The sequence below is a fragment of the Pseudomonas sp. FBCC-B545 genome (assembly GCF_059134095.1).
In genome coordinates this window covers 2458142-2514982 of record NZ_CP101441.1, presented here as the reverse complement: position 1 = coordinate 2514982, position 56841 = coordinate 2458142, and the positions used below count along the sequence as shown (strand labels likewise).

At 59.7% G+C, this 56841-nt stretch carries 54 protein-coding genes (2 of these 54 only partly in view); 41 read left to right on the top strand and 13 right to left on the bottom strand.

Features of this window, described 5'->3' with window-relative positions; all coding sequences use genetic code 11:
- The 22 genes from mnmA to NMB39_RS11580 form a co-directional block, all read left to right on the top strand.
- Window positions 1-363: the 3' end of a tRNA 2-thiouridine(34) synthase MnmA gene (gene mnmA / locus NMB39_RS11685; RefSeq protein WP_046068636.1), read on the top strand. Its footprint begins 762 nt before the window's first position; only the last 363 of its 1125 coding nucleotides appear in the window; its start codon lies off the left edge, out of view; it ends in the stop codon at window positions 361-363.
- A complete protein-coding gene (hflD, locus tag NMB39_RS11680; protein ID WP_494339208.1) occupies window positions 360-983 on the top strand; it encodes a high frequency lysogenization protein HflD in 624 nt (207 codons plus the stop codon). The genes mnmA and hflD overlap by 4 nt, the downstream gene beginning before the upstream one ends.
- Before the next feature lie 125 nt (window positions 984-1108).
- Window positions 1109-2479 carry an adenylosuccinate lyase gene (gene purB, locus NMB39_RS11675; RefSeq protein ID WP_034120246.1) on the top strand — a complete coding sequence of 457 codons (1371 nt, stop codon included), beginning with the start codon at window positions 1109-1111 and terminating at the stop codon, window positions 2477-2479.
- Between the two features lie 84 nt (window positions 2480-2563).
- Window positions 2564-3730 (top strand): ribosomal protein uL16 3-hydroxylase, encoded by a 1167-nt coding sequence (locus tag NMB39_RS11670; protein ID WP_057014617.1) that lies wholly within the window; start codon window positions 2564-2566, stop codon window positions 3728-3730.
- Entirely contained in the window at window positions 3723-4145 is a 423-nt protein-coding gene (locus NMB39_RS11665; protein ID WP_494339209.1) for a GNAT family N-acetyltransferase, read from the top strand. Before NMB39_RS11670 ends, NMB39_RS11665 begins: the two co-directional genes overlap by 8 nt.
- A gap of 228 nt (window positions 4146-4373) precedes the next feature.
- Window positions 4374-5111, top strand: a complete 738-nt coding sequence (locus tag NMB39_RS11660; protein WP_494339210.1) for a secretin N-terminal domain-containing protein — start codon at window positions 4374-4376, stop codon at window positions 5109-5111.
- Between the two features lie 494 nt (window positions 5112-5605).
- Window positions 5606-6931 carry an isocitrate lyase gene (gene aceA, locus NMB39_RS11655; protein WP_057024318.1) on the top strand — a complete coding sequence of 442 codons (1326 nt, stop codon included), beginning with the start codon at window positions 5606-5608 and terminating at the stop codon, window positions 6929-6931.
- A 638-nt stretch (window positions 6932-7569) separates the two neighbouring features.
- Window positions 7570-7983, top strand: a complete 414-nt coding sequence (locus NMB39_RS11650) for an NADH-quinone oxidoreductase subunit A (RefSeq protein ID WP_003219575.1) — start codon at window positions 7570-7572, stop codon at window positions 7981-7983.
- Window positions 7984-7993: 10 nt separating this feature from the next.
- Window positions 7994-8668, top strand: coding sequence for a NuoB/complex I 20 kDa subunit family protein (locus NMB39_RS11645; protein ID WP_003174719.1), 675 nt, complete (start codon window positions 7994-7996; stop codon window positions 8666-8668).
- A gap of 72 nt (window positions 8669-8740) precedes the next feature.
- Window positions 8741-10525, top strand: a complete 1785-nt coding sequence (nuoC, locus tag NMB39_RS11640) for an NADH-quinone oxidoreductase subunit C/D (protein ID WP_057024317.1) — start codon at window positions 8741-8743, stop codon at window positions 10523-10525.
- 2 nt (window positions 10526-10527) lie between these two features.
- On the top strand, window positions 10528-11025 hold the full coding sequence (gene nuoE / locus NMB39_RS11635; protein WP_003232080.1) for an NADH-quinone oxidoreductase subunit NuoE: 498 nt from the start codon (window positions 10528-10530) through the stop codon (window positions 11023-11025).
- Entirely contained in the window at window positions 11022-12380 is a 1359-nt protein-coding gene (gene nuoF / locus NMB39_RS11630; protein WP_057024316.1) for an NADH-quinone oxidoreductase subunit NuoF, read from the top strand. The genes nuoE and nuoF overlap by 4 nt, the downstream gene beginning before the upstream one ends.
- A gap of 135 nt (window positions 12381-12515) precedes the next feature.
- A complete protein-coding gene (gene nuoG, locus NMB39_RS11625) occupies window positions 12516-15230 on the top strand; it encodes an NADH-quinone oxidoreductase subunit NuoG (RefSeq protein ID WP_057024315.1) in 2715 nt (904 codons plus the stop codon).
- Window positions 15227-16234: an NADH-quinone oxidoreductase subunit NuoH gene (gene nuoH, locus NMB39_RS11620; protein WP_057024314.1), complete on the top strand. Its 1008-nt coding sequence runs from the start codon at window positions 15227-15229 to the stop codon at window positions 16232-16234. The genes nuoG and nuoH overlap by 4 nt, the downstream gene beginning before the upstream one ends.
- An 11-nt stretch (window positions 16235-16245) precedes the next feature.
- Window positions 16246-16794, top strand: a complete 549-nt coding sequence (gene nuoI / locus NMB39_RS11615) for an NADH-quinone oxidoreductase subunit NuoI (RefSeq protein ID WP_003174725.1) — start codon at window positions 16246-16248, stop codon at window positions 16792-16794.
- Window positions 16795-16803: 9 nt separating this feature from the next.
- The gene (gene nuoJ / locus NMB39_RS11610) at window positions 16804-17307 is read left to right on the top strand and encodes an NADH-quinone oxidoreductase subunit J (RefSeq protein WP_057024313.1); all 504 of its coding nucleotides are present in this window, start codon (window positions 16804-16806) and stop codon (window positions 17305-17307) included.
- A 2-nt stretch (window positions 17308-17309) separates the two neighbouring features.
- Window positions 17310-17618: an NADH-quinone oxidoreductase subunit NuoK gene (nuoK, locus tag NMB39_RS11605; protein ID WP_003174727.1), complete on the top strand. Its 309-nt coding sequence runs from the start codon at window positions 17310-17312 to the stop codon at window positions 17616-17618.
- Window positions 17615-19468: an NADH-quinone oxidoreductase subunit L gene (gene nuoL / locus NMB39_RS11600; protein ID WP_043046581.1), complete on the top strand. Its 1854-nt coding sequence runs from the start codon at window positions 17615-17617 to the stop codon at window positions 19466-19468. Before nuoK ends, nuoL begins: the two co-directional genes overlap by 4 nt.
- Before the next feature lie 55 nt (window positions 19469-19523).
- Window positions 19524-21056 (top strand): NADH-quinone oxidoreductase subunit M, encoded by a 1533-nt coding sequence (nuoM, locus tag NMB39_RS11595; RefSeq protein WP_057024312.1) that lies wholly within the window; start codon window positions 19524-19526, stop codon window positions 21054-21056.
- 7 nt (window positions 21057-21063) lie between these two features.
- Window positions 21064-22527 carry an NADH-quinone oxidoreductase subunit NuoN gene (gene nuoN, locus NMB39_RS11590; RefSeq protein ID WP_003192122.1) on the top strand — a complete coding sequence of 488 codons (1464 nt, stop codon included), beginning with the start codon at window positions 21064-21066 and terminating at the stop codon, window positions 22525-22527.
- A gap of 237 nt (window positions 22528-22764) precedes the next feature.
- A complete protein-coding gene (locus NMB39_RS11585; RefSeq protein WP_057014625.1) occupies window positions 22765-23115 on the top strand; it encodes a type II toxin-antitoxin system RelE/ParE family toxin in 351 nt (116 codons plus the stop codon).
- Window positions 23105-23419: a helix-turn-helix domain-containing protein gene (locus NMB39_RS11580; protein ID WP_014718915.1), complete on the top strand. Its 315-nt coding sequence runs from the start codon at window positions 23105-23107 to the stop codon at window positions 23417-23419. Before NMB39_RS11585 ends, NMB39_RS11580 begins: the two co-directional genes overlap by 11 nt.
- Window positions 23420-23479: 60 nt before the next feature.
- Here the strand turns inward: NMB39_RS11580 and NMB39_RS11575 are convergent, their stop codons facing one another.
- Together NMB39_RS11575 and NMB39_RS11570 are read right to left on the bottom strand one after the other, a co-directional pair.
- The gene (locus NMB39_RS11575; RefSeq protein WP_057024310.1) at window positions 23480-24232 is read right to left on the bottom strand and encodes an outer membrane beta-barrel protein; all 753 of its coding nucleotides are present in this window, start codon (window positions 24230-24232) and stop codon (window positions 23480-23482) included.
- Window positions 24233-24357: 125 nt separating this feature from the next.
- On the bottom strand, window positions 24358-25191 hold the full coding sequence (locus NMB39_RS11570) for an arylamine N-acetyltransferase family protein (RefSeq protein WP_494339211.1): 834 nt from the start codon (window positions 25189-25191) through the stop codon (window positions 24358-24360).
- A 118-nt stretch (window positions 25192-25309) separates the two neighbouring features.
- Here NMB39_RS11570 and NMB39_RS11565 point away from each other — a divergent pair, with 118 nt between their 5' ends.
- The gene (locus NMB39_RS11565) at window positions 25310-25546 is read left to right on the top strand and encodes a DUF6555 family protein (protein WP_005789137.1); all 237 of its coding nucleotides are present in this window, start codon (window positions 25310-25312) and stop codon (window positions 25544-25546) included.
- A gap of 30 nt (window positions 25547-25576) precedes the next feature.
- Here the strand turns inward: NMB39_RS11565 and NMB39_RS11560 are convergent, their stop codons facing one another.
- A complete protein-coding gene (locus NMB39_RS11560; RefSeq protein WP_046068647.1) occupies window positions 25577-25783 on the bottom strand; it encodes a DUF6021 family protein in 207 nt (68 codons plus the stop codon).
- 12 nt (window positions 25784-25795) lie between these two features.
- The gene (locus NMB39_RS11555; RefSeq protein ID WP_046068648.1) at window positions 25796-25975 is read right to left on the bottom strand and encodes a hypothetical protein; all 180 of its coding nucleotides are present in this window, start codon (window positions 25973-25975) and stop codon (window positions 25796-25798) included.
- A 114-nt stretch (window positions 25976-26089) separates the two neighbouring features.
- Here NMB39_RS11555 and NMB39_RS11550 point away from each other — a divergent pair, with 114 nt between their 5' ends.
- Window positions 26090-26611, top strand: a complete 522-nt coding sequence (locus NMB39_RS11550) for a DUF3087 family protein (protein WP_057024308.1) — start codon at window positions 26090-26092, stop codon at window positions 26609-26611.
- A 7-nt stretch (window positions 26612-26618) separates the two neighbouring features.
- Here the strand turns inward: NMB39_RS11550 and NMB39_RS11545 are convergent, their stop codons facing one another.
- Together NMB39_RS11545 and NMB39_RS11540 are read right to left on the bottom strand one after the other, a co-directional pair.
- A complete protein-coding gene (locus NMB39_RS11545) occupies window positions 26619-27749 on the bottom strand; it encodes an MFS transporter (RefSeq protein ID WP_494339212.1) in 1131 nt (376 codons plus the stop codon).
- Window positions 27750-27831: 82 nt separating this feature from the next.
- A complete protein-coding gene (locus NMB39_RS11540; RefSeq protein ID WP_057024306.1) occupies window positions 27832-28692 on the bottom strand; it encodes a Dyp-type peroxidase in 861 nt (286 codons plus the stop codon).
- A 138-nt stretch (window positions 28693-28830) separates the two neighbouring features.
- On the opposite strand from NMB39_RS11540, the gene NMB39_RS11535 reads away from it, so the two are divergent.
- From NMB39_RS11535 to NMB39_RS11525, 3 genes are all read left to right on the top strand, one after another.
- Complete coding sequence (locus NMB39_RS11535; RefSeq protein WP_124401076.1) at window positions 28831-30447, top strand: NADP-dependent glyceraldehyde-3-phosphate dehydrogenase; 1617 nt, start codon at window positions 28831-28833, stop codon at window positions 30445-30447.
- A gap of 105 nt (window positions 30448-30552) precedes the next feature.
- The gene (locus tag NMB39_RS11530) at window positions 30553-31614 is read left to right on the top strand and encodes an FUSC family protein (protein WP_494339213.1); all 1062 of its coding nucleotides are present in this window, start codon (window positions 30553-30555) and stop codon (window positions 31612-31614) included.
- Between the two features lie 312 nt (window positions 31615-31926).
- Window positions 31927-35616, top strand: a complete 3690-nt coding sequence (locus NMB39_RS11525; protein WP_494339214.1) for a YncE family protein — start codon at window positions 31927-31929, stop codon at window positions 35614-35616.
- Between the two features lie 97 nt (window positions 35617-35713).
- Here NMB39_RS11525 and NMB39_RS11520 read toward each other — a convergent pair whose 3' ends face one another.
- The gene (locus tag NMB39_RS11520) at window positions 35714-36445 is read right to left on the bottom strand and encodes a TetR/AcrR family transcriptional regulator (protein ID WP_057024302.1); all 732 of its coding nucleotides are present in this window, start codon (window positions 36443-36445) and stop codon (window positions 35714-35716) included.
- Between the two features lie 358 nt (window positions 36446-36803).
- On the opposite strand from NMB39_RS11520, the gene NMB39_RS11515 reads away from it, so the two are divergent.
- From NMB39_RS11515 to NMB39_RS11500, 4 genes are read left to right on the top strand one after another with little or no spacing between them, the layout of a single operon-like run.
- Window positions 36804-37508, top strand: a complete 705-nt coding sequence (locus NMB39_RS11515; protein ID WP_494339215.1) for an ABC transporter ATP-binding protein — start codon at window positions 36804-36806, stop codon at window positions 37506-37508.
- Entirely contained in the window at window positions 37505-38704 is a 1200-nt protein-coding gene (locus NMB39_RS11510) for an ABC transporter permease (RefSeq protein ID WP_494339216.1), read from the top strand. Before NMB39_RS11515 ends, NMB39_RS11510 begins: the two co-directional genes overlap by 4 nt.
- On the top strand, window positions 38697-40175 hold the full coding sequence (locus tag NMB39_RS11505) for a TolC family protein (RefSeq protein ID WP_057024299.1): 1479 nt from the start codon (window positions 38697-38699) through the stop codon (window positions 40173-40175). The genes NMB39_RS11510 and NMB39_RS11505 overlap by 8 nt, the downstream gene beginning before the upstream one ends.
- On the top strand, window positions 40165-41418 hold the full coding sequence (locus NMB39_RS11500) for an efflux RND transporter periplasmic adaptor subunit (RefSeq protein ID WP_057024298.1): 1254 nt from the start codon (window positions 40165-40167) through the stop codon (window positions 41416-41418). Before NMB39_RS11505 ends, NMB39_RS11500 begins: the two co-directional genes overlap by 11 nt.
- A 102-nt stretch (window positions 41419-41520) precedes the next feature.
- Here NMB39_RS11500 and NMB39_RS11495 read toward each other — a convergent pair whose 3' ends face one another.
- A complete protein-coding gene (locus NMB39_RS11495; RefSeq protein ID WP_494339217.1) occupies window positions 41521-42933 on the bottom strand; it encodes an FAD/NAD(P)-binding protein in 1413 nt (470 codons plus the stop codon).
- A 115-nt stretch (window positions 42934-43048) separates the two neighbouring features.
- Between NMB39_RS11495 and NMB39_RS11490 the strand changes: the two genes are divergently transcribed.
- Complete coding sequence (locus NMB39_RS11490; protein WP_367236128.1) at window positions 43049-43954, top strand: hypothetical protein; 906 nt, start codon at window positions 43049-43051, stop codon at window positions 43952-43954.
- Window positions 43955-44059: 105 nt separating this feature from the next.
- Here the strand turns inward: NMB39_RS11490 and NMB39_RS11485 are convergent, their stop codons facing one another.
- Together NMB39_RS11485 and NMB39_RS11480 are read right to left on the bottom strand one after the other, a co-directional pair.
- A complete protein-coding gene (locus tag NMB39_RS11485) occupies window positions 44060-44419 on the bottom strand; it encodes a hypothetical protein (RefSeq protein ID WP_367236127.1) in 360 nt (119 codons plus the stop codon).
- A 147-nt stretch (window positions 44420-44566) separates the two neighbouring features.
- A complete protein-coding gene (locus tag NMB39_RS11480) occupies window positions 44567-45130 on the bottom strand; it encodes a helix-turn-helix domain-containing protein (protein WP_057024422.1) in 564 nt (187 codons plus the stop codon).
- Between the two features lie 93 nt (window positions 45131-45223).
- Here NMB39_RS11480 and NMB39_RS11475 point away from each other — a divergent pair, with 93 nt between their 5' ends.
- The 7 genes from NMB39_RS11475 to NMB39_RS11445 all read left to right on the top strand — a co-directional run bounded on the left by NMB39_RS11475 (window position 45224) and on the right by NMB39_RS11445 (window position 52400).
- Window positions 45224-46153, top strand: coding sequence for a DMT family transporter (locus tag NMB39_RS11475; protein ID WP_306958244.1), 930 nt, complete (start codon window positions 45224-45226; stop codon window positions 46151-46153).
- Between the two features lie 210 nt (window positions 46154-46363).
- Entirely contained in the window at window positions 46364-49282 is a 2919-nt protein-coding gene (locus NMB39_RS11470; protein WP_494339218.1) for a monovalent cation/H+ antiporter subunit A, read from the top strand.
- On the top strand, window positions 49282-49626 hold the full coding sequence (locus tag NMB39_RS11465) for a Na+/H+ antiporter subunit C (protein WP_007986256.1): 345 nt from the start codon (window positions 49282-49284) through the stop codon (window positions 49624-49626). The genes NMB39_RS11470 and NMB39_RS11465 overlap by 1 nt, the downstream gene beginning before the upstream one ends.
- Window positions 49623-51305: a monovalent cation/H+ antiporter subunit D gene (locus NMB39_RS11460; RefSeq protein WP_198721478.1), complete on the top strand. Its 1683-nt coding sequence runs from the start codon at window positions 49623-49625 to the stop codon at window positions 51303-51305. Before NMB39_RS11465 ends, NMB39_RS11460 begins: the two co-directional genes overlap by 4 nt.
- Window positions 51302-51790, top strand: coding sequence for a Na+/H+ antiporter subunit E (locus NMB39_RS11455; RefSeq protein WP_046068664.1), 489 nt, complete (start codon window positions 51302-51304; stop codon window positions 51788-51790). The genes NMB39_RS11460 and NMB39_RS11455 overlap by 4 nt, the downstream gene beginning before the upstream one ends.
- The gene (locus NMB39_RS11450; protein ID WP_043046539.1) at window positions 51787-52065 is read left to right on the top strand and encodes a K+/H+ antiporter subunit F; all 279 of its coding nucleotides are present in this window, start codon (window positions 51787-51789) and stop codon (window positions 52063-52065) included. The genes NMB39_RS11455 and NMB39_RS11450 overlap by 4 nt, the downstream gene beginning before the upstream one ends.
- The gene (locus NMB39_RS11445; protein WP_057024292.1) at window positions 52062-52400 is read left to right on the top strand and encodes a Na+/H+ antiporter subunit G; all 339 of its coding nucleotides are present in this window, start codon (window positions 52062-52064) and stop codon (window positions 52398-52400) included. Before NMB39_RS11450 ends, NMB39_RS11445 begins: the two co-directional genes overlap by 4 nt.
- A gap of 28 nt (window positions 52401-52428) precedes the next feature.
- Here the strand turns inward: NMB39_RS11445 and NMB39_RS11440 are convergent, their stop codons facing one another.
- The 3 genes from NMB39_RS11440 to NMB39_RS11430 form a co-directional block, all read right to left on the bottom strand.
- The gene (locus NMB39_RS11440; protein WP_057024291.1) at window positions 52429-53547 is read right to left on the bottom strand and encodes an acyl-CoA dehydrogenase family protein; all 1119 of its coding nucleotides are present in this window, start codon (window positions 53545-53547) and stop codon (window positions 52429-52431) included.
- Window positions 53548-53653: 106 nt separating this feature from the next.
- Window positions 53654-54427 carry a GNAT family N-acetyltransferase gene (locus NMB39_RS11435; protein ID WP_494339219.1) on the bottom strand — a complete coding sequence of 258 codons (774 nt, stop codon included), beginning with the start codon at window positions 54425-54427 and terminating at the stop codon, window positions 53654-53656.
- A gap of 165 nt (window positions 54428-54592) precedes the next feature.
- Window positions 54593-55063, bottom strand: coding sequence for an HIT family protein (locus tag NMB39_RS11430; protein WP_057024421.1), 471 nt, complete (start codon window positions 55061-55063; stop codon window positions 54593-54595).
- A gap of 141 nt (window positions 55064-55204) precedes the next feature.
- Here NMB39_RS11430 and NMB39_RS11425 point away from each other — a divergent pair, with 141 nt between their 5' ends.
- A complete protein-coding gene (locus tag NMB39_RS11425) occupies window positions 55205-55900 on the top strand; it encodes a Type 1 glutamine amidotransferase-like domain-containing protein (protein WP_494339220.1) in 696 nt (231 codons plus the stop codon).
- Between the two features lie 448 nt (window positions 55901-56348).
- Window positions 56349-56841 carry the beginning of a toxin-antitoxin system YwqK family antitoxin gene (locus NMB39_RS11420; protein WP_057024289.1) on the top strand. It continues 869 nt past the right edge of the window, so the window shows 493 of its 1362 coding nt (coding positions 1-493); it begins with the start codon at window positions 56349-56351; the stop codon falls past the right edge of the window.

Genomic DNA, 56841 nt, shown 5'->3' with positions numbered 1-56841 from the left:
GGCCTGAAAGACGCCGGCGAAGAGCCGTGGTACGTGCTGGTCAAGGACCTGGAAAACAATGTGCTGATCGTCGGCCAGGGCAACGAGCACCCACTGCTGTTCTCCGGCGCCCTGCTCGCTTCCGAGATCTATTGGGTCAACCCGATCGACTTGAGCACGCCGCGCCGCCTGACCGCCAAGGTACGCTATCGCCAGAGCGACCAGCCCTGCACCCTGGAAAAAACCGCCACGGGCTACCGCGCCACCTTCGATGACCCGCAACGCGCGGTCACCCCAGGCCAATCCGTGGTGTTCTATGACGGCGAAATCTGCCTGGGCGGCGGCGTGATCGAAGTCGCGCAAGCCTGGAGCAGCCCGGCATGAGCCCGACCCAGGAGCAATTGACCGCACTCGGCGGGGTCTTTCTCGCCGCCGTGCTGGTGGACAAGATCGCCAAGACCGGCCAGGTCACCGAAGCCGGCCTGGCCTGCATGCTCGGCAGCCTGCTGATCCGCGACCCCAAGGACACCCTGGAGGTCTACGGCGGTGACGACCTGGCGTTGCGCGAAGGTTATCGCGCACTGATCGGCGCCCTCGAACGCGACCCCAGTACCTTGCAGCGCGAGCCATTGCGCTATGCCTTGTCGATGCTCGGTCTTGAGCGCCAACTGGCCAAGCGTGACGACATGCTCGAAGCCATCGGCAAGCGCCTGCCGCAAATCCAGTCCCAGGTGGAACACTTCGGCCCGGCCCACGAAAACGTGATCGCTGCCTGTGGCGCGTTGTACCAGGACACCTTAAGCACCTTGCGCCAACGTATTCAGGTGCACGGCGACATGCGCAACCTGCAACAACCCAACAATGCCTCGAAAATCCGCGCACTGCTCCTGGCGGGTATTCGCTCGGCGCGGTTGTGGCGGCAGTTGGGCGGTCATCGCTGGCAGTTGGTGATCAGCCGGCGCAAATTGCTCAAAGAGCTTTACCCGTTGATGCGCAACGAATAAGTCGCAGCGACAGGCCCTTTTCAAGCCGTTACGCGTAATACGCCGGTCAGTTGGCAACGGACCGGCGGATTTTTTCATGTATGATACGCGCCCCATTTCGTTGCCCGACTGTCCGAGAACACCCCATGCAGCTCTCTTCGCTCACTGCGGTTTCCCCTGTTGACGGCCGCTACGCCGGCAAAACCCAGGCCCTGCGCCCTATTTTCAGCGAATACGGCCTGATCCGTGCCCGCGTTCTGGTTGAAGTGCGCTGGCTCCAGCGCCTGGCCGCTCACCCCGCCATCAGCGAAGTGCCGGCATTTTCGGCCGAAGCTAACGCTGTATTGAATACCCTGGCGGAAAACTTCTCCCTGGAGCACGCCGAGCGTGTGAAAGAGATCGAGCGCACCACCAACCACGACGTCAAGGCCATCGAATACCTGCTCAAGGAGCAAGCGGCCAAACTGCCGGAACTGGCCCAGGTCAGCGAGTTCATCCACTTTGCCTGCACCAGCGAGGACATCAACAACCTGTCCCACGCCCTGATGCTGCGCGAAGGCCGCGATGACGTCATGCTGCCCCTGATGCGCCAGACTGCCGAAGCCATCCGTGAGCTGGCGATCCGTTTCGCCGCCGTGCCGATGCTGTCGCGCACCCATGGCCAGCCGGCGTCGCCGACCACCCTGGGCAAGGAACTGGCCAACGTGGTGTACCGCCTGGAGCGCCAGATCGCCCAGGTCGCCGCCGTGCCTTTGCTGGGCAAGATCAACGGCGCCGTAGGCAACTACAACGCCCACCTCTCGGCCTACCCTGAGATCGATTGGGAAGCCAACGCCCGCGCCTTCATCGAAGACGAGCTGGGCCTGGGCTTCAACCCATACACCACGCAGATCGAACCCCACGACTACATCGCCGAGCTGTTCGACGCCATTGCGCGCTTCAACACCATCCTGATCGACTTCGATCGCGATATCTGGGGCTACATCTCCCTAGGCTATTTCAAGCAGCGCACCATTGCCGGTGAAATCGGATCGTCGACCATGCCGCACAAGGTCAACCCGATCGACTTCGAAAACTCCGAAGGCAACCTCGGCATCGCCAACGCCCTGTTCCAGCACCTGGCCAGCAAGTTGCCGATCTCCCGCTGGCAGCGCGACCTGACCGACTCCACCGTATTGCGCAACCTCGGCGTGGGCTTCGCTCATAGCGTGATCGCGTACGAAGCCAGCCTCAAGGGCATCAGCAAGCTTGAACTCAACGAACAGAAGATCGCCGCTGACCTGGACGCCTGCTGGGAAGTATTGGCCGAGCCGATCCAGACCGTGATGCGCCGCTACAACATCGAAAACCCCTACGAGAAACTCAAAGAGTTGACGCGCGGCAAGGGCATCAGCCCCGAAGCACTGCAAACTTTCATTGACGGCCTGGACATGCCAGCCGCGGCCAAGGCTGAGCTGAAACTGCTCACCCCGGCCAACTACATCGGTAACGCTGTAGAGCAAGCCAAGCGCATCTGATTCAAGCAAGCCCCTTTGAGACGCCCGGCCGCGCCGGGCGTTTTTATTCCAGTCTGAAAAGTGCTTTTTTTCAATAGGTTACACATGAATCCTGATATTCCTCTTCAACTTCTGGGCGGCATCACGGCACGGGAATTCCTGCGCGACTACTGGCAGAAAAAGCCGCTGCTGATCCGCCAGGCCATCCCTGATTTCGAAAGCCCGATCGACGCCGACGAACTGGCAGGTTTAGCCCTGGAAGAAGAAGTCGAGTCGCGCCTGGTCATCGAACACGGCGAACGCCCGTGGGAACTGCGTCGCGGCCCGTTCGCCGAAGACGCCTTCAGCACCCTGCCTGAGCGTGAGTGGACCTTGCTGGTGCAAGCGGTTGACCAGTTCGTGCCGGAAGTAGCGGAACTGCTGGAGCACTTCCGCTTCCTGCCGAGCTGGCGCATCGACGATGTGATGATCAGCTTCGCCGCGCCGGGTGGCAGCGTCGGCCCGCACTTCGACAACTATGACGTGTTCCTGCTGCAGGCCCAAGGCAAGCGCAACTGGAAGATCGGCCAGATGTGCAGCTCCGAAAGCCCACTGCTGCAACACGCCGACCTGCGCATCCTGGCCGAATTCGAAGAGACCGCCGAATGGGTGCTGGAACCGGGCGACATGCTCTACCTGCCACCGCGCCTCGCTCATTTCGGCATTGCCGAAGATGACTGCATGACTTACTCGGTGGGCTTCCGTGCCCCAAGCGCCGCTGAAGTGCTGACCCACTTCACCGACTTCCTCAGCCAGTACCTGACGGATGAAGAGCGCTACACCGACGCCGACGCCCAGCCGGTCAGCGACCCGCACCAGATCCAGGGCGACGCCCTCGACCGACTCAAGGGCCTTTTGGCCGAGCACATGAGCGACGAGCGCATGCTGTTGACCTGGTTCGGCCAGTTCATGACCGAACCGCGCTATCCCGAACTGGTAGCCGGCGAAGAACTGGGCGAAGAGGATTTCATCAGCAGCCTGCAAGACGGCGCGATCCTGGTGCGCAACCCAAGCGCTCGCCTGGCTTGGTCCGAAGTCGATGATGATGTACTGCTATTTGCCAGTGGCCAGAGCCGTTACCTGCCAGGCAAGCTGCGTGAGCTGCTGAAGCTGGTGTGCTCGGCTGATGCGTTGCACAGCGAGAACCTCGGCGACTGGTTGGCGGACGAAGATGGCCGCGACCTGCTGTGCGAACTGGTCAAGCAAGGCAGCCTGGGGTTTGCGGATGAATAAGATTCACGTAAGTGTCGCGGACTGGCAAAAGGATATCGCCGAGATTCGGCGCATTCGTGAAGCGGTATTTATCGCTGAACAATCGGTTCCGGCCGAGCTTGAGTGGGACGCGGACGACGCTGGCGCCATGCATTTCCTCGCATTTGAAGGCGACTTTCCAATTGGTACCGCGCGCCTGCTGCCCAGCGGGGAGATTGGTCGCGTGTCGGTGCTCAAGGATTGGCGTGGCTTGAAGGTGGGCGACAAGCTGATGGAAGCGGTGATTGGCGTGGCAGAAGGTCGTGGCCAGACCCGGCAGTTCCTCAGTGCGCAGGTGTATGCGGCGCCGTTTTATGAGCGGCTGGGTTTCAAGATCGTCAGTGATGAGTTTCTTGAAGTCGGGATTCCGCATGTGGATATGGTGCGCGAGGGCTGACTCACGACCGCGTCGCCTATATCGGGAGCAAGCCCCCTCCCACATTTGACTGAGTCCCTCCTTTGGAATGCGGTCAAAATGTGGGAGGGGGCTTGCCCCCGATAGCTATTTCAGCAACACCAACAATGCCCTGCCTGCCAGGGCATTTTGCCGTCTACGATTCAACTTGCGACCCACCAGGCCGACAAACTGGCACTATCAAGCAAATGACTCGCAGAGATAACGGACATGTCCCTACGCACCCTGCTCACCGCCCTACTCCTGACCGCCAGCGTTTCGGCCATGGCCGACACCCAAGTCGTCAACCTGAGCAACCGCACCAGCGCCGACCTGCTGCCTGTAGCCCAGAATTTCATCGGCAAGGACGGCACTGTCAGCGCCTACGGCAACCAGTTGATCGTCAATGCACAGCCCGACAAGATTGAAGGCTTACGCACCTTGCTCTCACAATTGGACACACCGGCCAAGCGTCTGCTGATCACCGTCGACACCAACGAAAACAATCAGCAGAACAGCGGCGACAGCCAGACCCGCATCATCAGCTACGGCACCGCCAGCCGCGATGGCGGCGTCCAGCAGATCCAGGCCAGCGAAGGCGTGCCGGCGTTGATCCAGGTTGGCCAGAGCGTACCGCTGACCACCACCCAACAGGACAGCTACGGCCGCCTGCAGAACCAGACCCAGTATCGCAACGTCACCCAGGGTTTCTACGTGACCGCCAGCGTCACCGGTGAGACCGTACACCTGGCCATCAGTACCAACCGTGACCGCATGAGCCAGGAACGTCCCGATGTAGTGAACGTGCAGAGTACCGACACAACCGTCAGCGGGCGCCTGGGCGAATGGATCACGCTGGCGGGCATCAATCGTGAGACTCAGGCCGATAAATCCTCTACAACCCGCAACTATTCTACTCAGGGCCGCGATGACCTGACTTTGCGGGTCAAGGTCGACACCCTGAACTGAAGCACCGAAAACTGACTGATGAGTCGTATGAGACTAAAGATGTAGTGCCTGAAAAAAAGCACTACAAAACATTTGACGATCCAAAAAAGCATGGGCATGATGGCCTCGCTCCCGCTAATCAGGGGCCCTGGCAAGGGCCTTCGGATCGCCGCTCCAAGCTACCCACCCGAGCCGATTCGTGTCTGTACCGCCCACAAGGCGTGTTTGACGAGGTTGCGACTGGAACGAAGTTGTCCCGAGGGACGGAAGCTAACCAGGTAACCCGGCTACGCACTGATGGATCGTACAAAGGCCCACGACGCCCGAAGACCGTTCGCAGTTCGCCTTTACCTGCTCAATTCCGCCTTGAGCCACTCGTTCATCCCGTCGCCTTCCCCGCCAAGCCCGGCTTGACCACCTGAGCTTCTGGTCAGCGAGCAGCCATCACCACGCATTCAATCCGTGGCTGGCAAATGGAATTCTCCACCTAGACCTATGCGACGAGGTTTTTCCCCATGGCACTGACACGCGAACAGCAAATTGCAGCCCTTGAAAAAGACTGGGCTGAAAACCCACGCTGGAAAGGCGTGACCCGCGCTTATTCCGCTGCTGACGTCGTCCGCCTGCGTGGCTCGATCCAACCTGAGCACACCTTTGCAAAACTCGGCGCCGAGAAGCTGTGGAACCTGGTCACCCAAGGTGCCAAGCCGTCCTTCCGTCCCGACAAAGATTTCGTCAACTGCATGGGCGCCCTCACTGGCGGCCAGGCAGTACAACAGGTAAAAGCCGGTATCCAGGCGATCTACCTGTCCGGCTGGCAAGTGGCAGCGGATAACAACTCCGCTGAATCCATGTACCCCGACCAATCGCTGTACCCGGTGGACTCCGTGCCGACCGTAGTCAAGCGCATCAACAACTCGTTCCGTCGTGCCGACCAGATCCAGTGGAAAGCCGGCAAGAACCCAGGTGATGAAGGCTACATCGACTACTTCGCCCCCATCGTGGCTGACGCCGAAGCCGGCTTCGGCGGCGTACTGAACGCCTACGAACTGATGAAGAGCATGATCGAGGCCGGTGCTGCCGGCGTGCACTTCGAAGACCAGCTTGCGTCAGTGAAGAAATGCGGCCACATGGGTGGCAAGGTACTGGTACCGACCCAGGAAGCCGTACAAAAGCTGACCGCAGCCCGTTTGGCCGCTGACGTTGCCGGTACACCGACCATCATCCTGGCCCGCACCGATGCCAACGCCGCTGACCTGCTGACTTCGGATTGCGATCCGTACGACAAACCGTTCGTGACTGGCGAGCGTACTCAGGAAGGCTTCTATAAAGTCCGCGCCGGCCTCGACCAGGCCATTGCCCGCGGCCTGGCCTACGCGCCGTACGCCGACCTGATCTGGTGCGAAACCGCCAAGCCGGACCTGGACGAAGCCCGTCGCTTTGCCGAAGCGATCAAGAAAGAATACCCGGACCAATTGCTGTCCTACAACTGCTCGCCTTCCTTCAACTGGAAGAAGAACCTGGACGACGCGACCATCGCCAAGTTCCAACGCGAACTGTCGGCAATGGGCTACAAGCACCAGTTCATTACCCTGGCCGGCATTCACAACATGTGGCACAGCATGTTCAACCTGGCGCACGACTACGCCCGTAACGACATGACTGCCTACGTGAAGCTGCAAGAGCAGGAGTTCGCGGACGCCGCCAAAGGCTATACCTTCGTGGCGCACCAGCAGGAAGTGGGCACCGGTTACTTCGACGACATGACCACCGTGATCCAGGGCGGCACTTCGTCGGTGACCGCGCTGACCGGTTCGACCGAAGAAGATCAGTTCCACTAAGTACCGCGTACACGGCCACTGCGGCCCCACGGAAGACCTAACCGCAGTGCCGCACAGCAATCACGCCCCGACTGGTTCGGGGCGTTTTTTTGCCTGCACAAAAACCTACCGATGCACTGCGGACCAAATGTGGGAGGGGGCTTGCTCCCGATAGCGGTGGATCAGCAACAGCTGGGTTGGCTGATACTCAGCTATCGGGAGCAAGCCCCCTCCCACAAGGAATTTTGCGCAAAACATTGATCCAGAGCGGTATCCGCGCACATCAAATCGGTTAAAAGAACCGTTGCGGCAACTAAGCGGCACTCAACCAAGTAACGGCAACTTCCCCCGCCACATGAGAAACAATCGCTTAAACCCCCACGCAAACAATATTCATTATCATTTAGCGCTTGAAAACTTCGTTACCGCTTAAACAAAACATAATTGATGAAAAGCTCGCTAATGCCCATACCACAAGGGCTACAGCCCCAAGAAGGTGCACTATGTGCTTATTCCACCGAATAATTTCACCCCAGGAATTTTACTTGCCCGGTGTTTAGCCATAAAATCACCGCGATTGATTGCAGTGCGACATATCGTCACTGCATCGTTACTTTTTCGAGCTCAGAGACCTTTGCTCTCTGTTAAGGATTTCCAGCATGACCGAAGCGACAGGACTCATGGCCCACAACTGGGGCTTTGCCATTTTCCTCCTCGGTGTTGTCGGCCTTTGCGCCTTCATGCTCGGCGTCTCCAGCCTCCTCGGGTCAAAAGCCTGGGGCCGCAGCAAAAACGAACCGTTCGAGTCCGGCATGCTACCTACAGGTGGCGCCCGCTTGCGGCTCTCAGCCAAATTCTATCTGGTCGCGATGCTGTTCGTGATCTTCGATATCGAAGCCCTCTTTCTCTTTGCCTGGTCTGTGTCCGTCCGCGAAAGCGGCTGGACCGGATTCGTCGAAGCTCTCGTTTTCATAGCAATTCTGTTGGCAGGTCTTGTCTACCTGTTCCGAGTGGGCGCCCTTGACTGGGCTCCGGAAGCTCGTCGCAAGCGGCAGGCGAAGCTGAAACAATGAGGCTTTGGCAATGCAATACAATCTCACCAGGATCGACCCGGATGCTCCTAACGAGCAGTACCCCATCGGCGAACGGGAAACCGTTTCCGACCCGTTAGAAGACCAAGTCCACAAGAACATCTACATGGGCAAGCTGGAAGACGTGCTGAGTGGCGCGGTCAACTGGGGGCGTAAAAACTCCCTGTGGCCGTACAACTTCGGCCTTTCGTGCTGCTACGTGGAAATGACCACCGCCTTCACGGCGCCCCACGACATCGCGCGCTTTGGCGCCGAAGTGATCCGGGCATCACCGCGCCAGGCGGATTTCATGGTTATTGCCGGTACCTGCTTCATCAAGATGGCGCCGATCATCCAGCGTCTCTATGAGCAAATGCTCGAGCCGAAATGGGTTATTTCCATGGGTTCGTGCGCCAACTCCGGTGGCATGTACGACATCTACTCCGTCGTTCAAGGGGTGGACAAGTTCCTGCCCGTGGACGTCTACGTGCCTGGCTGCCCGCCCCGCCCCGAGGCATTCCTGCAAGGCTTGATGCTGTTGCAGGAATCGATTGGCAAGGAGCGTCGCCCGCTTTCCTGGGTCGTCGGCGATCAAGGCGTGTACCGCGCCGAGATGCCGTCCCAAAAGGAACAGCGCCGCGAACAGCGAATCGCAGTCACCAACCTGCGCAGCCCCGACGAAGTCTGATCCAGACCCGCTTCTGTTATAGAACGAAAACCTGGCTTCATTCTTTACGTTGACCGAAAGCGATAAAAAACCATGACTACAGGCAGTGCTCTGTACATCCCGCCTTATAAGGCAGACGACCAGGACGTGGTTGTCGAACTCAATAACCGTTTTGGCCCTGACGCCTTCACCGCCCAGGCCACACGCACCGGCATGCCGGTGCTGTGGGTGGCGCGTGCCAGGCTTGTCGAAGTCCTGACCTTCCTGCGCAACCTGCCCAAGCCGTACGTCATGCTCTATGACCTGCATGGCGTGGACGAGCGTCTGCGCACCAAGCGCCAGGGGCTGCCGAGCGGCGCCGATTTCACCGTGTTCTACCACTTGATGTCGCTGGAACGTAACAGTGACGTGATGATCAAGGTCGCCCTGAGCGAAAACGATCTCAGTGTTCCGACCGTGACCGGTATCTGGCCCAACGCCAGCTGGTACGAGCGCGAAGTCTGGGACATGTTCGGCATCGACTTCCCCGGCCACCCGCACCTGACGCGCATCATGATGCCGCCGACCTGGGAAGGTCACCCGCTGCGCAAGGACTACCCTGCCCGCGCAACCGAATTCGACCCGTTCAGCCTGACCCTGGCCAAGCAGCAGCTTGAAGAAGAAGCGGCGCGCTTCCGTCCGGAAGACTGGGGCATGAAGCGTTCCGGCACCAACGAGGACTACATGTTCCTCAACCTGGGCCCGAACCACCCTTCGGCCCACGGTGCGTTCCGTATCATCCTGCAACTGGACGGCGAAGAAATCGTCGACTGCGTGCCGGACATCGGCTACCACCACCGTGGTGCCGAGAAGATGGCCGAGCGCCAGTCGTGGCACAGCTTCATCCCCTACACCGATCGTATCGACTACCTCGGCGGCGTGATGAACAACCTGCCGTACGTGCTCTCGGTGGAGAAGCTGGCCGGTATCAAGGTGCCGGACCGCGTCGATACCATCCGCATCATGATGGCCGAGTTCTTCCGCATCACCAGCCACCTGCTGTTCCTGGGTACCTATATCCAGGACGTCGGCGCCATGACCCCGGTGTTCTTCACCTTCACCGACCGTCAGCGCGCCTACAAGGTTATCGAAGCCATCACCGGTTTCCGCCTGCACCCGGCCTGGTACCGCATCGGCGGCGTGGCCCACGACCTGCCCAACGGCTGGGAGCGCCTGGTCAAGGAATTCATCGACTGGATGCCCAAGCGTCTGGACGAATACCAGAAAGCCGCCCTGGACAACAGCATCCTCAAGGGCCGCACCATCGGCGTCGCGCAGTACAACACCAAGGAAGCCCTGGAGTGGGGCGTCACCGGTGCCGGCCTGCGTTCAACCGGTTGCGACTTCGACCTGCGCAAGGCGCGCCCGTACTCCGGCTACGAGAACTTCGAGTTCGAAGTGCCGCTGGCGGCCAATGGCGATGCCTACGACCGTTGCATCGTGCGCGTCGAAGAAATGCGCCAGAGCCTGAAGATCATCGAGCAGTGCATGCGCAACATGCCGGCAGGTCCGTACAAGGCGGATCACCCGCTGACCACGCCGCCGCCCAAAGAGCGCACGCTGCAGCACATCGAAACCCTGATCACGCACTTCCTGCAAGTCTCGTGGGGCCCGGTGATGCCGGCCAACGAGTCCTTCCAGATGATTGAAGCGACCAAGGGTATCAATAGTTATTACCTGACGAGCGATGGCGGCACCATGAGCTACCGCACCCGGATTCGCACCCCAAGCTTCCCGCACTTGCAGCAGATCCCTTCGGTGATCAAAGGCGAGATGGTCGCGGACTTGATTGCGTACCTGGGTAGTATCGATTTCGTTATGGCCGACGTGGACCGCTAAGCATGAACAGCACGCTTATCCAGACAGACCGTTTCACCTTGAGTGAAACCGAGCGCTCGGCCATCGAGCACGAGCTGCATCACTATGAAGATCCGCGCGCGGCGTCGATCGAAGCCTTGAAGATCGTGCAGAAGGAACGTGGCTGGGTGCCAGATGGCGCCCTCTACGCCATCGGCGAGATCCTCGGCATCCCGGCCAGCGATGTTGAAGGCGTGGCCACGTTCTACAGCCAGATCTTCCGCCAGCCGGTTGGCCGCCACATCATCCGCGTGTGCGACAGCATGGTCTGCTACATCGGTGGCCACGAGTCCGTGGTCAGCGAGATCCAGGCCAAGCTGGGCATCGGCCTCGGCCAGACCACCGCAGACGGCCGCTTCACGCTGCTGCCGGTGTGCTGCCTGGGCAACTGTGACAAGGCGCCGGCGTTGATGATCGACGACGACACATTCGGTGACGTGCAGCCTGCTGGCGTGACCCAATTGCTCGAGGGCTACCCATGACCCTGACTTCCTTCGGCCCGGCCAACCTGATCAAGCGTTCGGCCGAGACTCACCCGCTGACCTGGCGCCTGCGTGACGACGGCGAGCCGGTATGGCTCGACGAATACCAGGCCAAGAACGGTTACGCTGCAGCGCGCAAAGCCTTCGCCGACATGGCCCAGGACGATATCGTCCAGACCGTGAAAGACGCGGGCCTCAAAGGCCGCGGCGGTGCTGGCTTCCCCACGGGCGTGAAGTGGGGGCTGATGCCCAAAGACGAATCCATCAATATTCGCTACCTGCTGTGCAACGCGGATGAAATGGAGCCCAACACCTGGAAAGACCGCATGCTGATGGAGCAACTGCCCCATCTGCTGATCGAAGGCATGCTGATCAGCGCCCGTGCGCTGAAAACCTACCGGGGCTACATCTTCCTGCGCGGCGAATACACCACCGCCGCCAAACACCTCAACCGTGCCGTGGCAGAAGCCAAGGCCGCAGGGCTGTTGGGCAAGAACATCCTCGGTTCCGGTTTTGACTTCGAACTGTTCGTGCACACCGGCGCCGGGCGTTATATCTGCGGTGAAGAAACCGCACTGATCAACTCCCTCGAAGGCCGCCGTGCCAACCCGCGCTCCAAGCCGCCCTTCCCTGCCGCCGTTGGCGTGTGGGGCAAGCCGACCTGCGTGAACAACGTCGAGACCCTGTGCAACGTGCCGGCGATCATCGCCGACGGCGTGGACTGGTACAAATCCCTGGCCCGTGAAGGCAGCGAAGACATGGGCACCAAGCTCATGGGCTTCTCCGGCAAGGTCAAGAACCCTGGCCTGTGGGAACTGCCGTTCGGCGTGACCGCCCGCGAGCTGTTCGAGGACTACGCCGGCGGCATGCGCGACGGCTACACCTTGAAAGCCTGGCAGCCAGGCGGCGCCGGCACCGGCTTCCTGCTCCCCGAGCATCTGGACGCACAAATGTATGCCGGCGGCATCGGCAAGGTCGGCACCCGCATGGGTACCGGCCTGGCGATGGCGGTGGACAACACGGTGAACATGGTCTCGCTGCTGCGCAACATGGAGCAGTTCTTTGCCCGTGAATCCTGCGGCTTCTGCACCCCATGCCGTGACGGCCTGCCGTGGAGCGTCAAGCTGCTGATGGCCCTGGAAAACGGCGAAGGTCGCGAGGGTGATATCGAGACCCTGCTGGGCCTGGTCGGTTTCCTCGGCCCGGGCAAGACCTTCTGTGCTCACGCACCGGGCGCCGTGGAGCCATTGGGCAGCGCAATCAAATACTTCCGCCCTGAATTCGAGGCCGGCATCGCGCCAACCCGCGCGGGCGAACTCACTCAGGTGGTATCGCCGACCATGGTCGGTGCGTAGAGCTTAAAAAAGCCAAGGGCTTGCGCCTGCGGCTTTCTCATGTGCTGACGCCTTGATGGCTGTGTAGATGCATATGAATAACAAGATTCCATTAGCCACGCCCGCTGACAACGGGCCAACGAAGAACTTTGAACCATGGCCACTATCCACGTAGACGGCAAAGCGCTCGAAGTCGATGGGGCGGACAACCTGTTACAGGCATGTCTGTCACTCGGCCTCGATATCCCGTATTTCTGCTGGCACCCCGCGCTCGGTAGCGTCGGTGCCTGTCGCCAGTGTGCGGTCAAGCAATACACCGACGAGAACGACACCCGTGGTCGTATCGTCATGTCCTGCATGACCCCAGCCACCGACAACACCTGGATCTCCATCGACGATGAAGAGTCCAAGGCGTTCCGCGCCAGCGTTGTCGAATGGCTGATGACCAACCACCCCCACGACTGTCCGGTCTGTGAGGAAGGCGGTCACTGCCACCTGCAAGACATGACAGTGATGACCGGCCACAACGAGCGCCGTTATCGCTTCACCAAGCGTACCCACCAGAACCAGGACCTCGGCCCGTTCATTTCCCACGAGATGAACCGCTGCATCGCCTGCTACCGCTGCGTGCGCTTCTATAAAGACTACGCCGGCGGCACCGACCTTGGTGTGTTCGGCGCCCACGACAACGTGTACTTCGGTCGCGTTGAAGACGGCGTGCTCGAGAGCGAGTTCTCAGGCAACCTCACCGAGGTCTGCCCGACCGGTGTGTTCACCGACAAGACCCACTCCGAGCGCTACAACCGTAAGTGGGACATGCAGTTCGCACCGAGCATCTGCCATGGCTGCTCCAGCGGGTGCAACATCTCGCCGGGCGAGCGCTACGGTGAATTGCGTCGCATCGAAAACCGCTTCAATGGTTCGGTCAACCAGTACTTCCTGTGCGACCGTGGCCGTTTCGGCTATGGCTACGTCAACCGCGAAGACCGTCCACGCCAGCCACTGCTGGCCGATGGCGCCAAGCTGAGCCTGGACGCGGCGCTGGATAAAGCCGCCGACCTGCTGCGCGGGCGCAACATCGTCGGTATCGGTTCGCCGCGTGCCAGCCTCGAAAGCAACTTCGCCTTGCGCGAGCTGGTCGGCGCCGAGCACTTCTATTGCGGCATCGAAGCCGGTGAACTGGAGCGTATCCGCCTGGTCCTGCAAGTGCTGAATGACAGCCCGCTGCCAGTGCCGAACATGCGCGACATCGAAGACCACGATGCCATCTTCGTGCTCGGTGAAGACCTGACCCAGACCGCCGCTCGCATCGCCCTGTCGCTGCGCCAGTCGGTCAAGGGCAAGGCCGAAGAGATGGCCGACGCCATGCGCGTGCAGCCGTGGCTCGATGCCGCGGTGAAAAACATCGGCCAGCACGCGCTGAACCCGCTGTTTATCGCTTCCCTGGCTGAAACCAAGCTCGACGACATCGCCGAAGAATGCGTCCACGCAGCACCTGACGACCTGGCCCGTATCGGTTTCGCCGTGGCCCACGCCCTCGACGCCAGCGCGCCTGCTGTCGACGGCCTGGACACCGAAGCCGTCGAACTGGCCCAGCGCATCGCCGACGCCCTGCTGGCGGCCAAGCGTCCCTTGATCATTGCCGGCACCTCCCTGGGTTCCAAGGCGCTGATCGAAGCGGCTGCCAACATCGCCAAAGCCCTGAAGCTGCGCGACAAGAACGGCTCCATCAGCCTGGTCGTGCCGGAAGCCAACAGCCTCGGCCTGGCCATGCTCGGTGGCGAGTCCCTGGACGCCGCCCTGCAAGCGGTGACCGACGGCAGCGCTGACGCCATCGTGGTGCTGGAAAACGACCTGTACACCCGCACCGACGCCGCCAAGGTTGACGCTGCGCTGAACGCCGCCAAGGTGCTGATCGTGGCCGACCACCAGAAGACCGCTACCAGCGAGCGTGCCGACCTGGTGCTGCCAGCCGCCACCTTCGCCGAAGGCGACGGTACCCTGGTCAGCCAGGAAGGCCGCGCCCAGCGCTTCTTCCAGGTGTTCGATCCGAAATACATGGATGCCAGCATCCTGGTGCACGAAGGCTGGCGCTGGCTGCATGCCCTGCGCGCCACCCTGCTGAACCAGCCGATTGACTGGACCCAGCTCGACCACGTCACCGCAGCCACCGCTGCGAGCGCGCCGCAGTTGGCTCGCATCGTCGACGCCGCGCCGTCCGCCGCGTTCCGTATCAAGGGCCTGAAACTGGCCCGTGAACCGCTGCGCTACTCGGGGCGTACCGCCATGCGTGCTGATATCAGCGTGCACGAACCGCGTACCCCACAAGACATCGACACCGCTTTCGCCTTCTCCATGGAAGGTTATTCGGGGTCGACCGAGCCGCGTCAGCAGGTGCCGTTTGCCTGGTCGCCGGGCTGGAACTCGCCGCAGGCCTGGAACAAGTTCCAGGACGAAGTCGGTGGTCACATCCGTGCTGGCGACCCGGGCACCCGCCTGATCGAAAGCACCGGTGACTCGCTGAACTGGTTCGCTGCGGTACCGCGTCCGTTCAACCCAGCCCCGGGCACTTGGCAGGTCGTGCCGTTCTTCCACCTGTTTGGCAGCGAGGAGACCTCTTCCAAGGCCGCACCGGTGCAGGAGCGCATTCCTGCGGCCTACGTGTCGCTGGCCAAGTCCGAAGCCGACCGCCTGGGCGTCAACGACGGTGCGCTGCTCAGCCTTAACGTGGCCGGCCAGACCTTGCGCCTGCCGCTGCGTATCAATGACGAGCTGGGTGCCGGCCTGGTTGCACTGCCTAAAGGCCTCGCCGGTATTCCGCCTGCCATTTTCGGCAAAACCGTTGACGGTCTGCAGGAGGCAGCGCAATGACTTGGTTCACGCCGGAAGTAATTGACGTGATCATCTCGGTGGTCAAGGCCATCGTGATCCTGTTGGCCGTGGTCGTCGCGGGCGCCCTGCTCAGCTTCGTCGAGCGTCGCCTGCTGGGCTGGTGGCAGGACCGCTACGGTCCGAACCGCGTTGGCCCATTCGGCATGTTCCAGATCGCGGCCGACATGCTGAAAATGTTCTTCAAGGAAGACTGGACCCCGCCGTTTGCCGACAAGGTGATCTTCACCCTGGCACCGGTGGTGGCCATGAGCGCCTTGCTGGTCGCCTTCGCGATCATCCCGATCACCCCGACCTGGGGTGTGGCGGACCTGAACATCGGCCTGCTGTTCTTCTTCGCCATGGCCGGTTTGTCGGTGTACGCGGTGCTGTTCGCCGGTTGGTCGAGCAACAACAAGTTCGCCCTGCTGGGCAGCTTGCGTGCCTCGGCGCAAACCGTATCCTATGAAGTGTTCATGGGGTTGGCACTGATGGGCATCGTGGTGCAGGTTGGTTCGTTCAACATGCGCGACATCGTCGAGTACCAGGCGCAGAACCTGTGGTTCATCATTCCGCAGTTCTTTGGCTTCTGTACCTTCTTCATCGCTGGCGTGGCCGTGACTCACCGTCACCCGTTCGACCAGCCGGAAGCGGAACAGGAACTGGCCGACGGTTACCACATTGAATATGCCGGCATGAAGTGGGGCATGTTCTTCGTCGGTGAGTACATCGGCATCATCTTGATCTCGGCCCTGCTGGTCACGCTGTTCTTCGGCGGATGGCACGGTCCGTTCGGCATCCTGCCGCAGTTGGCCTTCTTCTGGTTCTTCTTGAAGACCGCGTTCTTCATCATGCTGTTCATCCTGCTGCGCGCCTCGATTCCGCGCCCACGCTATGACCAGGTGATGGATTTCAGCTGGAGATTCTGCCTGCCGCTGACCCTGATCAATTTGCTGGTGACGGCTGCCGTCGTGTTGTTGAACACGCCTGCTGCCGCGGTTCAGTGAGGATTTGACCCATGTTCAAATATATTGGCGACATCGTTAAGGGTACCGGTACCCAGTTGCGAAGCCTGGTGATGGTGTTCGGTCACGGCTTTCGCAAACGCGACACCCTGCAATACCCCGAAGAAGCGGTGTACCTGCCGCCGCGCTATCGCGGCCGCATCGTACTGACCCGAGACCCCGACGGCGAAGAGCGTTGCGTAGCCTGCAACCTGTGCGCCGTGGCGTGCCCGGTGGGTTGCATCTCCCTGCAGAAAGCTGAAACCGAAGACGGTCGCTGGTACCCGGACTTCTTCCGTATCAACTTCTCGCGCTGCATTTTCTGCGGCCTCTGCGAGGAAGCTTGCCCGACCACCGCGATCCAGCTCACACCGGATTTCGAGATGGCCGAGTTCAAACGTCAGGACCTGGTGTACGAGAAAGAAGATCTGCTGATCTCTGGTCCCGGTAAAAACCCTGATTACAACTTCTATCGTGTTGCAGGTATGGCCGTTGCCGGTAAGCCGAAGGGCGCCGCACAAAACGAAGCCGAGCCGATCAACGTGAAGAGCTTGCTGCCTTAAGGAAGAAAGATGGAATTCGCTTTCTATTTCGCATCGGGTATTGCAGTGGTGGCCACGCTTCGCGTGATCACCAACACCAACCCCGTGCACGCCCTGCTCTACCTGATCATTTCGCTGATCGCCGTGGCCATGACCTTTTTCAGCCTCGGCGCACCGTTCGCCGGTGTACTGGAAGTGATTGCCTACGCCGGCGCCATCATGGTGCTGTTCGTGTTTGTGGTGATGATGCTCAACCTCGGGCCGGCTTCGGTGGCTCAGGAACGCGTCTGGCTCAAGCCCGGCATCTGGCTCGGCCCGGTTGTTCTCGCAGCGCTGCTGCTGGGTGAACTGCTGTATGTGCTGTTCGCTCACCAGAGCGGCCAGGCCATCGGCCACACCACCGTGGACGCGAAAGCCGTGGGCATCAGCCTGTTCGGCCCGTACCTGCTGGTGGTCGAACTGGCTTCGATGCTACTGCTAGCCGCAGCCATCACCGCCTTCCACTTGGGCCGCAACGAAGCCAAGGAGCAATGACGATGCCTGCTATCCCTTTGGAGCATGGTCTGGCGGTCGCCGGCATCCTGTTCTGCCTTGGCCTGGTCGGCCTGATGGTGCGCCGTAACATTCTGTTCGTGTTGATGAGCCTGGAAATCATGATGAACGCCGCGGCACTGGCGTTCATCGTTGCCGGTGCACGTTGGGGCCAGCCGGATGGACAAGTGATGTTCATCCTGGTGATCAGCCTGGCAGCCGCAGAGGCCAGTATTGGCCTGGCGATCCTGCTGCAACTGTATCGTCGCTTCCATACGCTTGATATCGACGCTGCCAGTGAGATGCGCGGATGAACATGATCTTTCTGACTTTCGTATTCCCCCTGATCGGTTTCCTGCTGCTGTCGTTCTCTCGCGGGCGCTGGTCGGAAAACCTCTCGGCCCTGGTCGGCGTGGGCTCCATTGGCCTGTCGGCCATCGTGGCCGCCTACGTCATCTGGCAATTCAACGTCGCACCGCCCGAAGGCGGTCACTACACCCTGGTGCTGTGGCAGTGGATGTCGGTGGAGGGCTTCAAGCCCAACTTCGCCCTCTACATCGACGGCCTGTCGATCACCATGCTCGGCGTGGTGGTCGGTGTGGGCTTCCTGATCCACCTGTTCGCGTCCTGGTACATGCGCGGTGAAGCCGGTTACTCGCGCTTCTTCTCGTACACCAACCTGTTTATCGCCAGCATGCTGTTCCTGGTGCTGGGCGATAACCTGTTGTTCCTGTACTTCGGCTGGGAAGGCGTGGGCCTGTGCTCGTACCTGTTGATCGGTTTCTACTACAGCAACCGCAACAACGGTAACGCGGCACTCAAGGCCTTCATCGTCACCCGCATCGGCGACGTTTTCATGGCCATCGGCCTGTTTATCCTGTTCCAACAGGTGGGCACACTGAACATCCAGGAACTGCTGGTGCTGGCACCGCAGAAATTCCAGGTCGGCGACTTCTGGATCACCCTGGCGACCCTGATGCTGCTGGGCGGCGCCGTGGGTAAATCCGCGCAACTGCCGCTGCAGACCTGGCTGGCGGATGCGATGGCCGGCCCGACCCCGGTGTCGGCACTGATCCACGCCGCAACCATGGTGACCGCCGGTGTCTACCTGATCGCCCGTACCCACGGCCTGTTCACCCTGGCGCCGGATATCCTGCATCTTGTAGGCATCGTCGGCGGCGTGACCCTGGTACTGGCCGGCTTCGCCGCGCTGGTGCAGACCGACATCAAGCGTATCCTCGCCTACTCGACCATGAGCCAGATCGGCTACATGTTCCTGGCCCTGGGCGTTGGCGCCTGGGACGCGGCGATCTTCCACCTGATGACCCACGCGTTCTTCAAGGCCCTGCTGTTCCTCGCCTCCGGTGCGGTGATCGTCGCCTGCCACCACGAGCAGAACATCTTCAAGATGGGTGGCCTGTGGAAGAAACTGCCACTGGCCTACGCCAGCTTCATCGTCGGTGGTGCCGCCCTGGCCGCCCTGCCGCTGGTGACCGCCGGCTTCTACTCCAAGGATGAAATCCTCTGGGAAGCCTTTGCCAGCGGTAACCAGAACCTGCTGTACGCAGGCCTGGTGGGTGCATTCATGACCTCGCTGTACACCTTCCGCCTGATCTTCATCACCTTCCACGGTGAAGCCAAGACCGAAGCGCACGCAGGCCACGGCATCTCCCACTGGCTGCCACTGTCGGTGCTGATCATCCTGTCGACCTTCATCGGCGCCATGATCACTCCACCACTGGCCGGCGTATTGCCAGAAAGCGTTGGCCATGCCGGCGGCGCAGACAAGCACAGCCTGGAAATCGCCTCGGGCGCCATTGCCATCGCCGGTATCCTGCTGGCAGCCCTGCTGTTCCTCGGCAAGCGTCGCTTCGTGACCGCCGTGGCCAACAGTGGCATCGGGCGCTTCCTGTCGGCCTGGTGGTTCGCTGCCTGGGGCTTCGATTGGATCTACGACAAACTGTTCGTCAAGCCATACCTCGCCATCAGCCATGTACTGCGCAAAGACCCGCTCGACCAGACCATCGGTTTGATCCCGCGCGCCGCCAAGGCTGGTCACACAGCCCTGAGCCGCAGCGAGACTGGCCAACTGCGTTGGTATGCAGCATCCATGGCGGCGGGTGCCGTGCTGGTGATCGGCGCCATCGTCGTGGTAGCGGTCTGACTATGTTTAAGTGCACTGCGTACTTTGCGAACTTGCGAAAGGAAACGAGCCCGTCATGATTCTGCCCTGGCTAATCCTGATCCCCTTTATCGGCGGCCTGCTCTGCTGGATGGGTGAACGCTTCGGCGCCACCCTCCCCCGCTGGATTGCGTTGCTGACCATGTCCCTGGAACTCGCACTCGGCCTCTGGCTGTGGGCCCATGGCGACTATTCATTTGCTCCGGCACCGGGTGTCGATCCGACTTTCGCGCTTGAATTCAAGCACGTGTGGATCCAGCGCTTTGGCATCAACGTGCACCTGGCCCTCGACGGCCTGTCGCTGTTGATGATCCTGCTGACCGGCCTGCTGGGTATCCTCTCGGTACTCTGCTCCTGGAAAGAGATCCAGCGTCACGTGGGCTTCTTCCACCTGAACCTGATGTGGATCCTGGGCGGCGTTGTCGGCGTGTTTCTGGCGCTGGACCTGTTCATGTTCTTCTTCTTCTGGGAAATGATGCTGGTGCCGATGTACTTCCTCATCGCGCTCTGGGGTCACAGTTCTTCGGACGGCAAGAAAACCCGGATCTACGCGGCGACCAAGTTCTTCATCTTCACCCAGGCGTCCGGCCTGATCATGTTGGTGGCGATCCTGGGCCTGGTGCTGGTCAACTTCAACAATACTGGCGTGATTACCTTCAACTACGCCGACCTGTTGAAGACCAAGATGTCGCTGACCACCGAGTACATCCTGATGCTCGGCTTCTTCATCGCCTTCGCGGTGAAGCTGCCGGTGGTGCCGTTCCACTCCTGGTTGCCTGACGCCCACGCCCAGGCGCCGACTGCCGGCTCCGTGGACCTGGCTGGTATCCTGCTGAAGACGGCGGCCTACGGCCTGTTGCGTTTCGCCCTGCCGCTGTTCCCGAATGCCTCGGCCGAGTTTGCGCCGATCGCCATGACCCTGGGTCTGATCGGGATCTTCTACGGTGCGTTCCTGGCCTTCGCGCAAACCGACATCAAGCGTCTGATTGCCTTCTCGTCCGTTTCCCACATGGGCTTCGTACTGATCGGCATCTACTCCGGCAGCCAGCTGGCGCTGCAAGGCGCGGTGATCCAGATGTTGGCCCACGGTGTTTCGGCGGCTGCCCTGTTTATCCTCAGTGGTCAGCTGTACGAACGCCTGCACACCCGTGACATGCGTGAGATGGGTGGCGTGTGGTCGCGCATCGCATACCTGCCGGCGATCAGCCTGTTCTTCGCCGCGGCGTCCCTGGGCTTGCCGGGTACCGGTAACTTCATCGGCGAGTTCCTGATCCTGATGGGGGCCTTCGTGCAGACGCCATGGATCAGCGCCATCGCCACGTCCGGCCTGGTGTTCGGTTCGGTCTACTCGCTGATCATGATCCACCGCGCGTATTTCGGCCCGGCCAAGTCGGACACCGTGCTGCACGGTATGGATGCCCGCGAACTGATCATGGTGCTCGGCCTTGCGGTATTGCTGATCTTCATCGGCGTATACCCGCAGCCGTTCCTGGACACTTCTGCCGCAACGATGCATGGCGTGCAGCAGTGGTTCGGCACCGCCTTCTCTCAACTCGCTTCGGCCCGGTAAGAGCGCTATGGAATTCACGATCCAACACTTTATCGCGCTTGCGCCGCTGCTGATCACCAGCCTCACCATTGTGGTGGTGATGCTGGCGATCGCCTGGCGCCGCAATCACTCGCAAACGTTCCTGCTGTCCTGTGCCGGTTTGAACCTGGCCCTGCTGTCGATCATTCCGGCCCTCAAGGTCGCGCCATTGGCGGTGACCCCGCTGATGATGGTCGATGACTTCGCGCTGCTGTACATCGCCCTGATCCTGGTGGCGACCCTGGCGTGCGTGACCCTCGCCCACGCCTACCTCGGCGAAGGCGGCACCGGTTACCCAGGTAACAAGGAAGAGTTGTACCTGCTGATCCTGCTGGCTGCGGCCGGCGGTATCGTGCTGGTCAGCGCGCAGCACCTGGCCGGCTTGTTCATCGGCCTGGAACTGCTGTCGATCCCGACCTACGGCCTGGTGGCCTACGCCTTCTTCAACAAGCGCTCCCTGGAAGCCGGCATCAAGTACATGGTGCTGTCGGCCGCCGGTTCCGCGTTCCTGTTGTTCGGTATGGCCCTGCTCTACGCCGAAGCCGGCAGCCTGAGCTTCACCGGTATCGGCCACGCCCTGGCCGCCACCAACAGCCCGGCGCCGATTGCCCAGCTGGGCCTGGCGATGATGCTGATCGGCCTGGCGTTCAAGCTCTCCCTGGTACCCTTCCACCTGTGGACCCCGGACGTGTACGAAGGCGCCCCGGCGCCAGTGGCTGCGTTCCTGGCGACTGCGTCGAAGGTAGCGGTATTTGCGGTAATGGTGCGTCTGTTCCAGATCTCGCCTGCTGCCAACACTGGGGTGCTGAGCAACGTGCTGACCGTGATCGCCATTGCGTCGATCCTGTTCGGTAACCTGCTGGCGCTGACCCAGAACAACCTCAAGCGTCTGCTGGGTTACTCGTCCATCGCCCACTTCGGCTACCTGCTGATCGCCCTGGTGGCGAGCAAGGGCCTGGCCGTGGAAGCCATTGGCGTGTACCTGGTCACCTACGTGATCACCAGCCTTGGCGCCTTCGGTGTGATCACGCTGATGTCCTCGCCTTACAAAGGCCGTGACGCCGACGCCCTGTACGAATACCGCGGCCTGTTCTGGCGCCGTCCGTACCTGACTGCCGTGCTGACCGTAATGATGCTGTCCCTGGCTGGTATCCCGCTGACTGCGGGCTTTATCGGCAAGTTCTACATTGTCGCCACGGGTGTCGAAGCCCACGAGTGGTGGTTGGTAGCATCGCTGGTGCTGGGCAGCGCCATCGGCGTGTTCTACTACCTGCGCGTGATGGTCACCCTGTACCTGATCGAGCCCAACCTGCGCCGTGTGGATGCCGAGTTGCATTGGGAACAGAAGGCAGGCGGCGTGATGCTGCTGGCCATCGCCCTGCTCGCGTTCTTCCTGGGCGTGTACCCACAACCGTTGCTCACCTTGGTGCAGCATGCGGTGCTGGGGGTTTGATCGCTTAGGTTGATGCAGTCAACAGAACGGCGCCTTTGGGCGCCGTTTTGCGTTTCCCAGGATCTGCTTTTCCCCTCCCCTGCTCGCTGAATTTTCCTCCTCGATCTGCCTCTTCATCCGGCATCTACCCGATGAAGCCGGCCGTATGGTGTTTGCGTTTTAAGAAAGTTCCCACAGCAAGGTCACTTGACCTAACGCGGGTGGGCCACCAAACTCTACGCAGGCTACGTACAGAACATGGATGCTCTATTTATCGAACTGCCGGCATTCGAGCGGCATCGCAAGGACTATCTCAGTGACGAGCTTTTCCAGGGTTTTCAACAGGAGTTAATGAAAAACCCCGAAGCAGGAGATGTGATCGAAGGAACGGGCGGGTTGAGAAAGGTTCGCTTCGTTGATGAACGGCGAAACAAAGGCAAGCGTGGTGGCCTGCGAGTCATTTACTACTGGTGGTCAGGCGGCACGCAATTCTGGTTATTCACCTTGTACGGCAAGCACGAACAGAGCGACCTGACACCCCACCACAAGAAAGCTCTTAAACACATGCTGGACAGGGAAATCAAAGCGAGAACACATCATGAAACGTGACATCTTTTCCGAACTGGTCGAAGGCTTCGACGCCCTGGCCGATGAGCGCCAGGGTAAAATCACCCTGCGCAACCACAAGGTCCACCTCAACAAGCTGGCGCCGCTCACCGCTGATGAGGTGATCGCCGTGCGCCAGCAACTCAACCTTTCCCGGTCGGTATTCGCCATGTACCTGCGTACCAACACCCGCACCCTGGAGAACTGGGAACAAGGCCGGGCCAAGCCCAACGCCCAGGCCGTCACCCTGATCCGTCTGGTAGCGCGTTTTCCTGAAACCGTGGCTCAACTTGCCGCATTGGGCTGAACTGCAAAAGCCCAAAAAAAACGCCCCGATAATCGGGGCGTTTTTTGCAGTACAACAGCGTCAGAATGCGATACCGACCTTGAAGCCGTACTCATCACGCTTGAGCTTGGTGTTGTCGGCCACATAGGAGTCGTCGTCGAGCTTGTACTCTGTACGGGTGTAGTACAGGCCCGCCATCACCGGCAGATCACCCTTCTGGTTCATCAGCAGGCTTACTTCGGCGTAGGGGTTGGTGCGATCCTTGAGATCCACGCTGTCGCTGCCAACGCCGTCTACCTTGAGTTTGGCACGGCCATCGATGGTGTGACGGGCGCCGGCTTCAACGCGCAGGGTCATGTCATCGAACTGGTGGTTGTAGCCCAGCGCAGCCTTGGCAAACGGCGACTTGTTGGTCAGTTTCATGTCGTAGCCATTGGTGTCCGGCTCATAGCGGGTCCAGGTGTAGCCACCGCCCACGATCACGTCGACAAAGTTGCGCGCATCCAGCGCGGCACGCCAGCCGAGGTCGAGGTCGGCCTGGCCTTCCTTGAGCTTGTTATCGCTCTTTTCGCCGTACTTGGCTTCGATACCAGCCTGGTAGATGAAACCGGACTCGGCAGTGAGCTTGTTGCCGAAGTTATAGAACAGGCCGGCTTCAGGCATGTGGTCTTTGTCGCTTTGGCTACCGCCTTCGAGTTTGAAGTCGTTGTAGCTGCCGAGGATCCCGAAGGTAGAAATCGGGTCGGTGGACGGTGCCGCGAATACCACGCCAGGCGCAGCCACCAGAGCCAGCAGCGAGGAATGCTTGAGGAATTTTCCGAATAGTTTGGACATCGTCTTACATCTCCATTTTAAGGTGGGCAAAGTATTCAGGAATCGGTTCGAACCTTGGCGTTTGCAAAAAGTTCGAACTGATTTGCACCAAAAAGGAGAAAAAACGGTTCAGCGAAGGCTCTATCTCAATATTCTTCAGGATTCATACAGATAAGGCGTTCCACGGCTTCGCGAAGTTGAGGCTGATCCGGCAGCCGAATGCCGAAGGTGTCGCGCAATAGCCCCAGCAATTCATCGGCGGTCTGGAGCGTGCGCTTTTCACTGGGTCGATCCAGGTAATGAAGCGCATAACGGGCGTTGGCCAAGGTATGACGTTTACCGGGAGCAAGCAGCGCGGCTTTCAACTGCCCCACGAACGGCGACCCAGGGTGCGTGGAGACGTACCAGTTGCCGATTTCGTAGTCGATGTCTGCCTGGACTTGCAGGTCGAACACATACAGGCCGCGCCACTCTTCGCCGACTTGGGCCCAGAGCGTGTAGCTGCCCTGATTGAAGGTCAGGCGATAGGGCTCGTGGGCAGTGGCCTGGGGCGCGTCGGTGTCCAGTTGCAACGGGCTGCTGGGCACCATGCCGCCGAAGCCGACGTCGGTGATGTAGCGCACCCCTTCAAGCGTCACCAGGCTCAGGCGGTGGGTGCGCCCGGTGTGGGCGTCCGCCGGCCCACCGATCACCACGCGTCCTGTGATGCCGCGGGCTTCGAAGCCCAGTTCCTGCAGCAGGGCCAGGAACAACTGGTTCAACTCGTAGCAATAACCCCCGCGCCCCTGGTGCAGCACCTTGTGCTCGACGCTGGGCAGGTCGATCGGCACCGGCGCGTTCATCAGCGTCGACAGGTTTTCAAAGGCAAAGGCGCACACATGGCGCAGTTGCAAGTCATGCAGGGTTTGCAGGGTGGGGGGTGGCGGCGAATCGTAGCCCAGGCGTTTCAAATAGAGAGCACGGTGAGTGAGTTCAGGCATGGCGCGGTCCTTGGCACGAGGCGGAGCGTCACTATGCCGCGCCCCCGCTCACGTTGTCATTTTGAATGAACCTTTTTGAACACTGGCCTATCCATCTATAACAAGACAGGGAGGCAACATGAGTACCGCAAAAATCTACACCATCCACTATCAGCTACACGGTAAACCCAAGTCTTTCGTGGTGCGCGCCGAAGTGATGAACAACGCCGAGGCCTGGCATTGGGCGGCCGTTGATGCCGACATTGCCCATGTCAGTCGCATCGGCCGCGTGGGTCACGAGCAGGTGAAAAAAACTACCCGGCCCTGGGCGGAAAAGTATGGCATCACTGACGTCAGTTGGACCCCGCCCAAATAAACAAAGCCCCGCACAACGGCGGGGCTAGGTTCACTTTTTCAAGTCGCCCAACGGATCGTAGGGCGGCTTTTTTTTCGCCTCTTCCTTAGCCTTTTTGTCTTTGTCCAACGGCGCGATGGCCGGGCCTATCGGATCGACCTGCGGGTCTGCCACATCCGGCGAGTCCGGGTCAAAGCCCAGCTCATCCTTGCCGCTGGCATGTTCATTGGAGTGGGGGCCATCGGTACGCTTGTTCATCAGGTTCTCCTGTTAAAGCGGGCGAGCTTTGTCGTGGAGGTTTTCCAGGTCTTCTTCGACGCGCTCGACATCATCGTCCGGGCCACGCTCTTTCGGGTCATTGGGGCGCAACGCATCGTTGTCGCGCTCTTCTTCACCGGGCGTGCGGTTCGGGTCGGGTGTACCAGGTGGTGGCTGTTTGTGTTCGGACATGACGGCTTACCTCATGGGGGCTTCACAAATTTAGAGAAACTGCCCTTGGCTATCGTTCAACTTCATTGCTGCAAGCATGAGAAGATGGCAGCCCTTTCTGGAGACCTTCCTCGGATGTTCGAGCTCAAACCCTGCGACCCCGTCACCTACCGTCAACAGACCCGCCGCAGCACGCTGATCGTCGCCGTGCTGTTCCTGGCCCTGGCCATGTTGCTGTCGAGCCTGGCGGTGATGCTGTTCGGTGAGCCCGGTGGCGACAACTTTCGCTTCAATGTCGGCGGCGTATTTGCCGGGGTGTTGATCACTGTCGCGCTGGTGCGTGGCCCGTTCTGGACCCAGCCCTGGCTGGCGCCGGCTGTATACGGTTGGCAACTCAAACGCAGCCTGATGAGTGTGACCAATGTAATGCACAAGGTCACCGAGCGGGTTCAGGCCAACGACCCGGCGGCCATCAAGTTATTGCGCTTCTATCACTTGGGGCTGACGCAGATGCATGAGCTGGACGCCAACTCCAGCGCCCAGGCGCAACTGGTCGGCGAGATCGAGGCTCATAAGGCAAAGATGGAGGCTCTGGGGATCGATACCGACCAAACCCGACTCGATCCCACATGGCTGCAAAGCCTGAAAAGCGCCTAAGGCAACGTCAGTGGGCGACCTTGGCCCGCCAGCAGAACAGCGCGCTCACGGCAATTGCTGCGCCTGCCAGGCCAAACACCCAGGGCGCAGCGGCCACCGGCAGCAACAGGCCCGCCAGCAGCGGCCCGAGGCCGGCGCCGATATCGCGCCATACGGCGTTGGACGCCAATGCCGATACGCGCATGGCACCCGGGTTGCGCTCGGCCACCAGCGTGGTCACCAGTGGCAGTTGCAGGGCACGCAGCACCAGCACCGCCGCCGCGCCGACGATCACCCAATGACTGCCGAACGCGGCCAGGGCCAGGGCGCTCAAGAACGAAAACAGCAGTAACATCGACGTGGCCCCGAAGCGCTGGGCCGCACGCCCGCCCAACGGGCTCAACAGCAATTCCGACAGGTAGCGCAGCCCCATCAAGCCACCGGCGATCAGCACCGCATCACCGCCCATGATTTTCTGTGCCTGGAGCGACAGGCCAAAGATAAACAAGCCATCCAGCGCCACGCCTTCGATAAACGACCACAGCGCCACACTGTCCGGCCACTTGAAGCGGCGCCCCGGGGCGCTATGCAAATCATGGCCGCCAGTGGGCAAGCCGCGGGCGAGCCACAGCCCCACCAGGCAGCAACCGGCGAGAATCAGGAAGATCGGGCGCGGCCCTGCCCATAACGTCAATAGCCCGCCCAGGGGCAAGGCCAGCATGGGCCCGAAGGCGATCAACGCCCGCGAACGCCCCGCCCTGCGGGCCGCGCCCTCCGGCTCGGAGGTCGCCAGTACTTGGGTCGAGAGGTTCAACGCGGCAAAACACAGGCCCCAGACCAACCGCAGGCCCAGCAGCGCAGCGAACCCGGACAGCACCGAATTGCCCAGCGCGCACAGCGCTGCGGCACCGGCGGCGATCATGCAGGTCAGGCGGTCGCCGTTACGCGCATAGAAATTCAGTACATGCCGGTAGCCGAAGATCCGTACCAGGCGGTTGGCGGCCAACAGCACGCCGGCCTGGACCAGGGTGATGCCGAACGCCTCGGACTCCATTGGCAGCAACAGATAGAGCAACACATCGCTGGGCAGGCAAAACCCCAGGGTCAAGGCGGCGCGGCGCGAGGTGCTATCGGCAGTGCGATGAGTGAGGCTGGGCATAAAACTGAAACATTCAGAAATATTCAGACCGCCACACTAGCGTTGCCGCCATGTGTTTTTCAAGGACGCAGGCGCAGAAGCGTTAAAAAACCAAACTCAGGTCCAGGCGCCCTTCCCTGACCGGCGGGCACCAGTAGTAACCACCGGTTAGTGGCTTACTGATGCGATACAGACCATCGACAATCCCATCCTCCAACCCGCTCATGCGTCGAAGCTGCGCCTCGAATGCATCGAAGGAATGCCCGAAAGCAAGGAACATCAACCCCGCCTGGCCGTTCTCGGCCCAGGGCATGGAACGGCGCACCACGAAGGCCTCCGGGGTGAAACTTTCCTGGGCCGTGCGCTTGGTATGGGCGGACTCGGGGGCGTCATCCAGCTCTTCGTTGTCGCCATGGCGGCGGCCGATGATGTGGTCACGCTCCTGGGCCGGCAATGCGGCGAAACCGTCGAGGTCGTGCTGCCATTGCTGGATCGCGGCGAAGCTGGCGCCGCTATCGGTCAAGGCGGCTGTCACGGCGGCATCGTCGTGGGGGTTTTCGGTGCCGTCTTCGTAGTCGGTCAGGTCAAAACCGGTCTTGTAGCGGAAGCCTTCGGTCGATTGCACCAGGCGAAAAGCCGGGGCCAGGGCTTTTTCAAGTGTGCGGCTGCGCAGCAGCAACTCGCCGCGATCCACTCCGTGCAACCATACCCACAACGCCTGCTGGGTCGACGGGTTGTGTGCACCGGGGCCGCTGACCACGGGAAATGTACGCAAGCCTTCAATCTCAGCGCCCAGGGCCTTTACCAGCGGCTCACCGAAACCGACCACGGACGCCGCATCCGTCCACTGCACCAGTGCGTCCAGGGCAGCAGGCACGGCTTGCAGGGAATCGAGGGCAAAAAACAGATGGCGGGCCTGCAAAGGCACCGGGGCGGCAAGAATGCCCGGCTGGTACTGACTCATGTGAACTCCTTCTGAAAAGCCGCGCAGTTTACCCGGCGCACGCGACACTGCGAACAAGAATGCGCGTAAGCCTTGCCTTGGAGCTGCCAGTTGGGTGACTCTCTAGTCATGTTTTGCAACTATTCCAGGGGTAGCGACATGACCACCAGCAACCTGCTTGCCCAACTGTTTCCCACGTCCGTTGCCCAGATTCCCGAGCAATTTCGCCTGGCGGCGCCCATTGAGCAGCGTGATTACCTGGTCGATGGCCAACTGCGGGTGTGGGACGGCCCGCTCGCCCGCGTGCAAAGCCCCGTGCAACTGGGCGATGAACGCGTGCATATCGGCAGCACGCCGCTGCTGGATGCCGATACCGCCCTCACCGCCCTGGATGCCGCCGTGCGCGCCTATGACCGTGGCCAGGGTGAATGGCCGACGATGCGCGTGGCAGAGCGCATCCAGCATGTCGAAGCCTTCTTGCGGCGCATGCGCGAACAGCGCGACGCGGTAGTCAAGCTGCTGATGTGGGAAATCGGCAAGAACCTCAAGGACTCGCAGAAAGAATTCGACCGTACCTGCGACTACATCACCGACACCATCAATGCCCTCAAGGAACTCGACCGCCGCAGCAGCCGTTTCGAGCTTGAACAGGACACCCTCGGGCAAATCCGTCGCGTGCCCCTGGGCGTGGCGTTGTGCATGGGGCCTTACAACTACCCGCTGAACGAGACCTTCACCACACTGATCCCGGCGCTGATCATGGGCAACACCGTGGTGTTCAAACCGGCCAAGCTCGGCGTGTTGCTGATCCGCCCCTTGCTGGAGGCCTTCCGCGACAGCTTCCCGGCCGGGGTGATCAACGTGATCTACGGCAGCGGCCGCGAAACCGTGAGCGCGCTGATGGCCAGCGGCAAGATCGATATCTTTGCGTTTATCGGCACCAACAAGGCCGCCAGCGATTTGAAAAAGCTGCACCCCAAACCGCATCGTTTGCGTGCTGCGCTGGGGCTGGATGCAAAAAACCCGGGGATCGTGCTGCCCGAAGTGGACCTGGACAACGCGGTGAGTGAAGCAGTCACCGGCTCGCTGTCGTTCAACGGCCAGCGTTGCACCGCGCTGAAAATTTTGTTTGTGCACGCGGATGTGGTCGACAGTTTTATCGAGAAGTTCAATGCCAAGCTGGCCACCCTCAAGCCCGGCATGCCTTGGGACGATGGCGTAGCGCTGACACCGCTGCCGGAAGTGGGCAAGGTGGATTACCTCAACGAACTGGTGGCCGATGCGGCCCGGCACGGCGCCAAGGTCGTCAATGCCGAAGGTGGCAGCAGCCGTGGTTCGTTCTTCTATCCGGCGGTGCTGTACCCGGTGAACCCGCAGATGCGCGTGTACCACGAAGAGCAATTTGGCCCAGTGGTGCCTATCGTGCCCTACCGTGACCTGGAGACCGTGATCGACTACGTGCTGGACTCGGATTTCGGCCAGCAGTTGAGCATCTTCGGCACCGACCCGGTGCAAGTCGGGCGCCTGGTGGACACCTTCGCCAACCAGGTCGGCCGCATCAATATCAACGCCCAGTGCCAACGCGGGCCGGATACCTTCCCGTTCAATGGGCGCAAGAACTCGGCCGAGGGCACGCTGTCGGTACATGACGCCCTGCGCGTGTTCTCGATCCGCACCCTGGTGGCGACCAAGTTCCAGGAGAGCAACAAGGCGTTGGTCAGCGAGATCCTGCGTAACCGTGACTCGAGCTTCCTGACCACTGATTACATTTTCTAAGTACACCTCGGCTCAACAATGTGGGAGGGGCGGTGCGACGATTCGACTTGCCCCCTCCCACAATGGACTGAGTCAGCCCTGACGATTGAGGCTCTTTTAATACCGATGAACCTGCCCTTCTTTGCCCGACGCCTGCTACGCCCCCTGCTCGACCCGTACCGCCGCTATCGTCACGCCAAGCTGATCCACGCCGTGCGCGTGTCCATCGGCTTGCTGGCGACGATTCTGCTGACCACCGGTCTCAACCTGCCCCACGGCGAATGGGCCTCGGTAACCATGCTGGTGGTGATCGGCGGGTTGCAGCATCACGGCAATATTGGCAAGAAAGCCGTGGAACGCGCCTACGGTACGCTGATCGGCGCGAGTGTCGGTTTGCTGCTGGTGGTGCAGGAAGCCTACGTCGGCCAGCCATTGCTGACCTACCTGCTGATGTCGGCGATTTGCGGATTCTTTTCCTATCACGCCATCGGCAAAGGCGGGTATACCGCGCTGCTGTCGGCGATCACGGTATTTATCGTCGCGGGCCACGGTGACAATCCGCTGTCGGACGGGCTGTGGCGCACTGTGGACATCCTCATCGGCATCGCCTTGGCCCTGGCGTTTTCCTTCGCCCTGCCGCTGTACGCGGTGTACTCGTGGCGCTACAACCTGGCCAGCGCGTTGCGTGATTGCGCGCAGATCTACAGCAGGATCATCAGCGGTCAATCGGTGACCGATGATGAACACCTCAAGCTGCTCAACCGCTTGAACGCGGCAATGCTGCAACTGCGTTCATTGATGCCGTCGGTGTCCAAGGAAGTGCGGATCTCCATGACCGAACTGGACGCGATTCAGCGCCACCTACGCATGTGCATCAGTACCCTGGAGATTCTCGGCAATACCCGGCCCGATCCTCGCGATGAGCAGGCGACGGCGCGTATGCAGGTGATGTTGAAGGCTGAGCATCGGCAGATTCGGGTGCGTTTGGTGGGGATGGCGAGGGCGTTGAAGTCGGGAGTGACGGAGCGGTTGGAACGTAACGGCCAGGCCAGCGGTGGTGAGTCCACATTGGATGCACCCGTCTACAGCGCACTGGATGGATATCGGTTATTGACCCTGCAATTGGCCGCGAATGTGGATGCGATGCGTCAACGCTTGGCCAAAAGCGCTGGCCGGTGGAAGATCTGAACCTATGGGGAGTTGATCTGATTACCAGGATCAACACATTTACACTTTCTCTTACATATTTTTCACGATTTGTTCACATCCCAAGACGTAGGGTGAAGCCTCATCCGTTACAAACGTTGTACATCAAGCCCGCCGCCCCAGCGGGCTTTTTTTTTCCTGCGCCTGCCCATTCTTACCGTTCGTCGCCACTGTCATTTCTCACAGCTATCGGGCCCTATCTCCCTGGCGCTTAATCTCTCCAACGACTGACTCCTTTGCTCCGGCTATAGGGGGCACTCAGGTTGTGAGTCGATTATGCAGAGGAGCTTTCCAATGAGCCGAAACACTGACCTTCCCGACGTAGAACAAGGCGCTCCAGTTCCCGCGTTCACCACTGGACAATGGCCAGAGCCAGCTCCACCAGCAGATGCCATCGATTTGTCCGGCCCCCAGCGCTTAAAACCCGATTATTTCGTGCCGCCACTGACGATTCAGGGGCCTGTCACCTCAGACAGCTTCACCGACGTGCCTTTCGACGACCTGCCCCTGTACATCCCCGGCTTGACGCAAAACGTCGTCGGCTTCGATGGCGGTATAAACAAAGCGGCTCTGGAGGTTCATCGTGACCTGGGGCTGCTGTGCAACCTGCTGGCCTACCTGAATATGGCTAAGGACGACTTCGTAGAGCTGTTCTGCGATGACCTGCTAATTCCAGTCGCGACCTATAATGTCACCCAGGATGATGTCGACAAGAGTCGTATGATTCCGTTATACATCCCTCGAACCCGTCTTCCTGATGGCCCGGTCAACCCGGTGTTCTTGAGAGTGACTCGCCTCGGTGGCACGTCCAAAGAAACCAAACGCTTCAATCTGAAGGTCGATACCGTGCCCCCCGCTGGTCGCAACCCGATCGGCAGCACGCTGCAAAACGAAAACCTGCCGGTTCCGGTATTCCCTGAGCACATCATCAATTTCGGAGTGACCGAGACCGACGCACAAAACGGGGTACCTGTTACCTTCAAGTTCTACCCGGACGATGCGACCCAGGAACCCAACACCTACCGGGCCACACGTGACCGTATTCGCTTACGCATTAATGGGATCACGGCGCCAATCCCTCCGCTCACCGAAAGCCAAGCCACCGGGCGTGAAGATATAACCGTCACGCTTTATTACGGTTTTTGGCAGCAAGTGCGCAGTGGTTCCCATGTGTGTGAATATGAAATCATCGACGAGGTCGGCAACGCGTCCCTCGGCTGGTCACCGGCACTACGGTTGAATGTCAGGCTCAATGATGGGTCTGAGCCGGTCTTGCCCGAAGCTTTTATACTCGAAGCTCCGGACAATGTCCTCGATCATGACCGGCTCGATGAGCGCGATGCAACCATCTTTGTCACCACCCGAAGCCCGGACTTTGCCCTTGGGGACATCGTGCGCGTAACCGTCAGAGGCCGTTCGAGCGTTGGCGTTATCACCACCACCTACGACTCCCCACCGCTTACCTCACTGAGCTTTATCACCCTGCCCTGCCCGAATGCCGACCTGCGCCCTTTTATCAGCGGGCAGTTCCAGTTGTTCTATGAACGCATTCGCAGCGGCGTGCCCAACCGCCCCTCCGATGCCATCATCGTTGATGTAACCGGTACGCCCATCGATATGCGCCTGCGGCCACCGGTGGTGCGGGAAGCGCCCGGCGGCGTCCTCGATCCACAAGTAGAATTTATCAATGTGATCGTCAGGGCATACCCCGAGCTGGGCCAGGACCCCTTTGATCTGGTGATTCTGATCCTCGAGGGCACGTACGCCAACGGCACTCGCTACTACGACGAACTCTACGAATCTGCGGGAGGGGGCGATGTGTTATTTCCCATTGCCAACGGCCCGAACGGCGTGATTGCCGGTCTTGAAGGCGGCACACTCAGGCTTCTTTATCAGGTGGACAATGGGGATGGCGTGCGCACTTCAATGGACGTGACAGTCAACGTCGGCAACGCAGTGGCCTCATTGCCGGAGCCTGAGGTCATGGAAGCGCCGGCACCGCTGTATCAATTCGACCCCGAGCAATCCACCGAGCACGCCAATATCGTGGTCAAGAGTAACCCTGACTTCCTGCTCAACGATATCGTGACGCTTTACTGTGAGGGCAGTGCGCCTGGCGGAACAGCACCTGCGCAGGCGTTTCCGATACGGGTTCAATGGGTCGGGCGAGACCTGCGCTTCAGGCTGGAACGTAGCTACATCCTTGCCAATATCGACAAGACCATGCGCATCTACTACACGCGCTGGCGGGACAACGTACTGACGCGTTTTTCTCACGCGGTCAATATGAAGGTCGGTTCCAGGCTGGAACTGCAAGCGCCACAGGTGCTGCAAGCGACCGTGACTGGCCCGGATCAGGCCACCCTGAATCCGATGAATGTACTGCCGCCCAATCCTGAGAAGGTGACTGTGCGTGTGGTCTCCGACAAATTCCCGCCGGGGGCTGATATCAAGGTGTTCATCACCGGCAAACCCGACGTGGGTATGCCCGATATCCCGGCGAAACCGGCACGCCCGGAACCGGGTGAAAACTACACCAGCTTCGAGGTGCAGAATGAGTTTGTAGCCGCTTACCTGAACGGAGAATGCAAGGTATTTTACCAACTGCTGGAAATCGGCAAGACCACCAAGTCTGATGAGTTGACGCTGAAGGTTGAGGCACTGCCGGCGAGTGAGTGGAACCTGGTGAGTGTGCCCAGTGCATCCTCAGGTGTAATCGATACCAGTAAACCCCATCGAATAGAAGTAAGGGGATGGCGGTTCATGAAACCTGGACAGCCGGTTTATATCGATTTGTGCAGCAGTCGGTACCATGAACTGCGAATCGGCGCTGTTGTAAGCCCCGGTGAGGCCAGTGCAAAACTCATCAGCGAAGAAATACCATCGAGTTATCTACGCTTATTGAAAGATGGAGACTCACTGGAAGTGCATGTACTTGTAAACTTGGAAGAATATGACGACAAGGCCTCAGCACAACCGTTAAAGCCTGTGAGCTATACAATAAAAAAAGTATCAGGGGAAATCGTGGGCAACGTAACGGTCAGGAATGGGCCGACGTACCTTGCCATTAGCTCGGATGATAAACGGGTGTACGTTGCTAGCACCGGCACTGGCGGCTATGGCATTAGCGTATTCGACGCGGACACCGGTGAGATAATCAGTACTCATCCCCTTGGCTATCAACCCCGTGGATTAGCCATAAAACCTGACGGCAATGTGCTTTATGTAAGTCTCTCCAATACTAGATACCAAGCACCCAACTTTGTGAACGATGTACTTGTATTGAATACGAGTTCCTGGGGGACAATAAAATCGATAGCCACCTATCAAAGTGGCGAATTATGTATCAACAAAGACGGATCGAAAATATACGCCGGAATTAGCGCCTACTACTATGTAAGATCCGATGCTCCCCGTCCCTCTTGGTATGGCTTTACATGTACAGTAATAAACACAGCGTCTAATACCCGCGAAAGCCACTTCAATGCACTTGAAAGCAGCGGCAGCACTTGGAACGAGCCAGCAGTAGGACTCAATAGGGAGTCAACCAGAATGTATGGACCATTGGCAGGCAGATCGCTCAGAGCCTTTAATGCTAGCCCTTATATCGAATTCGGCTATTTCAGTATAGATGGTCCGCCGACCGCCTTCGCTCACAGCCCCGTCGGTTCCACGCTTTACATAACGTCAGCTACAGCCAATAAGTTGGAAGTTCTCGACAACAGCACTAACCTGCCTCTACGGACCAGAAGCATTGAAGGTCTCAATGTTCCATGGGCCGTAGCAACCAACCCCCGTACTGGCGTTATCTATGTAACCGAAAGATCTGGCAATACGGTAAAGTTGTACGACAGCGAAACATTCGAACTCATCAACACCCTCGAAGGTTTCGACCAACCCAGAGCTATTGTGGTCAATTCAGAGGGAACGAGGATGTTTGTCGCTAACTCCGGAAGCAATACCGTCACCATTGTGGATCTTTAACAACGCAAGCATCACCAATGAAAATATGCCCTGAATGGTTCAGGGCTTTTTTTCATGTCTGCTAAACCTGATAGGCAAGAGTCAGCTCGCACCGGGTTCAGCGTATCGCTTGTTCACGGATCGCCCGCTGAGTCTCCAGCACCTTGGCCAGCGCCGTTTCAGCTTCCTGGCTTTGCTGCGGTACCCGAATTGCCGCCGACACCAGCGTGATCAACTTGGCCATCACCTCAGCATCGGTAGCCGGGCGGCCCAGGCTCATGGAATTCATCAGCAGGCGCAATTCGGTACCCGCCATCACCCCGGAAATCGCCTTGAGGGCAAATTGCAGGCGCACGCCCAGTTCATTGCGCGGCAGATCCGGCAAGGCCAGGGCGAAGGCTTCGAAGAAACGCTGGAACACCGGCTGGTAATGCACCTTGAGGTATTCCTGGATAAACGGCGAGGTGTCGCTGTAGACCCGTCCCAGGAAACGGATGAACGAACGCCCTTCCCCACTGGCCGGGTCGCTGCGTTCCAGGCCCATGGCCGGGGCGAACAGCACGCCGAGCAGGGTGTCGCAATCCAGGGGGCCGTCGGATTCGGCTTCGCAGCGGGCGAGCAATTCCAGGCGCTGCTCGTTGAGCGGCTCCAGGCGTTGCATCAGCAGGGTTTTCATCAGGGAGTCCTTGTCCCCGAAGTGGTAGTTCACCGCGGCCAGGTTGACCTGGGCACGCTCGGTAATCTGACGTAACAAAACGGCGTCGTAGCCGTACTTGATGAAGAGTGCCTCTGTCGCATCCAGCAATCGAGTCTTGGTAACGTTTGGAGCGCTGAGTTTCTTCGCGGCCATAAGGGTTCCACGGCGGAAATATTGTTTTAAAAAATAATTTGATTTTTTATACCGGGGCGGCCGGGTGAAAGCAAGTAGTGACACTGCGCCATATCACTGAAAGCCTGTAGAACCGGGCTATTGAGTCATACCAAAAGGCATTTCGCCGGCTCGAAACCCTCAGCCTGGAAAACGATTCACAGGGCAAAACCGCTCTACATCCATGGCTGGCGAAGCGTCTGGAACGCGGTTACTATTCAAACAATATTTTAAAAACAAGAAATAAAACCAGTCCGTGACGCGTACAGGCAGTTCCCGAACTTGTTACAAGGATTTTCCGGGCCATGCCGACACCGTCGAGACTGCAGGCGTAGTCATAATGACAGACACCCCCACGCACCCAGGCTTGATCTCCCTGCAAGGCATCAGCAAGCGCTATCAGCTGGCCGGGCAGGAGCTGAGCATTCTCAATGACGTGTGCCTGTCCATCGCCAGCGGTGACAGCTGCGGCATCCTCGGTGCCTCCGGCTCCGGCAAAAGCACCCTGCTCAATATCCTCGGCCTGCTGGACCTGCCCAACTGCGGCCAGTACCACTTTGCCGGCCACGATATCTTCAAGGCCAGCCCCGATGAACTGGCGGCGATCCGCAACCGGCAGATCGGTTTCGTGTTCCAGAGCTTCAACCTGCTGCCGCGCCTCAGCGCCCTGGACAACGTTGCCCTGCCCTTGAGTTATCGCGGCGTATCGCGGCATGAATCGGTGGAACAGGCCCAGCGTATGCTCGATCAAGTCGGCCTGGCCGAGCGCGCCCACCATCGCCCGGCCGACCTCTCCGGCGGCCAGCGTCAGCGCGTCGCCATTGCCCGCGCACTGGTCGGCAAACCCTCGGTGATCCTCGCCGACGAACCCACCGGCAACCTGGACAGCACCACCGCACAGGAAATCATGGACCTGCTGCTCACCCTCAACCGCGAGCAACAAGTCACGCTGATCATCGTCACCCACGACGCCCACATTGCCGAACGCCTGGAGCGCAAGATCCTGGTGCGCAATGGCGTGGTGCACGAGGCCGGGCGCCGATGAGCCTGGGGGTCGAGCAGAGCCTGAGCCAACTGCTGCACGAAGCGTTCATCAGCCTGCGTACCCTGGGCAAGCGTTCGATCCTGGCGTTGCTGGGCATCGTGATCGGTAGCTCCTCGGTGGTGGCGCTGATCAATATCGGCCACAACGCAGCAGTGGACGCGGCGATGATTTTCAAGGACATGGGTACCGACACTCTGATCGCCCAGTTCCCGCCCAAGGGCAGCAGCAATGTGCCGATGCGCACCCGGCTCGACCTCGACGGCGTACGCCTGGCGGTGCCGGGCATTGCCCATATCGGCGCCCTCAGCCTGTTCAGCGGGCCCGTCGTGTTCCATGGCCGCACCACCAATGCCAACCTGGTCGGCAGCACCTCGGATATCTACGCGGCCATGCGCCTGGTCGTGCGCGAGGGGCGTTTCCTGTCAGCCTTCGACGCCAACGAAACCTACGCCGTGATCGGTGACCAACTCGCCCAGGCCCTCGGAGCACCGGGGGACCCATTGAGGCTGGGTGATCGCGTGCGCATCAACGACTATCTGTTCCTGGTCGTCGGCATCCTGCACAACCAGCCCCGGGCCATGCTGATGCCGGTGCAAGCCAACGAATCGCTGTTTATTCCCGCCGAGGGCATGCGCCGCGTCTATGCCAGCCCGCAGATCAGCAATGTGATCATCCGTGCGACGCCGGGGCAGGACATGGAACGTATTGCCCGAGACGCTAGCGCTGCGTTGCAACCGCAACTCACCGAGCATGACGTCGACATCACCGTGCCCAAGCAGATGATCGACGGCATGACGCGCCAAAGCCGCACCTTCGCCTATCTTTTGCTGGCCCTCGGCGCGATCTCCCTGGTGGGCGGCGGAGTCGGGGTGATGAACGTAATGCTGATGAACGTCTCGGAGCGCCGCCGCGAGATTGGCATTCGCATGGCCTTGGGCGCACGCCAGCGGGATATCCGCAACCTGTTCCTGCTTGAAGCCGTCACCCTCACCGCCGTGGGTGCGCTGTGTGGCGCGGTATTGGGCATGACCGCTGCGTGGCTGTATGCCTGGCTGTCGGGCTGGGCATTTGCCCTGGCGGCGGCCGCCCTGCCCCTGGGGGTGGGTAGTACCTTGCTGGTGGGCTTGTTCTTCGGCATCTATCCGGCGGTCTCGGCCTCGCGGTTGCAACCAGTGGAGGCCTTGCGCGATGAGTAAATGGCTGTGGTTGCTGGCGCTGATCAGCCTGCCCGGTGTGGCTGCCGAGGTGGTCGTCAAGCCATCGGCGCCCAGCAGCACGCGCAGCGCCTATGACCGCGGCGTGTCGCTCAATGCCCAGGTCACCACCATGACCCTGGGCGATGCCGTGTACCTGGGCCTGCGCAACAATCCGGCGATCCGCAGCGCCTATCTGCAACGAGTGGCGCAAAAGTTTGACCTGCGCGTCGCCGAAGATGTGTTCAACCCCAAGCTCACCCTCAACAGTAATTACCGTACCAGCCGGGGCTCCCAGGACAACGCCCGCAACGCCAGTGTGGCGCCGACCAGCAGCCTGCTCGGCGAATACGGCACGCGCCTGAGCATGGCGTGGACCCAGCAGTTGAATAACGCCAACCGCGCCGGCCGCTACCGCAGCGACGGCCTCGACCTGGCGATCATCCAACCGCTGATGCGCGGGGCCGGCTGGGACGCCACCACCGCGCCGCTGCGCCTGTCGCGTCTGGCCGAGCAGGCCAACCGCCTGAACCTCAAGGCCACCGTGGCGCAGACCATCAGCCAGATCATCGCCACCTACCGCGAACTCCTTCGCGCCCAGGAGCAATTGGTGATCGTCCAGGAAGCCCTCAAGCGTTCCAACACCTTGCTGGACGTCAACAAAGCGCTGATCAGCGCCGGGCGCATGGCCGAGTTCGAGATCGTGCAGACCGAAGCCGATATCGCCACCCAGCAATTGGGCGTGGAAGAAGCCCAGAACCAACTGGACACCAACCGCCTGGCCTTGCTGCGCCTGCTGGCCCTGGACCTCTCCACACCGATTCGCGCCACCGAAGCCCTGGAGGCCAACCCCATGGACATCGACAAGCGCCAAGCCTTCAACCTGGCGCAGAACCAGCAACCTGAATACCTCGCCGCCCTGCTGGGTAGCCAGCAGGCCGATCTCAACCTGGTGATCGCCAAGGACTCCGGGCGCTGGCAGGTGGACCTGGTGGCCGGCGCCAACCAGGTGCGCGACGCCTACGACAACGACAACGGCCACACCAATAACCGCACCTGGGATAGCTACGCTGGCGTGCAGGTGCAGATCCCCATTGGCGACATCAGCACACGCCAGGCCGAAGTCCGCGCACGGGTGAATGTGGAGGATCAGGAAATCCGCATTACCGACGCCCGCCAGGAGCTGGAGCGCAACGTCAACAACGTGGTACGTGACCTCGGCACCCGCTGGCGCCAATATGAGATTTCCAAGCGCGCCGTGGAGTTGTCGCGGCGCAAGATCGAGATCGAGCGGGAAAAACTCAGTGCCGGGCGCTCCACCAACTTCCAGGTATTGAGCTTCGAAACCGACCTGCGCAATGCCGAAAACGCCCAGCTCAATGCGCTGATCGCTTATCTGAACGCCCAGACCCAGCTCGATCTGACCCTGGGCATGACGCTGGAAAGTTGGGAAATCGCCCTCAATGACTACTAATCAAAAACGCTTGCTGGCCTTCGCCTTGATCGTGCTGCTGGCCGGCGCGGCCATCGGCCTGCTCAGCCAGCGCAGCGACGCCGAGCAGGCCAGCACCGCCGAACAGTGGCTGGCGGTGAAGCCCGACCCGCTGGTGCACCAGATCGGCCTGGTGGGCAAGATCGAGCCCGACACTACCGTCACCCTCACGGCGCCGTTCGACGGCAATGTGCTGGCCAATCTGGTCGAGCAAGGCCAACGTGTCGAAGCCGGCCAGGTGCTGTTGCGCATGGACCCCGCCACCCTTGAAGTGCAACTGCGCGATGCCCTCTCCGCCCAGCTCAAGGCCCGGCGTGCCGTACAGGAAATGCAGGACTGGGATAGTAGCCCCGCCGTCAGCCGTGCTCGCCGCAGTTTGCGCACCGCAGAAATGACCGCCGGTAATACCCAGCGCAAACTCACCGAGAGTGAAAACCTGTTCAAGCGCGGCATCATTCCGCGCAACGAACTGGACGATCTCAAGCAGCAAACTCAACAGCAGCAACTGGACCTGGCAGCGGCGCGCAGCGAACTGCAACAGGCCCAGGACCAAGGCAGAGGCGAATACCGACAGATTGCCGAAATGGAGCTGACCAACGCCACGGTGAAATACCAAGCCCTGCAAAAACTCCTTGAAGGCAAGGAGGTGAAGGCGCCGTTCTCCGGCATCGTGGTGCCCGCGCCCGGCAGCACCAACACCGCCCAAGGTGGCGGTAACAACAACACGCCGGTGCAGGCCGGCAGCAAGGTCAGCCAGGGCCAGGTGCTATTCGGACTGGCCAATATCGAGCGGCTGAAAATCGTCGCCAAGGTCTCCGAGCTGGACATCAACCGGTTGCACCAGGGCCAGGCGGTGGAAGTGATGGGCGATGGCTTCGACGGCGAACGGCTGACCGGCTCGGTCAGCGTGGTCAGCGGCTTGGCCATCGCCAGCGACAACCAGGGCAGCGCGCAGTTTCCGGTGACCCTGTCGATACCGAAGCTGACGCCGCAGCAGCTGCAGCGGGTGCGCCTGGGCATGAGCGCGCGGTTGACCATCGTGACCTACAACAATGACCAGGCGCTGGTGATTCCCAGCCAGGCGATTCATCCGGATATGACGGTAGAGTATCGGCCAGCGATGGATAAACCGGTGGAGCGGGTAAAGGTGACCACCGGGCAATCGACACCACAAGGGGTTGAGGTGTTTGGGCTGAAGCCCGGTTTTGTGAAAACCTCAAACTAAACGCAGATCAAATGTGGGAGGGGGCTTGCTCCCGATAGCGGTGTGTCAACCACTGACCTGCTTACTGACACCCCGTCATCGGGAGCAAGCCCCCTCCCACATTTAAATCTGTGTCAGCTTGGCGGCCAGTGCCTTGGCTTGAAGCGCAACATCGGTCACCGCCGTGCTCTCCCACCACATGCCCCGCAACGGCGGGCCCATGGCAAACAGTCGCTGGCTGGCCTGGCCCTGGGCATCCAACACCGCGCCGGCCGCATCCGCCGCAATCCCCAAGGCCAACGGCCCGGGCTGGATCAACCCACGCTTGAGCAGTTGCTGCGGCAATGGCCGGGCCACGCGGCGCCAGTCGTATTCGATGCCGCTGGAGTTGATCAGCGCCGCGCCCGAAACCCGGGTGAGCCCTTGCTCGCCACGATAGCGCACCGCAATGGCGACTCCCTCATCCGACGGCACCAATCCCTTGAACGACGCTGCGCGAATCCGCAACCGCCCTTCTTCCTGCAAACGCGCCACCAACTGCGCACTCAACGGTGGCGAGCGGTGGTGATGGCTTTCCCACCATGGCCGCACATGCCGCACAAACTGGCGTTTCTCACGCTCACTGGCCTGGCTCCATAGACGCGCGATATGCACGCGCACGGTGTCCAGCGGCGCCTGCCAATCGATGCCTTGTTCGAGTGCGAAGAGGCATTGCCGGCGCACCTCCCGCAGCAATTGCCTAGGGCTACACAGGCGTTGGTCCGCGGCCAGGAAGTCGTCCCAACCCGGCGGTTGCCGGCGCACATGGGGCAACAGACCGTGGCGCGAAAAAATCTCGATGGCGCCGCGATGCCCAGCCTGTTCCAGGGACACCACGGCGTCGACCATGGTCAACCCGGAGCCGATGATCAGCACCGTTGATTGCGGGTCGAGGCGGGTCATCGCTTGCACGTCCCATGGGTCCAGTGCGGCGGCGTTCACACCGCTGGACTCGGTTAGCGGCGTGCGCGCTGCCGGAAACATGCCGGTGGCCAATACCGCGAAAGCGCCACGCAGTCGTTCGCCATTATCGAGGGTCAACAGCGTGGAGGCTGCGTCGACTTGCAGGTCCACCCCTTCGGCGCGGATATGCTCGACGGTCGACGTAGACAATGCCTTGGCCTCGGCCAGGCGCTGTTGCGCGTACAACCCGAAAATCCCCCGTGGCGGGAACAGTTCGCTGATGGGCACATGCTGCTGGTCCGACTCCGGCCAACCACCGCCAGCGATGTAGTCGGTGAGCCATTGGGTCAGGTCGTCGGCATTGTCCGGGTCGACGCTCATGCGCGCCGCATTGCCGTTCAAGGTATGACCCAGCTCGACCGCGCTATAGGCCTCGCCACGCCCCAGCTCAGCACGCGGCTCGATCACCAGGATGCGCCGCGTGCCCGGCAGGCGCAGCAGCTGCACGGCGAGCATCGTGCCGCTCAGGCCGCCGCCGATGATCAGCACATCGGCGTTGTGGACTTGCATCTCACTTTGTTGCGCCCAGGCCATAGTGACTCCCACTATCAAAACCCTATGAGTTATACCTGTTACTTTTGACAGTATACGCAGCCCAATTCAACCCATAGCCTATTCATCGTGCCCCTCCTTCCAAAGGAAACATCAAATGAATAAGCCTAATCACTCCAAAGCCAAACTTATTTCGGGAACCTGCACTGCCGTCGTGGAGGGCGATGCCGACTTGAAACGCTTTGAAGGCCCCCCGATTCACTTCTACCTGGATGAAGATCGCAACCGATGGTTCATATCAGCCCTCACCGATCCCGTGTCGTTTGAATATCACCAACAAATCGAGCTGATTTTACCCAACGAGGGCCATGTCATAGAAAAAACTTATGAGATCGTCAAAGAATGGGACGCTCAAGGAAAAGCCAATGCTTCATGGGTAAAAAGAACTTCTCATACATTCCGTCCCTATACTGCCTTTAGCGGAAGTGTGGAGGTTACTTTGGATCCCGCCGAGGAGACAGTACACCTCATTTTCAACTTTAAAGCGCAAAGTGGTACACAAATCGTCACCCTTACAAATGGCGATATGAAAGTTAAAGGCACGACGAAACGCCGCAAGGCCAACGCAACAGGTTCAGTGACCTGCGATATCAGCGATGCCGTCAACCGGACCTATCGGTCGATGGAGACTGCGCTCACAACCCAGCCTGCGTCAGGTAGTTTTCCAGCCCATACCAGCGTATGGTCACGAGAGTTTGTCCCAGCGCCTGATCCGCAACCGTTTGACTACCGAGTAGTCTTCAACTTTGCAGAGGGACTTGTACCGGGCGCTTATAACTTCAGTCTGGATAACAGACAGGTGCGTGCATTTGTATTCGACCTCAATCGAAACGTCGCCTGGCCAAGCGAGAGCGGTACGATTACGCTGACCTCAATTCCTGACTTTGAAACATTAGAAGGCCCCCTGTCAGGCGTCTACCACTTTACCGGGACCGCGACACTTACAGATGGCACTAAACTCCGTATAGAAGTCAATAATGGGAAACTCAGCATCGAAAAATAGACCCACTGTTATTTTCAGCCCCGCAAGTTTGAAGTACTTAGACTCGTGACGCACAAACCGTAGGCGCTGGTAAGCGCCTACGGTTTTAACTGATCAGAAAGCGGTTCAGCGTCTGACTTCATACTTTGCGACAGGGGATTGCACCACGTTACCCACGCGGGAAGTGATCATATAACGGGCTGACGCCGCCCCAAGAACGAACGCCTCCGCCGGCAGCATGAAAATAATTGGCCGACCCATGTCGCTGGCGCTCACCACATAAAATGCCTTCCACTCGTCAATGCAGCTCTGGTAGAACACCGTCAACAGATCCCCTACCTCTATACCTTCGTAAGTGTCGACTACATAAGTGCCGCCGCTTACTACATCACCAAGATGAATAACCGTGCCGACAGCTTCCTGAATGTAGGGTGCATTGATTGAGGCGCTGGTGGCCGCAACAACTTTGTGCAGTTTGGTGATCATTACGAAATCTCCATTTTTTTATAACGCTGGTGCCGCCCAAATTGCCGAAGCAACTCAAGACTCACTGGCTGTCGAATGGAGTAAACGCGTTTTTTCAGGTTTGCTCTACTGTGAACACTAACAGGTATAAACCAGTTGACGGCCCGGTTAGATCACGACATTACGAACAAATCGCACCGCCACATCACCCTCATTGCGATAGCCGTGGGATTGCCGGCTGGCGAACATATAGAACTCCCCGGCCGCGACGGTGTGTTCTTTGTCGTCGAGAAACAGGGTCAATGCACCTTCATACACAAACAACTGCACGCTCCAACCTTCCGGGTCTGGCTCGGGGCTGTAGCGATCCCCCGGCTCCAGGCGCATCTCCCACAATTCCACTTCGCGCCGGGCGGTGGCTTTGGCGAGCAGTACGGCTTTGCTGCCGGGGATCTCACCGGCCCAGGCCAGCTCATTGATACGACTATGGTCAGGCGCATCCGGGGCCTGGATCAAGTCGCTGAATGCCACCTCCAGCGCTTCGGCCACACGGTCGAGGGTGGACAGGCTGACGTTCTTCTCCCCCGCTTCAATCGCTACCAGCATGCGCCGGCTGACCCCGGACTTTTCCGAGAGCGCCGTCTGGCTCAGGTCGGCGGCATGACGCAGGCGACGGACGTTCTGGCTGACGTGTTGAAGGACCGAGGCCCGTTGCGGATTTTCTTTGTGCACTATATTGCTCAATTGGTAGGTGTGCGCATTATACTGCCCAGCAGTGCGGCGCATTGTGCGGTCCGTGCTTTTCCCTTGCAAGACCGAGCCGCCATGATCGCCCCGAACCCCCCTTCGCGTTTCAATCGTTTCAGCAAAGCCGAATGCATCCTGGTGGTAATCACCATGTTTTGGGGCGGCACCTTCTTGCTCGTACAGCATGCCATGACCGTCAGCGGGCCGATGTTTTTCGTTGGCCTGCGCTTTGCCGCCGCCGCTATCGTGGTGGGCTGCTTTTCCTTGCGCACCTTGCGCGATCTGACGCTGTTTGAGCTGAAGGCCGGGATGTTTATCGGCGTGGCGATCATGTTTGGCTACGGTTTGCAGACCATTGGCTTGCAGACGATCCTGAGCAGCCAGTCGGCGTTTATCACCGCGCTGTATGTACCCTTCGTGCCGTTATTGCAGTGGCTGGTGCTCGGCAAGCGTCCGGGGTTGATGCCAAGCATCGGCATCATGCTGGCGTTTGCCGGATTGATGCTGCTGACAGGCCCTGCGGGCGCTTCGCTGGATTTCAGCGCGGGTGAAATCGCTACCTTGATCGGCGCGGTGGCGATTGCGGCCGAGATTATTCTGATCAGCGCGTTTGCCGGGCAGGTGGACGTGCGCCGGGTAACTGTAGTGCAACTGGCAACGGCGTCAGTGCTGTCGTTCATGCTGGTGGTGCCGATGGGCGAGGCGTTGCCGGGCTTTTCGTGGTTGCTGCTGTTCAGCGCGGTGGGCCTGGGACTGACCAGTGCGGTGATCCAGGTAGCGATGAACTGGGCGCAGCAGAGTGTGTCACCCACCCGTGCCACCTTGATTTACGCCGGTGAGCCGGTGTGGGCCGGGGTGGTCGGGCGGATTGCCGGAGAGCGGTTCCCGCCGATTGCGATGCTGGGGGCGGTGTTGATTGTGGTGGCGGTGATTGTGAGTGAGCTGAAGACGCGAGGGCAGAAGGCCGTCGAATTGATCGATGAGATGGAACAGGAACGTCATGGTTGAGGTCCGAACTGCAGCGGCGCACTTCAGATAGCCATCGAGGGCAAGCCCCTTCCCACATTGACCGGGGCCGTTGGTTGGAAAGCGGCCACCTGAAACAATGCCAAATGAGAGTCTTCGGCCTATCTTGTAGGATCCTGCCACATCTTGCCGTTTGGTGATCGCGAAAGCGGCACGTATGATGCATCCCAAACTCCCGCAGATTAGAAGCCTATGTCCCTGATAGTTCTACTGCTTCTGCCTTTTATCGGCAGCTGTCTGGCGGCCTTGCTGCCGCACAATGCACGTAACACCGAATCCCTGTTGGCCGGCCTTGTGGCGCTGGTCGGCACCATTCAAGTAGCCCTGCTCTACCCCCAGATCGCCCACGGTGGCGTGATCCGCGAAGAATTCATGTGGTTGCCCAGCCTGGGGCTGAACTTCGTGCTGCGCATGGATGGGTTTGCCTGGCTGTTCTCGATGCTGGTGCTCGGCATCGGCACGCTGGTGTCGCTGTATGCGCGTTACTACATGTCGCCGGATGATCCGGTGCCGCGTTTCTTCGCGTTTTTCCTGGCGTTCATGGGCGCCATGCTCGGCCTGGTGATCTCCGGCAACCTGATTCAGATCGTGTTCTTCTGGGAATTGACCAGCCTGTTCTCGTTCCTGCTGATCGGGTATTGGCACCACCGCGCCGATGCGCGGCGTGGGGCGTACATGGCGCTGATGGTCACCGGTGCCGGCGGCTTGTGCCTGCTGGCCGGGGTGATGCTGCTGGGGCATATCGTCGGCAGCTATGACCTGGACCTGGTGCTGGCAGCGGGCGATCAGATTCGTGCGCATTCGCTGTACCCGGTCATGCTGGCCCTGGTGCTGGTCGGCGCCTTGAGCAAAAGCGCGCAGTTCCCCTTCCACTTCTGGCTGCCCCATGCCATGGCGGCACCGACGCCGGTTTCGGCCTACCTGCATTCGGCGACGATGGTGAAGGCCGGCGTGTTCCTGCTGGCCCGCCTGTGGCCGTCGCTGTCCGGCAGCGAAGAATGGTTCTGGATCGTCGGCGGTGCCGGCGCCCTCACCCTCCTCCTCGGCGCCTACTGCGCCATGTTTCAAAACGACCTCAAGGGCCTGCTGGCCTACTCCACCATCAGCCACCTCGGGCTGATCACCCTGTTGCTGGGCCTTAACAGCCCGCTGGCCGCCGTCGCCGCGGTGTTCCATATCCTCAACCACGCCACCTTCAAGGCGTCGCTGTTCATGGCGGCGGGCATCATCGACCACGAAAGCGGCACGCGGGATATCCGCAGGCTCAGTGGCCTGGTACGCCTGATCCCGTTTACCGCGACCCTGGCCATGGTCGCCAGTGCGTCCATGGCCGGGGTACCGCTGCTCAACGGCTTTCTGTCCAAAGAGATGTTCTTCGCCGAGACCGTGTTTATCTCCTCGACCCAATGGGTGGAAATCGCCCTGCCGCTGATCGCGACCATCGCCGGTACGTTCAGCGTGGCATACGCCCTGCGCTTCACCGTGGATGTGTTCTTCGGCCCGCCCGCCACCGATTTGCCGCACACGCCCCATGAACCCCCGCGCTGGATGCGTGCGCCGGTCGAACTGCTGGTATTCACCTGCCTGCTGGTGGGGATTTTCCCGGCCCAGGTGGTGGGTTCGATCCTTGCCGCTGCGGCGCTGCCGGTGGTCGGTGGCGTGCTGCCCGAATACAGCCTGGCGATCTGGCACGGCTGGAACGCACCGATGATCATGAGCCTGGTGGCCATGTGCGGCGGCGTGGTGCTGTATCTGCTGCTGCGCAAGCAACTCAAGCGCGGGCGCTTCAAGTACCCGCCGCTGATCAGCTACTTCAACGGCAAGCGCGGTTTCGAGCGCAGCCTGGTGGTGATGATGCGCGGCGTGCGCCGGATCGAGAAACGCATCAGCACCAAGCGCCTGCAAACCCAGTTGTTCCTGTTGGTGCTGCTGGCGGTGGTCGGCGCGATGATCCCCATGCTCAACAGTGGCCTCAGCTGGGGCGACCGGCCGAAGATCCCGGGCTCCATCGTGTTCGTCACTCTGTGGTTGCTGGCAATTGCGTGCGCCCTCGGCGCGGCCTGGCAAGCCAAGTACCACCGGTTGGCGGCCCTGACCATGGTCAGCGTGTGCGGCCTGATGACCTGCGTCACCTTCGTGTGGTTCTCGGCGCCGGACCTGGCCCTGACCCAACTGGTGGTGGAAGTGGTCACCACCGTGCTGATCCTGCTCGGCCTGCGCTGGCTGCCACGGCGGATCGAAGAGGTGTGGCCACTGCCCAACACCCTGCGCAAGGCGCGCATTCGCCGGGTGCGCGACTTCCTGCTGTCCACCGTGGTGGGCGGCGGCATGGCGCTGTTGTCCTACGCGATGCTGACCCGCCAGACGCCCAACGATATCTCCTCGTTCTACTTGAGCCGCGCCCTGCCCGAAGGCGGCGGCAGCAATGTGGTGAACGTGATGCTCGTGGACTTCCGCGGTTTCGACACCCTGGGCGAGATCACCGTGCTCGGCGCCGTGGCATTGACCGTCTATGCCCTGCTGCGACGCTTCCGCCCTTCCAAGGAAAGCATGGAGCTGCCGCCACAACAGCGCCAGCTGGCACCGGACGTGGCCACCGACCTGGTCAACCCACGCCAGGCCAGCGACACCGCCCTGGGCTTCATGATGGTGCCGGCGGTGCTGGTGCGCCTGCTGCTGCCGATTGCGCTGGTGGTCTCGTTCTACCTGTTCATGCGCGGCCACAACCAACCGGGCGGTGGTTTTGTTGCCGGCTTGGTGATGTCAGTGGCGTTTATCCTGCAATACATGGTGGCGGGTACCCAATGGGTCGAGGCGCAAATGAGCCTGCGGCCGATGCGCTGGATGGGCTTTGGCCTGCTGTCGGCGACCCTGACTGGCCTGGGCGCGCTGTTCGTTGGCTACCCGTTCCTGACCACCCATACCTGGCATTTCAGCCTGCCACTGCTGGGCGACATTCATATCGCCAGTGCGCTGTTCTTCGATGTCGGCGTGTACGCGATGGTCGTGGGCTCCACGCTGCTGATGCTCACTGCCCTCGGCCATCAGTCGGTGCGGGCGCATAAACCGAGCAACCAGGCCAAAGTTGCCGCAACCGAAGGAGCCGCCTGATGGAAGAAGTCATCGCAATAGCCATTGGGGTCCTTGCGGCCTCCGGCGTCTGGTTGATCCTGCGGCCACGGACGTTCCAGGTGGTGATGGGGCTGTGCCTGTTGTCCTACGGCGTCAATCTGTTCATTTTCAGCATGGGCAGCCTGTTCATTGGCAAGGAGCCGATTATCAAGGACGGCGTGCCCCAGGACCTGCTCCACTACACCGACCCGCTGCCCCAGGCCCTGGTGCTGACGGCCATCGTGATCAGCTTCGCCATGACCGCGCTGTTCCTGGTGGTGCTGCTGGCGTCCCGGGGCCTGACCGGCACTGACCATGTGGACGGCCGGGAGCCCAAGGAATGACGTGGATGAACCAACTGATTGTCGCGCCGATCCTGCTGCCACTGCTCACGGCCGGGTTGATGCTGATGCTGGGCGAAAAGCGTCGCCCGCTGAAAGCCCAGATCAATCTGTTCTCCAGTGTGATCGGCCTGGGCATCGCGATCCTGCTGCTGTACTGGACGCAGCAAAGCGGCCCCGGCTCGATTGGCGTGTACCTGCCGGGCAACTGGCAGGTGCCGTTCGGCATCGTGTTGGTGGTGGACCAACTGTCGGCAATGATGCTGGTGCTGACCGGGATCATCGGCGTGAGCGCGCTGCTGTTCGCCATGGCCCGCTGGGACCGGGCGGGTACCAGCTTCCATGCACTGTTCCAGATCCAGTTGATGGGTTTGTATGGCGCGTTCCTGACCGCCGACCTGTTCAACCTGTTCGTGTTCTTCGAGGTGCTGCTGGCGGCGTCCTACGGCTTGATGTTGCATGGTTCCGGTCGTGCCCGGGTGTCGTCAGGCCTGCATTACATTGCGATCAACCTGCTGGCGTCGTCGCTGTTCCTGATCGGCGCGGCAATGATCTACGGCGTCACCGGCACGCTGAATTTTGCCGACCTGGCATTGAAAATCCCGTTGGTGCCGGAAGCGGATCGTGGCCTGCTGCATGCCGGCGCGGCGATCCTCGCCACGGCGTTCCTGGCCAAGGCCGGCATGTGGCCGCTGAACTTCTGGCTGGCGCCCGCCTACTCGTCGGCCAGCGCGCCGGTGGCGGCGATGTTTGCGATCATGACCAAGGTCGGCGTGTACACCGTACTGCGCCTATGGACCCTGCTGTTTTCCGGCCAGGCCGGGGCTTCCGCACTGTTTGGCGGCGATTGGCTGGTGTATGGCGGCATGGCGACCATCATTTGCGCGGCACTGGCGATGGTGGCGGCGCAGCGCCTGGAGCGCATGGCCAGCCTGAGCATCCTGGTCTCGGCCGGGATCCTGCTGTCGGCAGTGGGGTTTGCCCAGCCGAGCCTGACCGCGGGGGCGTTGTTCTATCTGGTCAGCTCCACCCTCGCGTTGAGTGCGTTGTTCCTGCTGGCGGAGTTGATCGAGCGTTCGCGTTCGGCCAACGACCTGCCGCTGGATGAAGAAATCGATGCGTTGCCCAAGGCCATGGAGTCACTGCATCCGCGTCCTGGGGTGAACCTGGATGATGAGCAGAAAGCCGTGGTCGGCCAGGTGATCCCCTGGACCATGGCCTTCCTGGGCCTGAGCTTTATTGCCTGCGCCTTGTTGATCATCGGCATGCCGCCGCTGTCGGGGTTTATCGGCAAGCTCAGCTTGTTGAGTGCGCTGATCAATCCGTTGGGCCTGGGCAATGCCATCGATGAACCGATTCGCCCTGCGGCCTGGGGCCTGGTGGCATTGCTGATCCTGTCCGGGCTAGCCTCGCTGATCGCCTTTGCGCGCCTGGGCATCCAGCGCTTCTGGACCCCGGAAGAGCGCCCATCGCCGCTGTTGCGTCGTAACGAGTGCCTGCCGATCTTCTTTTTGCTCGGCCTCAGCATCCTGCTGACCTTCAAGGCCGAGCCACTGATGCGTTACACCCAGGCCGCCGCCGACAGCCTGAACAACCCGGAGCGCTACGTGATGGCAGTGCTGGCGACACGCCCGGTACCCAGCCCCGAAGCCCAGGCCGCCGCGCTGGAGGTGCAGCCATGAAGCGTTTGTTCCCTGCTCCGTGGCTGTCATTGGCGTTATGGGTATTGTGGCTGGTGCTGAATCTGTCGATCAGCCCCGGCAACCTGCTGCTGGGCGCGCTGCTGGGCTTTCTCGCACCGTTGCTGATGGCGCCGCTGCGGCCGTTGCCGATCCGCATCCGCCGCCCCGGGGTGATCGTCCGCCTGTTTTTCCTGGTGGGCCGCGACGTGATCCTCTCCAACCTGAATGTGGCCTGGGGCGTCCTGACCTGCGGCACACGAGCGCCGCGCTCGCGCTTTATCAAGATCCCCCTGGACCTGCGCGACGCCAATGGCCTGGCGGTGCTGGCGATGATCACCAGCGTGACCCCAGGCACCGTCTGGTCGGAACTGGCCCTGGACCGCAGCATCCTGCTGTTGCACGTTTTCGACCTGGATGACGAAGCGCAGTTTATCCAGCACTTCAAGCACGCCTATGAACGGCCCCTGATGGAGATCTTCGAATGAGCGCCCTGCTCTCCAATGCGATCCTCGCCAGCCTGTTCCTGTTTTCCCTGGCCATGGTGCTGACCCTGATCCGCCTGTTCAGAGGCCCCTCGGCCCAGGACCGGGTACTGGCGCTGGACTACCTGTATATCCTGGCGATGCTGATGATGCTGGTGCTGGGCATCCGGTATGCCAGTGACACCTACTTTGAAGCAGCGTTGTTGATTGCGCTGTTCGGCTTCGTCGGCTCGTTTGCCCTGGCCAAATTCCTGCTGCGTGGGGAGGTGATTGAATGATGCCGTTATGGGTTGAAGTGAGCGTAGCCGTGCTGCTGGTAGTGAGCAGCGTGTTTGCACTGATCGGTGCTATCGGCTTGCTGCGGATGAAGAGCTTTTTCCAGCGCATGCACCCACCCGCGCTCGCCTCGACATTGGGCGCATGGAGTGTGGCGTTGGCGTCGATCATCTACTTTTCGACGCTCAAGTCCGGGCCGGTATTGCATGGCTGGTTGATCCCGATTTTGCTGTCGATCACCGTGCCGGTGACTACCCTGCTGCTGGCGCGCACCGCGTTGTTCCGCAAACGCATGGCCGGTGATGACGTACCGGCCGAGGTTAGCAGCCGTCGCTGATCCTACGGCGCAGCGTCTGAAACAGGGCTTAGCTCAGTTGCTCACACAAAAAGTGACTACTCGCGGCCCTGGATGTCGGATGGAATGCCAATACACGCGTAGCGACCAGTAGATAAGCGACTTCTTCATCGGACATGAATGCCATGCCTCCGATGATTTCGAAGGCGCGCGTGCTAATGCGATTTACGGCTTCCTGCACCGCAAACCTTGTCGCCTGTGCACGCGCCAAGTCACGACGCAAAAAACGATTTTCGTCTATCGAAACAGCCAAGCCACGCAGCGCCATCGTGGCGCCTTGCAGGTCAGTGAGCAGCAGGGCCCGATCATCCGGCGAACCTTTATGAGATGACAATGCCCGCCTGGCCAAAGCTGATGCCATCCCCAGATAGGAAGCCGAAGCCAGCAGCTGAAACCAGATAGCAAACAAGTGGTTACCCGTTCCTTGTTGATCATCATCCAGCTGATCATCCACGACTTTACTGAAATACATCATGGACTCGGGAACCAATAGATTATTGAACATGACTTCGTGACTGTCTGCCGCCTGCAAATGCGGTACAGACCAGAACTTTTTCCGTTCGATACTTGAATCGCCAGCAAAACCCACGCCTATGCCCAGATGAGTCTGTCCATCAGGATCAATGTAATTAACCCCGAACGTGATTGCGTCAAAGTGATGGGTCATCGTGCAGGGTTTCTTGCTTCCATTCACAACGTAGCCATGGGCTGTTTTCTCAACAGCCATGGTTGATTCTAGAATATCAGCGTGTGCCCGCCCTTCTGCAAATCCAGAGGCAACTAATAGGTTGTCGCGCGCAACGGCGCTTAATAGCCCCTGAATATCAGGCAAGAAAGAACTGGCCGCCATCACTCCGGCGACTGTGTGGTGATGCATGGTCATCATCACCGCCAGTGAGGGGCAATGTGCACCGACCCAGGTGTGTAATTGCGCCAAACTGACCGCACTGACGCCCCCACCAGCCAGCGTCGTTGCGACCGCAAGCCCTGGCTGGCCAATCGTTCTAAACATATTGGCTAAGCGGTGAGACTCTCCGCGCTCAAGCTCAAGGAGCGACGCGGCTTCAAGAGCGGATGCCATGTGTGGAACCAACTCAAAGGCCACACTTCTTTCTTCGTCTAAAAACATACTAATCAAACCTCGAGCGCTTGATAAAAAGTCCAATACCCAAAGAGTGAATCAATGGATATTTAATAGAGATATTGAGCCAACAACCACTCGCACTGGCCGGACATCAACTGGATGACTTAAAATAATGACGTGCGTAACGGCCATCCAATTTCGACAATGGCAGTAACATGAAAAAATCAGCCGAATGGAAATCAGGATCCCATGCCGGCTCGCCACACACCCAGGCACCACTGCGCAAATAGCCCTTTAACAAAGGCGGCATATGTGCAGTATGTCCAGCCTCACGTTCGTGAACGGGAAATGGCTTATAAGGCGTCACGCGATATTCGGTTGGTGCAAAATTTTTTGGTGTGAAGGAGTGGTACAAGGCGGCAGCATTGTGACCACCATCAGCCAAACTCACGCTGGCACAACCGACTAAATAATCACATTGCTCGCGCCGCATATACATGGCCAGCCCGGACCACAACATCATGATGACGCTACCCGTACGATAGTCAGGATGAACGCAAGCATGTCCCGCTTCAATAATGCGAGACTTTAAATAATCCAGCCGACTCAGATCAAATTCTTTCTCTGAATAATAGCGCCCCATGCGCTGCGCAGCCGTAGGTCCCATTACACGATAGGTACCCACCACGCACGACGTTGCGGTATCACGAACAATCAAATGATCGCAACACTCATCAAACTCGTCGACATTTAATTCCTCAGCATTAGCCAACGCAGGTGCACTGAAAGCTTCAGTGAACACCTTATAACGAAGTGCCTGTGCTTCGCGCACTTGTTCCTGACTACTTGCAAGGTCAACGACTAACTTACCAAGCTTAATCTTCTCACTTGAGTCCGTATGACTGGGCTCCTTCTGCAAACTCATGCATATCCCCTTTTAACAGCAATTCGAAAAGCCGAGCAGCAGATAAAACCTACCCGACTTTTTAGAAGTGCTCTGTAGGGGAACTCCGAAAGGCCACTGACTTTAGCGGTTTCGTTACTTGAAACGAAAAAAAGCAATGAAACGCCAGTATTTTTCGTGAAGCGTCTAAGGCTGAGGGCTTTTGAACGTCCTGATATGCGTCGCCAACGCTGACAGCGCTTTATCATCCGCCCGCACAGAATCATGCGATGAAATATAGCCTTCATACATCTCGAAAAACTTATCAACCTTTGAGCTCAACGGCTTGAACGCACTGTCCTGACCCGTTCCATGCATGGGAAACAACTTCGCATGCAGGTGATCTACCCCATACCCTTCCAGGATCATCCCCGTACGCGCCACATCAGGAAATGCGCGGTCGATCTGTTGTGCGGTTTTCTTTGCTGCGACCGCGAGCCCTGCCAACACTTCATCCGACTGCGCAAACGCATAGCTGCCATAGTGCTGCTTGGGAATCACCACGCTGAAACCCGGTGTGTTGGGGAAGATCGACAGGAATGCCATATATTGGTCATCCTCCCACAGGATATGGGCCGGGGAGGTTTTGCGGACAATGCTGCAGAAAATACAATCCATTTGAATCACCGCCAGTTTCGTCTTGGGTTTGGTCGTGGCAACCATCTAAAGCTAGGATGGAATGAGCGTCAAACCCTACGGGCATTTTGGGAAATGTCCTAAGACCTGGGTATGCCCGCTGTGCTGAGACAGGAGTTCACCATGGATAAAAACATCATTGTCATCGGCGGCGAGTCCAGCGAAGACATGACGCGCATGACCCGCATCGACGAACATATCGTCGCTTCGTCGGGCAAAACCCAGCCCACGGTGCTCTATATCTCCACCGCCAGTGGCGATGATCGTGCGAAGATTGCCGACTTCACGCTCAAATACCAAAGCGCCGGCTGCACCGTTGTGCCATTGACGTTTTTCATTCCGCCTTTTCCAGCCCCGGGTCATGTTGCCGCGCTGTTTGAACAGGCTGACATCATCCACGTGGCCGGCGGCAACACCCGAGGCTTGCTGGCCATCTGGCGTGAATTTGACGTGGCCGCCCTTTTGAAGCAAGCCCAGGAACACGGCAAAGTGCTTTGCGGCGTCAGTGCCGGCGCCATCTGCTGGTTCGACCATGGGCATTCCGACTCAGGCGGCGTATATGCGCTGGTCGACGGGCTGGGTTTTCTCCCTGGCGCGCTGTGCCCGCACTTCAGTTCAGAGGTGGGGAGAAAATCTTCGTTTGTTGAACTGGTTCGACTTAAAAACATACACCCCGCCTACGCGCTGGATGACGGCGTTGCCCTGCATTTCAAGAACGGTGAATACCATGCGACTGTCCATAACTACACGACTGGTAGTGCATATGAACTCAGCAGCACTTCGGAGCCTATTGCAAGGAAACGCCCTACAGCTCTTTAGGGTTGCTGCTCAGAAAATGGCCGCCTAATCTTTGGCGGTCGCTGCAAATTCAGCGACCGGGTTTCGCAGCTCGGTTAAACTCTAGACGCACAGTGTCCACCTAAAGAAGCAGCCCTAAATTGAACGGTGTTCAAAGGTAGAAGTGATGAGGGATGCCGCTATGTTGGTACAAGTAGCCCCCCCCTTTTACCGTCAGCTATTGAACACCCGCAAGCACGAACAACGTAAAGCACCGTGACATATTTTCCAAAGAAACATCCTACGTCCGCGCCAGAAACCCTCTCTTCTTTGTAGTCAACGATTGACCCATAGTCTTCTCTTTGGTGCCCGATACTCCATTGAGCGTTTCTAGCGGGCACACCTTCCACTCAAACGTAAATCGAAGTCACGCACAGCCGCCACCCAAAACTTTACCCTCTCTATACAAGTCAGTTAATGGACAATCGGGATGCAATTCGAATATAAGAAATTCTTAGTGACACTAGCACTCATTTCGAATGCAATATACGCTCAAGCCGAACAGACTCACTTATCGACAATCCTAAATATAAAAATGAATGCAACCTATCTCGACATGGATACAGAAACCACGGACTCTTTCGGCGTAAAGCTCATGGCGGCAGTTCGTCTGACGCTTTCGACAGAACACAGTTGTGGCACTTCTAAACTGCATATCACACCGGACTCCATCGGCGTTCCTGTCGAAAATTTCCTAGCAGAAGTTAAGAAGATCAAAAAATACGCTGATGATGGAGCCGCACTATTTATCACACATCACGATTGTGATCGAAAAATACCAATGGCAACCAAATTCGCTACCTGCACGGGTGAAATATGCAGATCACTCACAGATGTGCTAATTGATGGAAAAATGTACCTAGACAAGAATTACCGACCCGTTCCAGCTGCGCGCAGTCTTTTTTTCATAGAGCAACCCCAAA

Bases quoted from the DNA above. Each gene is read 5' to 3' on its own strand.
- NMB39_RS11455 (WP_046068664.1), top strand. From the start codon at position 51,302: ATGAAGCGTTTGTTCCCTGCTCCGTGGCTGTCATTGGCGTTATGGGTA.
- NMB39_RS11660 (WP_494339210.1), top strand. From the start codon at position 4,374: ATGTCCCTACGCACCCTGCTCACCGCCCTACTCCTGACCGCCAGCGTT.
- NMB39_RS11465 (WP_007986256.1), top strand. From the start codon at position 49,282: ATGGAAGAAGTCATCGCAATAGCCATTGGGGTCCTTGCGGCCTCCGGC.
- NMB39_RS11505 (WP_057024299.1), top strand. From the start codon at position 38,697: ATGAGTAAATGGCTGTGGTTGCTGGCGCTGATCAGCCTGCCCGGTGTG.
- NMB39_RS11500 (WP_057024298.1), top strand. From the start codon at position 40,165: ATGACTACTAATCAAAAACGCTTGCTGGCCTTCGCCTTGATCGTGCTG.
- nuoM (WP_057024312.1), top strand. From the start codon at position 19,524: ATGATTCTGCCCTGGCTAATCCTGATCCCCTTTATCGGCGGCCTGCTC.
- nuoC (WP_057024317.1), top strand. From the start codon at position 8,741: ATGACTACAGGCAGTGCTCTGTACATCCCGCCTTATAAGGCAGACGAC.
- NMB39_RS11450 (WP_043046539.1), top strand. From the start codon at position 51,787: ATGAGCGCCCTGCTCTCCAATGCGATCCTCGCCAGCCTGTTCCTGTTT.
- NMB39_RS11550 (WP_057024308.1), top strand. From the start codon at position 26,090: ATGTTCGAGCTCAAACCCTGCGACCCCGTCACCTACCGTCAACAGACC.
- nuoG (WP_057024315.1), top strand. From the start codon at position 12,516: ATGGCCACTATCCACGTAGACGGCAAAGCGCTCGAAGTCGATGGGGCG.
- NMB39_RS11565 (WP_005789137.1), top strand. From the start codon at position 25,310: ATGAGTACCGCAAAAATCTACACCATCCACTATCAGCTACACGGTAAA.
- NMB39_RS11515 (WP_494339215.1), top strand. From the start codon at position 36,804: ATGACAGACACCCCCACGCACCCAGGCTTGATCTCCCTGCAAGGCATC.
- nuoJ (WP_057024313.1), top strand. From the start codon at position 16,804: ATGGAATTCGCTTTCTATTTCGCATCGGGTATTGCAGTGGTGGCCACG.
- purB (WP_034120246.1), top strand. From the start codon at position 1,109: ATGCAGCTCTCTTCGCTCACTGCGGTTTCCCCTGTTGACGGCCGCTAC.
- NMB39_RS11560 (WP_046068647.1), bottom strand. From the start codon at position 25,783: ATGAACAAGCGTACCGATGGCCCCCACTCCAATGAACATGCCAGCGGC.
- nuoF (WP_057024316.1), top strand. From the start codon at position 11,022: ATGACCCTGACTTCCTTCGGCCCGGCCAACCTGATCAAGCGTTCGGCC.
- NMB39_RS11665 (WP_494339209.1), top strand. From the start codon at position 3,723: ATGAATAAGATTCACGTAAGTGTCGCGGACTGGCAAAAGGATATCGCC.
- NMB39_RS11435 (WP_494339219.1), bottom strand. From the start codon at position 54,427: ATGAGTTTGCAGAAGGAGCCCAGTCATACGGACTCAAGTGAGAAGATT.
- NMB39_RS11445 (WP_057024292.1), top strand. From the start codon at position 52,062: ATGATGCCGTTATGGGTTGAAGTGAGCGTAGCCGTGCTGCTGGTAGTG.
- NMB39_RS11535 (WP_124401076.1), top strand. From the start codon at position 28,831: ATGACCACCAGCAACCTGCTTGCCCAACTGTTTCCCACGTCCGTTGCC.
- NMB39_RS11475 (WP_306958244.1), top strand. From the start codon at position 45,224: ATGATCGCCCCGAACCCCCCTTCGCGTTTCAATCGTTTCAGCAAAGCC.
- NMB39_RS11470 (WP_494339218.1), top strand. From the start codon at position 46,364: ATGTCCCTGATAGTTCTACTGCTTCTGCCTTTTATCGGCAGCTGTCTG.
- NMB39_RS11425 (WP_494339220.1), top strand. From the start codon at position 55,205: ATGGATAAAAACATCATTGTCATCGGCGGCGAGTCCAGCGAAGACATG.
- nuoK (WP_003174727.1), top strand. From the start codon at position 17,310: ATGCCTGCTATCCCTTTGGAGCATGGTCTGGCGGTCGCCGGCATCCTG.
- NMB39_RS11510 (WP_494339216.1), top strand. From the start codon at position 37,505: ATGAGCCTGGGGGTCGAGCAGAGCCTGAGCCAACTGCTGCACGAAGCG.
- nuoI (WP_003174725.1), top strand. From the start codon at position 16,246: ATGTTCAAATATATTGGCGACATCGTTAAGGGTACCGGTACCCAGTTG.
- nuoE (WP_003232080.1), top strand. From the start codon at position 10,528: ATGAACAGCACGCTTATCCAGACAGACCGTTTCACCTTGAGTGAAACC.
- NMB39_RS11580 (WP_014718915.1), top strand. From the start codon at position 23,105: ATGAAACGTGACATCTTTTCCGAACTGGTCGAAGGCTTCGACGCCCTG.
- NMB39_RS11460 (WP_198721478.1), top strand. From the start codon at position 49,623: ATGACGTGGATGAACCAACTGATTGTCGCGCCGATCCTGCTGCCACTG.
- NMB39_RS11540 (WP_057024306.1), bottom strand. From the start codon at position 28,692: ATGAGTCAGTACCAGCCGGGCATTCTTGCCGCCCCGGTGCCTTTGCAG.
- NMB39_RS11555 (WP_046068648.1), bottom strand. From the start codon at position 25,975: ATGTCCGAACACAAACAGCCACCACCTGGTACACCCGACCCGAACCGC.
- NMB39_RS11495 (WP_494339217.1), bottom strand. From the start codon at position 42,933: ATGGCCTGGGCGCAACAAAGTGAGATGCAAGTCCACAACGCCGATGTG.
- NMB39_RS11545 (WP_494339212.1), bottom strand. From the start codon at position 27,749: ATGCCCAGCCTCACTCATCGCACTGCCGATAGCACCTCGCGCCGCGCC.
- aceA (WP_057024318.1), top strand. From the start codon at position 5,606: ATGGCACTGACACGCGAACAGCAAATTGCAGCCCTTGAAAAAGACTGG.
- NMB39_RS11525 (WP_494339214.1), top strand. From the start codon at position 31,927: ATGAGCCGAAACACTGACCTTCCCGACGTAGAACAAGGCGCTCCAGTT.
- NMB39_RS11490 (WP_367236128.1), top strand. From the start codon at position 43,049: ATGAATAAGCCTAATCACTCCAAAGCCAAACTTATTTCGGGAACCTGC.
- NMB39_RS11440 (WP_057024291.1), bottom strand. From the start codon at position 53,547: ATGTTTTTAGACGAAGAAAGAAGTGTGGCCTTTGAGTTGGTTCCACAC.
- NMB39_RS11645 (WP_003174719.1), top strand. From the start codon at position 7,994: ATGCAATACAATCTCACCAGGATCGACCCGGATGCTCCTAACGAGCAG.
- hflD (WP_494339208.1), top strand. From the start codon at position 360: ATGAGCCCGACCCAGGAGCAATTGACCGCACTCGGCGGGGTCTTTCTC.
- NMB39_RS11575 (WP_057024310.1), bottom strand. From the start codon at position 24,232: ATGTCCAAACTATTCGGAAAATTCCTCAAGCATTCCTCGCTGCTGGCT.
- nuoH (WP_057024314.1), top strand. From the start codon at position 15,227: ATGACTTGGTTCACGCCGGAAGTAATTGACGTGATCATCTCGGTGGTC.
- NMB39_RS11485 (WP_367236127.1), bottom strand. From the start codon at position 44,419: ATGATCACCAAACTGCACAAAGTTGTTGCGGCCACCAGCGCCTCAATC.
- NMB39_RS11670 (WP_057014617.1), top strand. From the start codon at position 2,564: ATGAATCCTGATATTCCTCTTCAACTTCTGGGCGGCATCACGGCACGG.
- NMB39_RS11530 (WP_494339213.1), top strand. From the start codon at position 30,553: ATGAACCTGCCCTTCTTTGCCCGACGCCTGCTACGCCCCCTGCTCGAC.
- NMB39_RS11585 (WP_057014625.1), top strand. From the start codon at position 22,765: ATGGATGCTCTATTTATCGAACTGCCGGCATTCGAGCGGCATCGCAAG.
- nuoL (WP_043046581.1), top strand. From the start codon at position 17,615: ATGAACATGATCTTTCTGACTTTCGTATTCCCCCTGATCGGTTTCCTG.
- NMB39_RS11650 (WP_003219575.1), top strand. From the start codon at position 7,570: ATGACCGAAGCGACAGGACTCATGGCCCACAACTGGGGCTTTGCCATT.
- NMB39_RS11430 (WP_057024421.1), bottom strand. From the start codon at position 55,063: ATGGATTGTATTTTCTGCAGCATTGTCCGCAAAACCTCCCCGGCCCAT.
- NMB39_RS11570 (WP_494339211.1), bottom strand. From the start codon at position 25,191: ATGCCTGAACTCACTCACCGTGCTCTCTATTTGAAACGCCTGGGCTAC.
- nuoN (WP_003192122.1), top strand. From the start codon at position 21,064: ATGGAATTCACGATCCAACACTTTATCGCGCTTGCGCCGCTGCTGATC.
- NMB39_RS11520 (WP_057024302.1), bottom strand. From the start codon at position 36,445: ATGGCCGCGAAGAAACTCAGCGCTCCAAACGTTACCAAGACTCGATTG.